Annotated in this window: 39 protein-coding genes, 6 tRNA genes and 2 pseudogenes; 16 read left to right on the forward strand and 31 right to left on the reverse strand. The window is 44.9% G+C overall.

The window, feature by feature from the left end:
- Together DW640_RS23935 and DW640_RS23530 are read left to right on the forward strand one after the other, a co-directional pair.
- Positions 1–161, forward strand: a pseudogene (locus DW640_RS23935) (N-acetylmuramoyl-L-alanine amidase); the annotation flags it as partial.
- A 69-nt stretch (positions 162–230) separates the two neighbouring features.
- The gene (locus DW640_RS23530; RefSeq protein ID WP_149192761.1) at positions 231–332 is read left to right on the forward strand and encodes a smalltalk protein; all 102 of its coding nucleotides are present in this window, start codon (positions 231–233) and stop codon (positions 330–332) included.
- Between the two features lie 130 nt (positions 333–462).
- On the opposite strand, the gene DW640_RS05280 is transcribed toward DW640_RS23530, so the two are convergent.
- The 5 genes from DW640_RS05280 to DW640_RS05300 all read right to left on the reverse strand — a co-directional run bounded on the left by DW640_RS05280 (position 463) and on the right by DW640_RS05300 (position 6,379).
- Positions 463–1,398: a hypothetical protein gene (locus DW640_RS05280; RefSeq protein ID WP_048698488.1), complete on the reverse strand. Its 936-nt coding sequence runs from the start codon at positions 1,396–1,398 to the stop codon at positions 463–465.
- 97 nt (positions 1,399–1,495) lie between these two features.
- On the reverse strand, positions 1,496–2,662 hold the full coding sequence (gene purT, locus DW640_RS05285; RefSeq protein ID WP_117577521.1) for a formate-dependent phosphoribosylglycinamide formyltransferase: 1,167 nt from the start codon (positions 2,660–2,662) through the stop codon (positions 1,496–1,498).
- 50 nt (positions 2,663–2,712) lie between these two features.
- Positions 2,713–3,888, reverse strand: a complete 1,176-nt coding sequence (locus DW640_RS05290) for an acyloxyacyl hydrolase (protein WP_233525426.1) — start codon at positions 3,886–3,888, stop codon at positions 2,713–2,715.
- Between the two features lie 84 nt (positions 3,889–3,972).
- The gene (locus DW640_RS05295; protein ID WP_008765580.1) at positions 3,973–4,596 is read right to left on the reverse strand and encodes a chloramphenicol acetyltransferase; all 624 of its coding nucleotides are present in this window, start codon (positions 4,594–4,596) and stop codon (positions 3,973–3,975) included.
- 265 nt (positions 4,597–4,861) lie between these two features.
- Positions 4,862–6,379 (reverse strand): DUF4301 family protein, encoded by a 1,518-nt coding sequence (locus DW640_RS05300; RefSeq protein WP_061473178.1) that lies wholly within the window; start codon positions 6,377–6,379, stop codon positions 4,862–4,864.
- A gap of 106 nt (positions 6,380–6,485) precedes the next feature.
- On the opposite strand from DW640_RS05300, the gene DW640_RS05305 reads away from it, so the two are divergent.
- A complete protein-coding gene (locus tag DW640_RS05305; RefSeq protein ID WP_011107405.1) occupies positions 6,486–8,702 on the forward strand; it encodes a bifunctional (p)ppGpp synthetase/guanosine-3',5'-bis(diphosphate) 3'-pyrophosphohydrolase in 2,217 nt (738 codons plus the stop codon).
- Positions 8,703–8,830: 128 nt separating this feature from the next.
- On the opposite strand, the gene DW640_RS05310 is transcribed toward DW640_RS05305, so the two are convergent.
- From DW640_RS05310 to DW640_RS05320, 3 genes are all read right to left on the reverse strand, one after another.
- On the reverse strand, positions 8,831–9,988 hold the full coding sequence (locus DW640_RS05310; RefSeq protein ID WP_117577525.1) for an MFS transporter: 1,158 nt from the start codon (positions 9,986–9,988) through the stop codon (positions 8,831–8,833).
- A gap of 8 nt (positions 9,989–9,996) precedes the next feature.
- A complete protein-coding gene (panB, locus tag DW640_RS05315; protein WP_008761374.1) occupies positions 9,997–10,818 on the reverse strand; it encodes a 3-methyl-2-oxobutanoate hydroxymethyltransferase in 822 nt (273 codons plus the stop codon).
- Positions 10,819–11,000: 182 nt separating this feature from the next.
- Positions 11,001–11,648, reverse strand: a complete 648-nt coding sequence (locus DW640_RS05320; protein ID WP_008761373.1) for an HAD family phosphatase — start codon at positions 11,646–11,648, stop codon at positions 11,001–11,003.
- A 151-nt stretch (positions 11,649–11,799) separates the two neighbouring features.
- On the opposite strand from DW640_RS05320, the gene DW640_RS05325 reads away from it, so the two are divergent.
- The gene (locus DW640_RS05325) at positions 11,800–13,170 is read left to right on the forward strand and encodes an MATE family efflux transporter (RefSeq protein ID WP_070750226.1); all 1,371 of its coding nucleotides are present in this window, start codon (positions 11,800–11,802) and stop codon (positions 13,168–13,170) included.
- A gap of 137 nt (positions 13,171–13,307) precedes the next feature.
- On the opposite strand, the gene DW640_RS05330 is transcribed toward DW640_RS05325, so the two are convergent.
- The 3 genes from DW640_RS05330 to DW640_RS05340 are packed head-to-tail and all read right to left on the reverse strand — an operon-like array spanning position 13,308 to position 18,660.
- Positions 13,308–15,623, reverse strand: coding sequence for an FtsX-like permease family protein (locus DW640_RS05330; RefSeq protein ID WP_070750225.1), 2,316 nt, complete (start codon positions 15,621–15,623; stop codon positions 13,308–13,310).
- Positions 15,624–15,635: 12 nt separating this feature from the next.
- Positions 15,636–16,310, reverse strand: coding sequence for an ABC transporter ATP-binding protein (locus tag DW640_RS05335; RefSeq protein ID WP_008761370.1), 675 nt, complete (start codon positions 16,308–16,310; stop codon positions 15,636–15,638).
- 40 nt (positions 16,311–16,350) lie between these two features.
- Positions 16,351–18,660 (reverse strand): ABC transporter permease, encoded by a 2,310-nt coding sequence (locus tag DW640_RS05340; protein ID WP_199610249.1) that lies wholly within the window; start codon positions 18,658–18,660, stop codon positions 16,351–16,353.
- Between the two features lie 296 nt (positions 18,661–18,956).
- Between DW640_RS05340 and DW640_RS05345 the strand changes: the two genes are divergently transcribed.
- The 6 genes from DW640_RS05345 to hcp all read left to right on the forward strand — a co-directional run bounded on the left by DW640_RS05345 (position 18,957) and on the right by hcp (position 25,778).
- Positions 18,957–19,760 (forward strand): metallophosphoesterase, encoded by an 804-nt coding sequence (locus tag DW640_RS05345; protein ID WP_117577529.1) that lies wholly within the window; start codon positions 18,957–18,959, stop codon positions 19,758–19,760.
- Positions 19,741–20,544, forward strand: a complete 804-nt coding sequence (locus DW640_RS05350; RefSeq protein WP_008761367.1) for a hypothetical protein — start codon at positions 19,741–19,743, stop codon at positions 20,542–20,544. The genes DW640_RS05345 and DW640_RS05350 overlap by 20 nt, the downstream gene beginning before the upstream one ends.
- A gap of 68 nt (positions 20,545–20,612) precedes the next feature.
- Complete coding sequence (locus DW640_RS05355) at positions 20,613–21,956, forward strand: sigma-54 dependent transcriptional regulator (RefSeq protein WP_117577531.1); 1,344 nt, start codon at positions 20,613–20,615, stop codon at positions 21,954–21,956.
- Positions 21,953–23,269 carry a PAS domain-containing sensor histidine kinase gene (locus DW640_RS05360; protein ID WP_008761365.1) on the forward strand — a complete coding sequence of 439 codons (1,317 nt, stop codon included), beginning with the start codon at positions 21,953–21,955 and terminating at the stop codon, positions 23,267–23,269. Before DW640_RS05355 ends, DW640_RS05360 begins: the two co-directional genes overlap by 4 nt.
- A gap of 11 nt (positions 23,270–23,280) precedes the next feature.
- Complete coding sequence (locus DW640_RS05365) at positions 23,281–23,949, forward strand: Crp/Fnr family transcriptional regulator (RefSeq protein ID WP_008765568.1); 669 nt, start codon at positions 23,281–23,283, stop codon at positions 23,947–23,949.
- Between the two features lie 197 nt (positions 23,950–24,146).
- Positions 24,147–25,778 carry a hydroxylamine reductase gene (gene hcp, locus DW640_RS05370; RefSeq protein WP_048698506.1) on the forward strand — a complete coding sequence of 544 codons (1,632 nt, stop codon included), beginning with the start codon at positions 24,147–24,149 and terminating at the stop codon, positions 25,776–25,778.
- Between the two features lie 147 nt (positions 25,779–25,925).
- Here the strand turns inward: hcp and DW640_RS05375 are convergent, their stop codons facing one another.
- Complete coding sequence (locus DW640_RS05375) at positions 25,926–27,110, reverse strand: uracil-xanthine permease family protein (protein WP_008761362.1); 1,185 nt, start codon at positions 27,108–27,110, stop codon at positions 25,926–25,928.
- A 168-nt stretch (positions 27,111–27,278) separates the two neighbouring features.
- Between DW640_RS05375 and DW640_RS05380 the strand changes: the two genes are divergently transcribed.
- Positions 27,279–28,751 carry a potassium/proton antiporter gene (locus DW640_RS05380; protein ID WP_008761361.1) on the forward strand — a complete coding sequence of 491 codons (1,473 nt, stop codon included), beginning with the start codon at positions 27,279–27,281 and terminating at the stop codon, positions 28,749–28,751.
- 318 nt (positions 28,752–29,069) lie between these two features.
- On the forward strand, positions 29,070–30,734 hold the full coding sequence (locus DW640_RS05385; RefSeq protein ID WP_011107399.1) for a long-chain fatty acid--CoA ligase: 1,665 nt from the start codon (positions 29,070–29,072) through the stop codon (positions 30,732–30,734).
- A 173-nt stretch (positions 30,735–30,907) separates the two neighbouring features.
- On the opposite strand, the gene DW640_RS05390 is transcribed toward DW640_RS05385, so the two are convergent.
- Positions 30,908–32,923 carry a glycoside hydrolase family 97 protein gene (locus DW640_RS05390; RefSeq protein WP_117577533.1) on the reverse strand — a complete coding sequence of 672 codons (2,016 nt, stop codon included), beginning with the start codon at positions 32,921–32,923 and terminating at the stop codon, positions 30,908–30,910.
- 119 nt (positions 32,924–33,042) lie between these two features.
- On the opposite strand from DW640_RS05390, the gene DW640_RS05395 reads away from it, so the two are divergent.
- Positions 33,043–33,717 carry a response regulator transcription factor gene (locus DW640_RS05395; protein ID WP_181981939.1) on the forward strand — a complete coding sequence of 225 codons (675 nt, stop codon included), beginning with the start codon at positions 33,043–33,045 and terminating at the stop codon, positions 33,715–33,717.
- A 23-nt stretch (positions 33,718–33,740) separates the two neighbouring features.
- Positions 33,741–35,072 carry a HAMP domain-containing sensor histidine kinase gene (locus DW640_RS05400; protein WP_070750221.1) on the forward strand — a complete coding sequence of 444 codons (1,332 nt, stop codon included), beginning with the start codon at positions 33,741–33,743 and terminating at the stop codon, positions 35,070–35,072.
- 97 nt (positions 35,073–35,169) lie between these two features.
- Here the strand turns inward: DW640_RS05400 and DW640_RS05405 are convergent, their stop codons facing one another.
- The 3 genes from DW640_RS05405 to DW640_RS05415 are packed head-to-tail and all read right to left on the reverse strand — an operon-like array spanning position 35,170 to position 40,723.
- On the reverse strand, positions 35,170–38,295 hold the full coding sequence (locus tag DW640_RS05405) for an efflux RND transporter permease subunit (protein ID WP_117577537.1): 3,126 nt from the start codon (positions 38,293–38,295) through the stop codon (positions 35,170–35,172).
- A gap of 15 nt (positions 38,296–38,310) precedes the next feature.
- Entirely contained in the window at positions 38,311–39,405 is a 1,095-nt protein-coding gene (locus tag DW640_RS05410; protein ID WP_022471326.1) for an efflux RND transporter periplasmic adaptor subunit, read from the reverse strand.
- 55 nt (positions 39,406–39,460) lie between these two features.
- Positions 39,461–40,723 carry a TolC family protein gene (locus DW640_RS05415; protein ID WP_011107396.1) on the reverse strand — a complete coding sequence of 421 codons (1,263 nt, stop codon included), beginning with the start codon at positions 40,721–40,723 and terminating at the stop codon, positions 39,461–39,463.
- 233 nt (positions 40,724–40,956) lie between these two features.
- Between DW640_RS05415 and DW640_RS05420 the strand changes: the two genes are divergently transcribed.
- On the forward strand, positions 40,957–41,316 hold the full coding sequence (locus DW640_RS05420) for a co-chaperone YbbN (protein WP_011107395.1): 360 nt from the start codon (positions 40,957–40,959) through the stop codon (positions 41,314–41,316).
- 121 nt (positions 41,317–41,437) lie between these two features.
- Here DW640_RS05420 and nagA (DW640_RS05425) read toward each other — a convergent pair whose 3' ends face one another.
- From nagA (DW640_RS05425) to nspC, 9 genes are all read right to left on the reverse strand, one after another.
- Positions 41,438–42,610 carry an N-acetylglucosamine-6-phosphate deacetylase gene (gene nagA, locus DW640_RS05425; RefSeq protein ID WP_048695997.1) on the reverse strand — a complete coding sequence of 391 codons (1,173 nt, stop codon included), beginning with the start codon at positions 42,608–42,610 and terminating at the stop codon, positions 41,438–41,440.
- 18 nt (positions 42,611–42,628) lie between these two features.
- Positions 42,629–43,795 (reverse strand): N-acetylglucosamine-6-phosphate deacetylase, encoded by a 1,167-nt coding sequence (gene nagA / locus DW640_RS05430; RefSeq protein WP_008765558.1) that lies wholly within the window; start codon positions 43,793–43,795, stop codon positions 42,629–42,631.
- Positions 43,796–43,923: 128 nt separating this feature from the next.
- A tRNA-Gly gene (locus DW640_RS05435) sits at positions 43,924–43,996 on the reverse strand.
- 38 nt (positions 43,997–44,034) lie between these two features.
- Positions 44,035–44,116: transfer RNA gene (locus DW640_RS05440), tRNA-Leu, on the reverse strand.
- Positions 44,117–44,148: 32 nt separating this feature from the next.
- Positions 44,149–44,221, reverse strand: a tRNA-Gly gene (locus DW640_RS05445).
- An 18-nt stretch (positions 44,222–44,239) separates the two neighbouring features.
- Positions 44,240–44,323: transfer RNA gene (locus DW640_RS05450), tRNA-Leu, on the reverse strand.
- Between the two features lie 24 nt (positions 44,324–44,347).
- Positions 44,348–44,429: transfer RNA gene (locus tag DW640_RS05455), tRNA-Leu, on the reverse strand.
- A 34-nt stretch (positions 44,430–44,463) separates the two neighbouring features.
- Positions 44,464–44,536, reverse strand: a tRNA-Gly gene (locus DW640_RS05460).
- Positions 44,537–44,654: 118 nt separating this feature from the next.
- Complete coding sequence (gene nspC, locus DW640_RS05465) at positions 44,655–45,794, reverse strand: carboxynorspermidine decarboxylase (protein WP_117577539.1); 1,140 nt, start codon at positions 45,792–45,794, stop codon at positions 44,655–44,657.
- 176 nt (positions 45,795–45,970) lie between these two features.
- Between nspC and DW640_RS05470 the strand changes: the two genes are divergently transcribed.
- On the forward strand, positions 45,971–46,525 hold the full coding sequence (locus tag DW640_RS05470; protein ID WP_117577540.1) for an NAD(P)H-dependent oxidoreductase: 555 nt from the start codon (positions 45,971–45,973) through the stop codon (positions 46,523–46,525).
- 90 nt (positions 46,526–46,615) lie between these two features.
- Here DW640_RS05470 and DW640_RS05475 read toward each other — a convergent pair whose 3' ends face one another.
- The 6 genes and pseudogenes from DW640_RS05475 to DW640_RS05500 form a co-directional block, all read right to left on the reverse strand.
- The gene (locus DW640_RS05475) at positions 46,616–49,861 is read right to left on the reverse strand and encodes an efflux RND transporter permease subunit (RefSeq protein WP_117577542.1); all 3,246 of its coding nucleotides are present in this window, start codon (positions 49,859–49,861) and stop codon (positions 46,616–46,618) included.
- A 31-nt stretch (positions 49,862–49,892) separates the two neighbouring features.
- A complete protein-coding gene (locus tag DW640_RS05480) occupies positions 49,893–51,392 on the reverse strand; it encodes a TolC family protein (protein ID WP_008761349.1) in 1,500 nt (499 codons plus the stop codon).
- The gene (locus DW640_RS05485; protein ID WP_117577544.1) at positions 51,389–54,496 is read right to left on the reverse strand and encodes an efflux RND transporter permease subunit; all 3,108 of its coding nucleotides are present in this window, start codon (positions 54,494–54,496) and stop codon (positions 51,389–51,391) included. The genes DW640_RS05480 and DW640_RS05485 overlap by 4 nt, the downstream gene beginning before the upstream one ends.
- Before the next feature lie 26 nt (positions 54,497–54,522).
- Positions 54,523–55,611, reverse strand: coding sequence for an efflux RND transporter periplasmic adaptor subunit (locus DW640_RS05490; RefSeq protein ID WP_070750220.1), 1,089 nt, complete (start codon positions 55,609–55,611; stop codon positions 54,523–54,525).
- A 140-nt stretch (positions 55,612–55,751) separates the two neighbouring features.
- Complete coding sequence (locus DW640_RS05495) at positions 55,752–57,368, reverse strand: O-antigen ligase family protein (RefSeq protein WP_117577546.1); 1,617 nt, start codon at positions 57,366–57,368, stop codon at positions 55,752–55,754.
- Between the two features lie 19 nt (positions 57,369–57,387).
- A pseudogene (locus DW640_RS05500) lies at positions 57,388–57,665 on the reverse strand (S26 family signal peptidase); the annotation flags it as partial.
- Between the last annotated feature and the right edge of the window lie 6 nt (positions 57,666–57,671).

Raw genomic sequence — 57,671 nt, forward strand, 5'->3', positions numbered from 1 at the left:
GGCTGCTGGTGCATCAGTTGCAAGAGAGATTCCCCGGTTGCCGGGTGTGCGGTCATCGCGACTTGTCGCCGGATCGCAACGGTAATGGAGAGATTGAGCCGGAGGAGTGGATCAAGGCGTGCCCGTGCTTTGAGGTAAAGGAGGAAAGTTATCGGGAGTAATCGATCATTCGGTAATGATTCACTTAGTAATCAATCATATAAAGAGTCGGAAAGGAGGTGTGTAGAGTTATGGCAGTCAAGAGATCCCTTTGGGATACCATTTTGAAAGTAGTCATCGCGGTGGCTTCGGCAGTGCTGGGTATTGTAGGCGGTAATGCGATGAGTCTGTAAGATCAGAGAAATAACAATGTCATAAACGTGAGAGAGAGGATGCAGGTTCAGACTTCTGTCCTCTCTCTTTATTTATAAATCTAAGTACAGTATAAACGTTGATATTCTTCCTAGAAAGAAGGAGTTATCATCAGAAGTAGTAGCGCAGCCCACCCAGCAGGTTAAAGCGGGTGATTCCACAACGTTCGTCTTCTTTCAGCAGCATCCAGTCCTGTTTGGGCATACTTCCACCGATCCCGTTCAGAGTCAAGCTGAGTCCCCAATTAGATGAAAGCATGTACTCAAATCCTAATGTGGCATGAAGGCCGAATCCGGCAGCATTGTAGAAAGGATCATGATAAAGGAAAACGCCGACACCAACGCCTGATTTTAAGATCCATCTGTCAAATTTTGTACGGCTTACCCACTCCGGAGCTATATAGGAGAACATCATGTCGCCACCGGAGAATGACTTCTTGAAACCAGCATATTGAAGTCCGATTCCCATCCCACCGTTCCAGACATGTTCGTAAGCGAGCTTCCATTCAACTCCTCCTTTCGAATCTAACGCCCTACCGTTGATATCATAAATCTTGCTGATCACCCATCCATATCCGAAGCTCGCTTCAAACGTGTTGGCAGGCGCTTTTCTGCTTTCTGCATAGTCTTTAGCAATAACCAGGTCGAGATCTATTACGTCTTGTACAGGATTTGTTTTCAGTGTATCCACACTTTTATCCGACAACCGCAGCATCAGTCCGGAAATCTGATGACAGGAACTTCCCCAAAAAGAAGGTTTCTGGTGATTAGTGATGGCGAGTCCATTGCCACCAATCTTTCCTGTAGCCTCTTGTGCAAGATGTAATACCTGATCATAACGGCAATTCGTAGAAGTACCCCGATCCACTACTGATACACGCCCGATAGTCTCGGCTGTATTGGGCACTTTTTCTCCCAAACCGATGACATAGACCGAATCTGCCGGAATAATACCCGGATAGGTTCTTACAATGTTAGTGACCACTTTAGGTGAACAGGAAGTCAGTAATAGCATAGCAGTAGCTGCCAATAGTTTAGTCTTTTTCATGTTTTTCATTATTAGTTATATAAGAGGAGATGATGAGAGAGAATCAAAAGCAATATTCACTATCCTTTTGCTTTTGACTCACTCTCATTCTTTTTATTTAGTATACCTCTACTTTCTCGGCGATTCGTTTCGCTTTATCACGCAACGCATCCAGATCGAAGTTCAGCGGTGCATAGCAAAGTACGACTCCCATGCGACGGTTGACGCGGGTAAACGGCTTGCCGAAGATGCGCAGATAAGTGTCTTCTTCTTTCGTCACTTCTTCCATGCCACGATATTGAGGACGTTCCTGACTCGCTATCGGAGAAAGGATAACGGCACTTGCACCGATCCGCTCCTGCTTGATGCCGGGGATGGGCAGACCGAGTACGGCACGCAGGTGAAGTTCGAACTCATTCAGATTCTGCGTTCCTGCCAATGTCACCATGCCCGTATCGTGCGGACGGGGAGAAAGCTCGGAGAAGTAGACTCCGTTTTCATGGCTCAGGAAGAATTCCACTCCCCAAAGTCCGGCACCAGTCAAGGCACGGGTTACTTTTTCCGCCATTTCTTCGGCTTCTTTCAAGTGTGCAGGGTCGATGTGTGCAGGCTGGAAACTCTCACGGTAGTCACCGCCTTTCTGTACGTGTCCGATAGGAGGACAGAACAGCGTAGGTCCGTTTTTCTGTGTAACGGTGAGCAGGGTGATTTCACTGTCGAACTTGATGAATTCTTCGATGATCAGTTCGCGGATATCGCCACGGCTGCCACTGCATCCATATTCCCAGGCATGTTCAAGCTCGTCGGCACTCTTGACGAGAGACTGTCCTTTGCCGGAAGAAGACATCAACGGTTTGACGACACAAGGGAAACCGATTTTGGCGGCTGCTTCCTTCAATTCGTCCAGTGTCTTGGCATAAAAATAGTTGGCTGTTTTCAAGCCGAGTTCTTTGGCGGCAAGGTCACGGATCGCCTTACGGTTCATCGTGAAGTTGACGGCACGGGCACTGGGCACTACCTGAATTCCTTCTTTTTCAAAGTCATAGAGACGCTCTGTGCGGATGGCTTCTATCTCCGGAACGATGATGTCCGGATGATGTTTTTCTACAACGCGTTCCAATGCTTCACCGTCCAGCATGTCGAAGACTTCAAATTCATCGGCAACTTGCATAGCAGGTGCTCCGGCATAAGAATCACAAGCAATGACGTGTTGCCCCTTGCGCTGTGCAGAGATCACAAACTCTTTTCCTAACTCTCCGGAACCGAGTAACAATATTTTCTTCATTATTTTGAGTGTTTTATGTTAGTGATGCAAAATTAGTATATTTCTTTTTATTAATGACGTACCTTAGGATATTTATTGTGGAAACGGAAACCGAGTCCGAGCATCAGATAGTTGGGCGTCTGGAAGTTCTGCAAATTGTATCCGATGTGAAGAAAGGAACTGCGGGTAACGGCTATTTTCAATGCAAGAATCTGGTAGAAGCCTCTCATATCGCCACGGCTGAGCACGTTGGCTCCCATACCGACGCCGATGGTAAAATAAGGCATCACATATTCCGCACGTCCCGAAAGTCCCAAGGCCAGCTGATGCTGAATGCCCGGTTTCAGGAACTCACGTTTAGAACTGCTGCTCCCATATTCTACAATTACATCTTCCCTATATACATTGGCACTGCCATCATAGACACCGTCCAGTGAAGCTCCCACGCGAAACTTATAACCCAGATTATACATCGGGGCAAAATTGAATCCGGCAACGGGATACGCATTGGGAGATGCGATCTGCTTCTCTCCTACCCACACTCCCTTTCGACGCCATGACCCGAACAGCACGACATCATAACTGATATGCCGGGGAAAACGGGTGGTGACAGGCTGATAGAGTGATTTCGAGAGGTCTTCTTCCGTACGATTGAAATTGTAGACGAGTCCGATCTTGGCTCCGGCAGTATTGATTCCGGCATTCGGGAATTTAGTGTTACCATTGGAGAAGTGCGTGAAATCGCCTCCGACAATCAGATCGAAGTAACGGGAAAACGCCCAGTTTATGTAAACTCCGGCATTGATATAAGCATTCATCCGTGAACCGACCGCACCATTATAGGAATTATAATAATTGTCGTATGGCTTCCATCCGGCGGACAAACCGAAATTCCACTCATAATTGAGCGAGGCACGGGGAGAGAAACGGACAATTCGTGCTCCCTGAAACACATAGAATGAGAAAGGATCGCCCAACTGTTTTTTATCGCCAAAGGTGGTAAGGGATACGCCGATACCCTGATAAGCTCCACCGTAAATACGGTCGGCACAAGTATTGGGGCGAAACTTGAACGAGTATTTCAAGTGGGCAGCAAACGATGTCTGAATCGGTTTCCAGCGTTCGTTCTCTCCTTGCAGGAAGGGGTTGGTAGGAAATACATATTGCGGACGGGCTTCCATTCCCAAACGATGGATAAAACCAAAAGACTCCTGCCCTGCCAAAGGAGTCTTCGGCAGGCAAAACATGATGGAACAAAGAGCGATGGTTTTCCATCTCAGGGTCTTGTTTCTCATAGTGCCGTCATTGTTAGTCTCCAGATCCTGACGGTTTCATAAATCAAGGGTCTCAATAAACTTGGCAACATGATAACCATCCATCAGTCCGTGATGACAAGTGACGGAAATGGGGAGCATCAGCTTCTCTCCTTCCCGAAAGTATTTTCCGGTGGATATTTTGGGGACGCTATCGCCCGAACGCATGTTCGAAGGGTGTTTCATATCTGTAAAGGCCAGCCATGGGACAGCCGAATAGTGAATGGCGTTGGGATGGAAAGTTCCTCCTTTGTTCAGTCCGGTGGTGGCTTGCAGCCGCTCCATTTCGGTTTTCGCCTTACGGATAAAAGTGAGCTCATCGGGATCGTACTCAAAGGCGGCAAAAGAAAAAGTATGATCGGCACGCCCTACTGTCGCTTCGGGAAGAAGACTGTCATAGCAGACTACCTTGTCGCCCTCGATGCGGTAACGGAATTCCTCGACTTTGCTTGCGGCAGTGATGATACGATGTAATAGTAAAAGAGAAAAGGAGACGCCTTTGTCTTTAGCCTCCTGATAAGAACGGGTACAGTCTACATGAACTGTCACTCCGAAAAAGGGATCATCGAATGCGCTGAAATGTTCAAAATGCTCTTTTCTGTTCCATGTTGCAATGTCAATGATCTTTTCTATCTGATTCATCCTAAATACTCTTTTTATTATAAGTAGTGACTAAAAAGTCGGTTGTATCTACACTAGGGCTGACTAAAAGTCGGCAGTATCTTAAATCTCCTCCTTCGGGAAGGAGGAGATTTAAGATAGTACTGACTTTTTAGTCAGCCTCTCAGATTTTGCTTTTACTTAATTAGTAATTATAATGATTGGGAGAGACATTTGTCTGTATCTGCCATTCGGACGACCGCGGAGGAGGAAGAATGACAGACTGGACCCAATCTTGTTTTAAATCCTACTGATGCTGTTCACGCAACAGATCGTTCACCGTTTTCACCGGATTGAAAGTGGTAAGAGGAACTTCTACGAATACTGTGTTCCAGTCGCTCATCGCACCATTCCATAAGCCGGGAAGTTCAAGCGCTTTCAGGTCTTTTCCGTTCTTTGATTTATAAGAAATGAAGCCGGTCGCCTTATCTACATATTTCACCAGGTCGAACTTGTGACCTTTATAATCGCGTACGGCACAAACCAAGTCTACCGGATTGAAGTGCGTACCCTTTTCGAACATTTCCTTTTTGGCAGGATCGTTCATGTCGATCTGAGAGCTTTCGAGGATTTGCAGTGAGATAGTTCCGTCACTGTTATAAGCAAGGAACGGACCGCCACCCGGCTCACCTACATTCTTCACCATACCGCATACACGCATCGGACGGTTCAATTTGTTCTTCAGGTAGATCACCAGTTCGGCATCTTCGAGGTTCTTCGTTTCGGGATTCTTGCAGAAAAGTTGTTTTTGCAGGAATTGGAGAATTTCCATGATTTGCTCGTGCGTATACTTTCCGCTGTCGAGCAGTTCGAGGTATTCGAATGCCTTTTTCTGCAAGGACACGAGTACGCCGGCAATCAGTTTTTTATAAGTAACGGTGTCGGCTTTCAGTTTATCGGGTACTACGTTGTCGATATTCTTAATGAAGATAATATCAGCGTCGAGATCGTTCAGGTTCTCGATCAGTGCACCGTGCCCACCCGGACGGAACAGGAGTTTACCATTGTCTCGGAACGGCTGGTTGTCCATATCGGCAGCGATGGTGTCGGTATTTGGTTTCTGTTCGGAGAAGGTGATGTAATAGTCTACTCCGTAACGTTTGCCGAATGCTTCGGCTTTCTCTTCCACCAGTTTCTTGAAGAGTTCTCGATGTTCGGTAGAGACAGTGAAGTGTACGTTGACTTTACCACTTTTTCCGGCTGCATACATAGCGCCTTCGGCAAGATGTTCTTCCAGTGGAGTACGTGAACCTTCGGGATATTTATGGAATTTGAGCAGACCTTTCGGAAGTGCTCCGTAGTTGAGTCCGGCAGTTTCGAGAAGGGCAGCTACTACGGCTTTGTAATTACCTTCTTCCATCAGCCCCGGAATATCTTTTCCGGCTGTACGCTGACAAGCTACATTCAAGTCGTCATAGAAAGCAAAATCCTTGATTCCGTCGAAGAATGCCTGCTCAAACTTTGTAGTAGGTTTGTCATACTCTGCGGACAGAAACTCGAACAGATTCTTGAACATACGACTGGCAGCGCCCGAAGCAGGAACAAACTTCACGATGATTTTATCCGTATTCTTATAAGCATCCCATGCAGCCAGATATGCTTTCTGATCTTCTGCGTCAGGAGCCAATATGCCTTTTTCTATGGAAGCGGCAGCGTCCAGTTTCAAATAAGGAAAACCCGTCTGGAAGCAAGCCAGCTGTTCTGCTATCTGCGCCTCCGTGATGCCTTTCTTGGCAAGCAACTCTTTGTCCTGTGTCGTTATCATAATATCTATTTTTATTAATTGATGCCCAAAAATACAAAATGTTATTTACTTCTTGCCGAATAACCGGGAAAAAAAGTAATTTTACGTCGAATTAACAAGATTGAATATGGACGACTTTTTTACATCGGAGGAAAAGAAGGAGCTTTTTTCACTCTACAGGCATCTGTTGCAATCTGCCGGAGATACGATTTTCTGGAGGGATTGCCAAAAATTAAAGAAACATCTTATCAAAGCCGCCCAGTGTAACGGGCTGCAACGCAATAACTTCGGGATGAATCCCGTCATCAGAGATTTACAAACGGCAGTTATCGTAGCCGAAGAAATCGGCATGAAAGGTTCGTGTCTGGTCGGCATCATGCTTCATGAAATAGTGAAGGCACATATCCTGTCTATCGAAGAAGTGAATGCCGAATATGGCGAAGATGTAGGCAGTATCATCAAAGGACTGGTGAAAACAAACGAACTGTACTCCAAAAGTCCGGCGATAGAATCGGAGAATTTCCGCAATCTCCTGCTCTCTTTTGCCGAAGATATGCGCGTCATCCTGATTATGATCGCAGACCGTGTGAACATCATGCGCCAAATCAAGGATACAGGCAACGAGGAAGACCGGGTGAAAGTAGCGAACGAAGCTGCTTACCTATATGCTCCGCTGGCCCACAAACTGGGACTTTACAAGCTGAAATCGGAATTGGAAGACTTGTCGCTGAAATATACGCAGCGGGAAACCTACTACTTTATAAAGGAGAAGCTCAACGAGACGAAAGCATCCCGCGACAAGTATATCGCTTCTTTCATCGATCCTATCCAGAAGAAGGTAAAGGAAGCCGGACTGAAGTTCGACATCAAGGGACGTACCAAATCCATCCATTCCATCTGGAATAAGATTCAGAAGCAGAAGACTCCGTTTGAAGGTATCTATGACTTGTTCGCTATCCGTATCATTCTGGATTCCGAACCGGACCCGGCCAAAGAAAAGCAGGAATGCTGGCAGGTCTATTCTATCGTAACGGATATGTATCAGCCGAACCCGAAACGTCTGCGGGACTGGCTCTCGATTCCAAAGAGCAACGGTTATGAATCGTTGCACATTACCGTGATGGGCCCGGAAGGAAGATGGGTGGAAGTACAGATCCGTACCCGCCGGATGGACGAGATCGCTGAACGGGGACTCGCCGCACACTGGAGATACAAAGGTATCAAAGGGGAAACAGGACTGGACGAATGGCTGACTTCGGTACGTGAAGCGCTTGAAAATGCGGATAACGACTCACTGAAAGTGATGGATCAGTTCAAAATGGACCTCTACGAGGATGAGGTATTTGTATTCACGCCTAAAGGAGACTTATTCAAACTTGCCAAAGGAGCTACTGTGCTCGATTTCGCATTCCACATCCATAGCAAACTGGGATGCAAGTGTATCGGTGCGAAAGTAAACGGCAAAAATGTACAGCTCAAACAGAAACTGAACAGCGGTGATCAGGTAGAAATCATGACGTCGAATACCCAGACTCCCAAACAGGACTGGCTCAACATCGTGACGACTTCCAAAGCCCGCACCAAGATACGGCAGGCACTCAAAGAGATGGTAGCACGCCAGCACGATTTCGCCAAAGAGACACTGGAACGGAAGTTCAAGAACCGGAAGATGGAGTATGACGAAGCCACCATGATGCGCCTGATCAAGCGGCTGGGCTTTAAGAATGTGACAGAGTTTTATCAGAAGATTGCTGACGAGACATTGGATGTCAACGACATTCTGGACAAATACCTTGAACAGCAGAGACGGGACAATGACACGCACGATGAGATTGTGTATCGCAGTGCCGAAGGATATAATTTGCAGGCAACTCAGGAAGAACCTAGTTCAAAAGAGGATGTACTGGTCATTGATCAGAATCTGAAAGGACTGGAATTTAAACTGGCCAAATGCTGTAACCCGATCTATGGGGATGATGTATTCGGATTTGTAACCGTGAGCGGAGGTATCAAGATTCACCGGGCAGACTGTCCGAATGCCAATCAGATGCGCGAACGGTTCGGATACCGGATTGTTAAAGCGCGTTGGGCTGGCAAGTCAGTCGGTACGCAGTATCCGATTACGCTGCGCGTAGTAGGTCATGATGATATCGGCATTGTTACCAATATTACTTCCATCATTTCCAAAGAGAATGGAATCAGTCTGCGTTCCATCGGAATCAATTCCAACGACGGACTATTCTCCGGAACGCTTACGGTCATGGTGGGTGATACCGGACGACTGGAAGCGCTGATCAAAAAGCTGCGGACAGTGAAGGGAGTTAAACAGGTAAGCAGAAACTAAGCACTCTATGCTAACAGCAAATCTGTTGACAGGTCTTTAATAAAAAGACTGGCATTATCTCCGTCAGGATAACGCCAGTCTTTTTATTTATGATAGACAATCATGTCACGGAAATAGTGCGAAACGATTTATCTCACTTTCTTTCTCTTATAATATGGATATGTAACCAGTATAAAGAAAATCAAAGCAATCACAGCTATCACCTGTCCTGTATAGAGCATCTTATCCGCTTCCAAATCGAAGTAACACGCAACAGCTATTCCGGATGCGAATCCGACTTCGCTGGCCAACAGATGAGTGGTATTTGCCGTACCCCGCTGACAATGATGTGACAGTTTCACGAACATGACCAGAAATTCCGGCATCACCAACCCCAGTCCCAAACCCAAGAGTATGGAAGGTACGCCTACCGGGAAACCGGAGGCCAGCAGAGTGATGGCTACAATCTCCAGTATGATGCCGACGAGCACCAGCCGCAGAGTTTTTTCTTTCAGAATAAACAGACGCGCCAGCAACAGGGAGGCAAGATATCCGATGCCTGTACCGACAAAGAACGGTATAGGGATTCCACTGCTTCCCAATACGGAATCGTTAAGGAAACGGTGTACAAGCGGAATCAACAACCCCGGAACGAAGGTAATCAGAATCATATTGATGGCAGGCACCCATCCCCGCAACAACAAAAAGCGGTCGAAGGAATAAAGCTTGGTCACGATCGGTGCACGAAAAGGCACATATACTCCGGATACCATCAAAACACCCGCTGCTCCGGTAATCACCGACACGGACAACAGATTCTTAAAGGAATAACTCTGATAGAGCCAGACGCCCAGAACAATACCTATAATCATCCCCAAACGTGCCATCCAGGAGAAGCTGACATTTCCGGCACTACGAAGTGTGGCGTTCGTTATGTCAATGGCTAATGTGATTCCTGCGGTGGTAGCGATTCCGAAAGCCAGTCCCTGTACGGTGCTCAACAAGATAAGTTCCGTGATGTTCGTCACAAAGGCGTATCCTGCCGTTGCTGCCACCATCGTGGCAAAAGAGAACATACATACGTACTTACGCTTATAAGCATCTACGAGATAAGCATGGAACGGACCGATAAGGAACATTCCTAAAGTGAAAAAAAGAAAGATCACTCCTGTCTGTGCCACCGGTACTCCGAGACGGTCTGCCATCTCAACGGAAAGTACCGGAAACAAGATATACAAGGAGATAAACAACAGCAAATTAGCTACGCATATCCGCATAAAATGAACTGTCCACAATTTAACTGCCATATACTGTTTTAATATTGTTCCTTCTCGTTAGGGAAGTCGCAATTCTTCACGTCGGATACGTAACGGCTGATAGCGTCAGTCATCACCGTATACAGGTCTGCATAACGACGTAAGAAGCGCGGACGGAATCCGTTGTTCATTCCAAGCATATCCTGAATGACCAATACTTGTCCGTCAACATGACCACCGGCACCAATACCTATAATAGGTATCGTCAGTTCGGAAGCCACACGTTCTGCAAGAGTAGCCGGTATCTTTTCGAGTACGATGGCAAAGCAGCCTGCCTCTTCGAGAAGATGAGCATCACGAATCAGCTTTTCAGCTTCGTTGTCATCTTTGGCACGTACCGTGTAAGTACCGTATTTATTAATAGACTGAGGCATCAGTCCCAAGTGTCCCATCACCGGAATACCCGCACTGATGATACGCTTCACCGTATCGATGATTTCTTCTCCGCCTTCCAGTTTCAAAGCATCGGCATGGCTTTCCTTCATAATGCGGATGGCAGAAGCAAGACCTTCCATTTCGTTACCTTGATAGGAACCGAAAGGCATGTCTACTACGACCATAGCGCGTTTTACGCCACGTACTACTGATTTAGCGTGATAAATCATCTGATCGAGAGTAATAGGCAATGTAGTCACATTACCCGCCATCACGTTCGAAGCGGAGTCGCCTACCAAAATTACGTCCATTCCCGCACCATCTACGATCTGTGCCATTGTGTAATCATAAGAAGTAAGCATAGATATTCTTTCGCCTCTTTGCTTCATTTCAACCAGGCGATGAGTAGTCACCTTTCTTGTGTCATCTGATATATAACCAGCCATGTTTCTTAAATTTTAAATTAAAACTAGAAATTAAATAAGGCGTCAACGCCATCAAAAATTGCGGCAAAGTTATAACATTTCTTTCATAAGTGAGAAAGAAAAAGAAAAAATCCTTTCAAACACCTCCCCAAGTTAATGAGAAGGCGGCCAAAAAGACAAATTAAGAAGATAATAAGAAAGAACTAACGGTGCAAGGCCAATAAGTGTTCAAAGGTCATTTCCGAAAAGTCATCTATTATATAATGTGCTTTCCCGGTGATGGCCTCTCTTGTATTGGTAGTGGCAAGACCGATAACAGTGGCACCGGAAGTCATTCCGGCTTGCAGACCGTGGAAGGAGTCTTCGAACACGTACGAGTTTTCGGGAGTAGCACCGAATATTTCCATACCGAGCAGGAAACAGTCGGGAGCGGGTTTGGAACGGGCAAACATTTCTCCGGTCAGGATGCGGTCTACCATTCCTTTAAATTCGGGATGGGCGTTATAGACGTTTTGCATCTTCTCTTCGTTGGAGCTGGTTACAACGGCTATTTTTGCTCCGTGTTTACGAAGATCGGCAATAAAAGCTTCTACACCGGGGATGTACTCGTAGGACATGCTTTTCTCATAAATATTGAGTCCGGCCGTAATCTCTTGTTGAGCTTCGGGGAGGTCCGAGAAATATTTCTCGTAAATCTGGGTCAGCGTCTGTCCCTTGATACGACGGCCGAAGTCTTCTTCATTCAGATATTTACGTCCCTGTTCATCCCAGAAAACAGTGTACTGTGTTTCCGTATCCATGATGACACCATCAAAATCGAACAGTGCCGCAATTGTCTTTGTTGTATCCATACGTAATCTTTCTTTTTACCTAAAACGTTAAACCTTGTGTATTGAATTGTGCAAAGTTCCGAATAATCATCGAATCAAGCAAATAATTCGTACCTTTGCCCCACTTAAAAAAACGTAACATTCGTTTTCATCCAACAATCCATACGAGCGCATGAGCAAAAACGATCCGCACATATTAGGAAAAGAAAGCATCGGTAAGCTACTGTTGCAATACTCCATTCCCGCTATCATCGGGATGACAATCACGTCTATCTATAATATCATCGACAGCATCTTCATCGGTCACGGTGTGGGTGCGATGGCTATTGCCGGACTGGCGGTGAGCTTTCCTCTGATGAATCTGGTCGTTGCTTTCTGTACACTCGTTTCGGCGGGTGGTTCTACCATCGCTTCTATTCGCCTGGGACAGAAAGATATGAAAGGGGCTACGGAGATTCTGTCACATACGCTGATGCTCTGTATCACAAATTCTTTCTTTTTCGGTATCCTGTCTTTTATCTTTCTTGATGATATACTGACTTTCTTTGGTGCCAGTCCCGACACACTGCCTTATGCACGGAGTTTTATGCAGGTGATTTTATTGGGAACTCCCATCACATACACGATGATCGGCCTGAATAATGTGATGCGTGCCACCGGATATCCGAAGAAAGCGATGCTTACTTCTATGGTAACGGTAGTAGCAAATATCATCCTCGCTCCTATCTTTATCTTTCACTTTGAATGGGGAATGCGGGGAGCGGCTACAGCAACGGTTATCTCACAGCTGATCGGAATGGTATGGGTGGTGAACCACTTCTGCAAGAAAGACAGTACGGTGCATTTTGAGGGAAAGGTCTGGAAAATGAAAGGAAGGATTGTAGAGAATATTTTCGCTATCGGCATGTCTCCTTTCCTGATGAATGTCTGTGCTTGTGCCATCGTTATCGTGATTAATAATAGTTTGCAGGAACATGGAGGCGACATGGCTATCGGTGCTTACGGAATCATCAACCGATTGCTGACGCTTTATGTCATGATCGTATTGGGACTGACGATGGGCATGCAGCCGATTGTAGGCTACAACTTCGGAGCACAGAAGATAGACCGGGTGAAACAGACGCTAAAGCTGGGAATTATTTCCGGTGTAGTGATTACAAGCAGTGGCTTTCTGATTTGCGAGTTTTTCCCTCATGCAGTATCGGCAGTCTTCACGGATAGTGATGAGTTAATCGGACTTGCGGTGGACGGTCTTCGGTTGACTGTACTTATGTTCCCGTTTGTAGGAGCACAGATTGTAATCGGTAACTTCTTCCAAAGTATAGGCAAAGTAAAAATAAGTATTTTCCTTTCGTTGACGCGGCAGTTGCTTTATTTGCTGCCTTGCCTGTTGTTATTCCCACATTGGTGGGGACTGAAGGGAATATGGATCAGTCTGCCGGTATCGGACTCTTTAGCATTTATTACGGCAGTTATCAGTCTGATGATTTATATAAAGAAAGTATCGAAAGAACATCCGATAGCGGATAAAGTGGCGGAATAAAGCAAAAAGAACGCTATGTCAAAAGATATATCAGTATGAAAAATATTTAGGCACGAATACACGGATTAAGATGACTTCTGCAATGAATGCATCTCATAAAAGCCGCGTTAATCCGTGCCTAAAAGATAATAATATTCTTATTCGCTCTTTATACTTTTCACCGGATTCTCATTGGCGATGTGCCACGCTTTCAACACAACGCAAACTACGATCAGCAATAAGACAAACAGCGCCGTACCCACAAACAATAACGGGTTCATATAAATCTGTTCGGCAAACTGGTCAAGCCATGCCTTTCCAACGAAATAGGAAACAATGGTACCAATCAATATGGAGGAAGCGGAGACATACAGAATCTCGCGTATCAACAGACGCAAAATATGAGAGGCTTCGGCTCCATTCACTTTCCGGATGGCTATTTCTTTGCTTCGACGTTGCGTTTCATCATTCACATATCCGATCAATCCCATTATTACAATCAGCAGAATAAAGCTTGAAGTGATCCAGACTGAATTACGGAAACGATATACACTCTTGTATATATCCTTTATCATACCGTCTACAGAACTGAAATGCAAGGCTACATTCGGAAATGTCTTATCGGCAAACTCGTTCAGACGTTTCAGATTTTCATCATACGGCTCTTTCAGACGGACATCAAATACATGATTGGCATTCTCCGATCCTATCAAGACAATAGGTGCCTGAGTTGAAAAGAAGCTATAGTTGCGGACATCCCGGAAGACACCGACAATCGTACCCTGTATATCATTCAGTTTCTTTCCTACCGCCCCATCTGTCCATTTCATCAGACGTACCAACTCTTCATTCACCAATAAATCGTCCTGTTTCTTAAGAGTGCTGCCTTCGATAATCTTTATTCCCATTACTTCGGGATAGTTATAACTGCAATAATTAAAGTTAAGTGTAGCGATTCTTTTACCGTCATTACTCATCAGTCCGCGTGTCCAGTACTGTCCGATTACTCCGCTTGTGGCAACAGCCACTCCCTCTACCGTAGGCTGGCGACGCAGTTCATCGGTGACATGCTCTACCGTTTCTTTCGGCAACCAGGTTCCTGCCTGAACCAGTCCCGGAACGTTTATTCCCATATCGCGGCTCATCAGATGGTTGTATTGCAGGAGCGTTACCAGCAACAGCCCCAAAACAAAGGAGACACCTGTGAACTGTATAAACAACAACGAACGTTTCCAACCCGTTTTACCATCAGAGTAACGACGGAACACCTGCGTGACTGGTATACGCGAAAACAGCCGTCCCGGTATGCCACCTGCCAAAAGGAAAAGTATCACAATCGTAAGCAAAGGCACCCATAGTGTCTCCCACGCAAAAAGTGAGGATAGACGGACAGAAAGCAAATCTTCGATTATTTCATGTGCGTTGACTATCAGCAGAAGACTAAGAAGTACGGAAAAGATAACAAGGATTCCTGTTTCTGCCAAAAACATGCCGAAGATATTTCCGGAACTGGCACCACTGCATTTATGTACTCCTACTCCTTTGGCACGACGGCTTAGGGTGGCAATAGATATCAGCATATAATTCATGATGGCCACAAAGAAGATAGCGAATCCCAGAAAGCCATATATGATCAAACGCTTCTGCACATCGGAAGATATCAAATGATACTTCACCAATGGGATGACACTGAAATTCATTTTCCAGTCATCATACTGGGCAGGAGTGTATTTCTCGATTACCCGTTGGATGTTGTCATTCACCTTGTCAATATCCGCAGCATTACGCAGGCGAAGAAACGTGTAAAAGACATCATTTCCCTTCCAGCCATATCCTCCCTGATATCCTCCATCCCGATGGACGGAGACAACAAAGTCGTGAGTGAGCACCGTATTCTCCGGCATATCCTTGTATACACCACGAATAGTAAAATCATTTTGCCTGTCTGCTTTAAGAATTTTACCGATAGGGTCCGCATCTCCAAACGTTTCACGGGCAAAATGCTCTGACACAAACACACTTCCCGGCATGATCATATCTTTCGGGTTCCCTTTTAAGACAGGGATACCAAAAGTCTGGAAGAAACAAGTATCAGCGTATATATAGTTAACGTCCGATAATAATTTGTCTTCGTAATATATACTCATCCCTTGTCCGGTGAGGACACAACTGGCAAACTCTATTTCTTCGGGCATATCCTGCGCCAAAGTAGATGCAACCACATCAAAAAGTGTGTAATCATAATTGTTGCCGTCGTCTCCCATTGTCTCCCCCGTGCTAAGGTTAGTGGTCAGGCAACGTGCAATAGCCAGTCGTTCCGGTTCCGGATAACAATGTTCATAACTCAATTCAAACGCAATCTGCGAAAAGAGTAAAATACCAATAGTAAGTCCCAGCGAAAGAGAAATTATCCTGATGATATTTGTGCCGCGTTCGCGCAGTAAGGTTCGGATGCTATAATAGATTTGTCTCATTGTCGTTCCGGTTTATGCCGTTACACTTGCCACTACACTACCGTCAAACAGATGTACGGTACGATGTGCGAAACTCGCATCGTGCTGTGAGTGCGTTACCATGATAATGGTGGTTCCCTCCTTGTTCAGTTCTGTCAGCAGGTTCATTACTTCCGCGCCATTCTTGGAATCCAGATTACCGGTAGGCTCATCGGCAAGGATAAGCTTTGGATTAGTCACTACCGCACGGGCAATTGCCACACGTTGTTGCTGACCGCCGGAAAGTTGTTGCGGGAAGTGTTTGGCACGGTGGCTGATATTCATCCTTTTCAGGATGTCTTCTACCATGCGGCGGCGTTCGGAAGATTTGATACCAAGATAGGTCAGCGGAAGTTCTACATTCTCAAAGACATTCAGTTCGTCTATCAGGTTAAAACTCTGAAATACAAAGCCCAGTTTGCCTTTGCGGACGCCGGTACGTTCCTTTTCTTTCAGTCCGGCAACTTCTTCTCCCAGTAATCGGTAAGAACCTTCGGTTGGGTTATCCAATAAACCAAGAATATTCAGTAAGGTGGACTTGCCACAGCCCGAAGGTCCCATAATGGCAACAAACTCTCCTTCCTTTACTTCAAGGTTCACGTGATTTAGTGCGACTGTCTCTACTTCGGTAGTACGGAATACTTTACTAATGTTTTCAATCTGTATCATCTTGTTCATTTATTATGTTGTTATACTTTTTATTTCTTCTTTATTCGCTCTTTATACTATTGACCGGGTTTTCATTGGCAATCTTCCATGATTTCCAAAGTACGCATGCCACAATGACTGCCAGATTTGCAATTGCTATCAGAAGATAGGCAGCCCAACTGAGCGGAACATGTTCGGCAAACAAATCCATCCACATACCATTGACGTACCATGCTGCTACCACTCCGATTAAAACTGCAACAACAGCTACATAAAGCACATCTTTCACCAGCAGTTCCAAGATTCCGGTTGCTTCAGAACCATTCACCTTGCGTATGGCTATCTCCTTGGAACGACGGCGGACCTCATCCGTAGTGTAGCCTATCAATCCCATCAACATCACAAAAAACATTGTTATTGCCGCCAGCATCGTAGCATTACTGAAAACACGAACAGAGTTATAATTCTCTTTGATCATCCGTTGCATCGACCGAAATTCGATAGTCTTATCAGGAAATGCACTCTCCATCTCCTTATTCAGTTTGAGAAGATTCTCGGCAAAAGGTTCTTTCAACCGGACATGGATACAATCACCAAACCTCTTGGTGTGCATAAGCAGCAACGGTTGTTGCGGGCTGGTAAAACTTCCGATGCGATAATCTTTCATCACGCCCACTACCTTACATACGTATCCCGAATTATAAACCGTACGATTCAGTATATTGTTTCCCCAATGCATCCACTCGGCAAAAGTCTCATTGACGACTGTCTCATCGTCACCACGGGGCATACGTCCCTCCTTCAGAACCATCCCCATCATCTTCGGATAATCATCCGGAACACTGCAATAACGGGATGAAAATAGTGACTGTCCGCTTTCATCATTAATAATCGTTCCACTATATCCGTAGACAGGATGATAAGTGGCACTGGACACGGATTCCACATAAGGCATATTCCGGAAAACATTCAAGGCATAATTTCCTTTTTCTTCCTCACCGAAGCTGGCATTGGCCACCACTACACGCTTTGGATTATAACCCAAATCTTTATTCAAGATATAATAATATTGCATCATCACCACATACATCAGTCCGCAAATAAATGCTACACCGGCAAACTGGATAAACAGCAACGGTCGTTTCCAGCCCTTTTTACCTTCCGTGTATCGGCGGAATACCTGAGTAACGGGTATCCTTGCAAACAGTCGTCCCGGCAATACCCCACCCACAACGAAAAGTACAGCCACCGTTAATAAAGGTACCCAAATACGATCCAAGCTGAACAAAGCGCTTAACTTGACAGCTGCCGTATCTTCAAAGAAATCCTGAAAATTCAATAAGATCAATCCCATCAGGATCAGGGCAAACAGAATGATAATCGCTGTTTCCCAAAGAAACATACTCAATATGGTCATGTTTCCTGCCCCATTGCATTTATGCACACCGACCGCTTTCGCCCGATAGGAAAGTGATGAAACAGAAATCAACACATAATTCAATGAAGCGATGAAAAGAATAGTAATACCCAGAATAGTCATGATGTTCCGCATCCGCCTTACATCTTTATTGTCACGGTATACATCACGGATGGGCTTTACAAAAGCGGTATATCCAACCACTTTTTGATCTTCCGCAGGACGATACTTCTGTATCATTGCGTCTATCCGGGCATTCACTACCGACTTATCGGCTCCGGGACGAAAACGGATGAACGCCAGCCAGCTGTCGCCGCCTCTCCATGAGTAATTTCCCCATTTGCGGCTCCATATCGACGGCAGAGAAATCACCGCTTCAGGCCTTACCGTCGCATTCTCCGGTATATCAGCATAGGTGCCTTTTACCGTAAGTTCTATCTCCTTACTGTATGAGATAACCTTGCCTATCGGATTCTCTGTGTCGAACATCTTTCGTGCCAAACGGTCACTCAGGTAAACTACATCTTTTTGGGCTAAATCTTTCACCGGAGTTCCGCTTAAGACCTCGATTCCCATCGTCTGGAAAAAGAGGGAATCTGCCGCCAGCTTTCTGACTTCAAAACGGACACTACCATGATAGAGAGGATCATTCACCCAAAGGCAGTAACTGGTAGCCGCCTCCACTTCTTTGGGAAAGTTTTCAAGAATTGCTCCCGCTACCGGTCCGCAATTTTGATCCTGCGGTTCGAGTTGTTCGCCATTCATCGTAAAGATGGAAAAGACTTGATATAAGTTTTCATAATCCTTAAAGCATTTATCAAAGCTCTGCTCAAAAGCCACGCGGGCAAATAATAAAATACTCATTGTCAGCCCAAGCCCTAAAGAAATGACCTTGACAACATTGGAACTACGCCCCCGCAGCAAAGTTCGAATGACATAATAGATTTGTCTCATGATTATATAATATATTCCTGTTTTTTTTATGATGCAGTGCAGATAACGTGCCACAATAGTGAGAATACTCATTCTCAATCATTTATAGTTATCTGTCCTATCATCTACTGTCTAATAATTAGACACATGCGTCTAATTATTAGACAAAGACAATCGTATTTCTTTTCTCAGTGGAAAGTATGCATTAATGCCTATTTATTGTTCCATTTTTCTTATTTCGCCCAAGCAATCGCCCATATCTCAACTGAAAACTCTATCTTCGCATCAAGTTTTCAATTAAATAAATTATTCTATTTATGGTAAACAAGAATTTATACACTCTCCTGGTCTGCCTGCTTCTGGCCGGATGCGATCTGATAGACTACCACCCCTACGATGTACGTATCAGTGGAGAGACAGACGTAAATGCTCATAACATTGAACAAATAGAAGCTAAGTGCAAAGGAAAGAAAACCATCCGTTTTATCACGATGGGCGATTCGCAGCGATGGTATGATGAGACAGAAGACTTTGTAAAAGAGGTCAATAAGAGAGATGATATCGATTTCGTCATTCACGGAGGAGATATGAGTGACTTCGGGCTGACCAAAGAGTTTCTTTGGCAGCGGGACATCATGAACGGACTGAAAGTGCCTTATGTCGTCCTTATCGGGAATCATGACTGTCTGGGTACCGGAGCAGAAACTTATCAGGCTGTTTTCGGACCTACCAACTTCTCATTCATTGCGGGCAATGTGAAATTCGTCTGCCTTAATACCAATGCGCTGGAATATGATTATTCGGAGCCTATTCCCAATTTCGGTTTTATGGAACAGGAACTGACGGACAGGGCAGATGAGTTTGAAAAAACCGTAGTCAGCATGCATGCACATCCTTTTGCAGATGTGTTCAATGATAATGTGGCGAAGCCGTTCCAGTACTACATCACCCAATATCCGGGACTACAGTTCTGCACGGCCGCCCATAATCACGGATTCGATGACAGAATCCTTTTTGATGACGATGTGCATTATATTGTCAGCGACTGCATGAAAAGTCGCAGTTATCTGGTATTTACTATAACCCCGGAAAAATACGAATATGAACTGGTTGAATACTAAATATATGATCCGCGCAGGAGTACTGACTATGCTTCTACTCTTCCCCAGCCTGCTTTCGGCTACTTGCAAGCCAGATACAATTATCAGGAACTATAAACCCGACTCGCTGAAACTGGCAATTAAGGCAGATTCTATCATAGCCTTTCATGAGGGTGATTCTGCATTCACAATAGTCAAAGCAGACACAGTACTTCCTTATATTGCCGAACCGGTTCTTCGCACCGGCTACGACAGACGTGTACATCGCTTCCGCAAAAACTGGGAACGCATCATTCCGACCCACTCTAAAATACAATATGCCGGAAATATGGGATTACTCTCCTTCGGCACCGGATGGGATTACGGAAAACGAAATCAGTGGGAAACTGACCTGTTGCTCGGATTTATCCCGAAGTATTCGTCCAAGAAGGCAAAAGTGACCATGACACTGAAACAGAACTATATGCCCTGGAGCATCAACCTGGGGAAAGGATTCTCTACCGAGCCGCTTTCCTGCGGACTATATCTGAATACCGTATTCGGCAATCAGTTCTGGGTCAGCGAACCGGAACGTTATCCGAAAGGATACTATGGTTTTTCAAGCAAGGTGCGTATCCATGTTTTCATGGGACAACGGCTGACCTATGATATTGACCCTAACCGCCGATTTCTGGCAAAGTCCGTGACTTTCTTCTACGAGATAAGTACATGCGATCTTTATCTGATCAGTGGTGTAACAAATAGCTACCTCCGTCCCCGTGATTATCTGAGTTTATCATTCGGATTAAAGTTCCAATGGCTATAAATTCAAATCCGAATTTTGAATTATGAATTACTTTTTCGTAAGTTTGTAGCGTACAAACCAATTCGGACATGAGTAAATCAGGAACCATCATCATTGTAGACGATAATAAAGGGGTGCTGACAGCGGTACAAATCCTTTTAAAAAACTACTTTTCGAAAGTCGTCACACTGTCGTCACCGGTCACACTGACCACTGCGATACGAGAGGAAACGCCGGAAGTGGTACTACTAGATATGAATTTCACTTCGGGCATCAATACCGGCAATGAAGGATTGTTCTGGCTGCACGAAATAAAGAAAGTACGACGGGAGCTTCCTGTCGTACTTTTTACTGCTTATGCGGATATTGATCTCGCTATCCGGGGAATCAAAGAAGGTGCTTCGGACTTTATCGTCAAGCCCTGGAACAATCAGAAACTGGTAGAAACACTACAGGCTGCCGCCTCATCCGTACAGCAAGGACGTAAGACAGGAAACAAAAAGGAACCGGTCAACACTCCAGCACTCTATTGGGGAGAAAGCAAGTCTATGCAACAACTCCGAATGCTGATCGAGAAGGTAGCCACCACAGACGCCAATATCCTGATTACCGGTGAGAACGGAACAGGAAAAGAAATGCTTGCCCGTGAAATTCACGCTCTTTCCAACCGCAGGCAACAGGAAATGATTGCTGTGGACATGGGAGCAATCACCGAATCTTTATTTGAAAGCGAACTCTTCGGGCATGTGAAAGGCTCTTTTACCGATGCGCATACCGACCGGACAGGAAAGTTTGAGGCTGCCGATCACAGCACATTGTTTCTGGATGAAATAGGAAACCTCCCCTATCACCTGCAAGCCAAACTATTGACGGCTATCCAACGAAGAAGTATCGTGCGAGTGGGAAGTAACACTCCGATTCCTATTGACATCCGTCTGATATGTGCCACCAACCGGAATTTGCAGGAAATGGTAGACCGGGAAGAGTTTCGGGAAGACTTACTCTACCGTATCAACACCATTCATATAGAAATCCCTCCTTTGAGGGAACGGAAAGAAGATATTGTCCCTCTTGCCGAAAGATTTATCATCCGCTTCTGCAAGCAATATGATAAGGAACTGATGAAATTCAGTCCGGCAGCGAAGGAAAAGCTTACCGCGCATCCCTGGTACGGCAATATCCGCGAATTGGAGCACGCAATCGAAAAGGTGGTCATCATTAACGACGGGGTGCAAATCCCTGCGGAATTGTTCCAGTTATCCTCCCGAAAGACAGAAACTTCCGAGAAGAATATTTCCACCTTGGAAGAGATGGAAGTACAAATGATACGGAAAGCGCTGGATGCCTGTGCAGGAAATCTTTCGGCAGTAGCTGCGCAACTGGGAATTACCCGACAGACTCTCTATAACAAGATGAAAAAATTCGGATTATGAACCGGATTCTACAACAAGTAGCCAACCAATATTGGTTCAGGGTATCACTGACGGTCATTTGCTGTCTGGCGACTATCTGTTTGGGCGTGCATCAGTCTTATGTCTGGTTCAGCGTCAGTGCCTGTCTGCTGATCTTAAGTATCATCTGGCAAGTCCGGCTTTATCGCCTGCACATCAAGCAGGTGCTCTTCATGATCGATGCGTTGGAGAATAATGACAGTGCCTTCCGTTTCCCCGAAGAGTCCGGTACTCCCGAGAGTAAACAGATCAATCGGGCACTCAATCGGGTGGGCCACATTTTATATAATGTAAAAGCGGAGACTGCCCAACAGGAAAAGTACTACGAACTGATTCTTGACTTTGTCAGCACGGGACTGCTGGTGCTCAATGATAACGGAGCGGTCTATCAGAAAAATAAAGAAGCACTCCGGCTTTTGGGACTGAATGTATTTACCCATGTCCGCCAGTTGAGTAAAGTAGATGCTACACTGATGGAGAAGATAGAAAGTTGTTGTTCCGGAGATAAGCTGCAAGTGGTGTTTCACAATGAACGGGGAACGGTCAATCTGTCTATTCGCGTGTCAGAAATCAATGTACACAAAGAACATCTGCGCATCCTTGCACTGAATGATATTAATATTGAGCTGGACGAAAAGGAGATAGATTCATGGATTCGCCTGACCCGAGTACTGACTCATGAGATCATGAACTCCGTGACTCCCATCACTTCGCTCAGCGATACGCTTCTCTCGATGGTGGAGGACAAAGACGAAGAGATCAGCCACGGACTGCAAACCATCAGTGCCACGGGAAAAGGGCTGCTTGCTTTCGTAGAATCCTACCGCAAATTCACACGGATACCGACTCCGGAACCTTCATTGTTTTACTTGAAAGCATTCATCGAACGAATGGTGGAACTTGCCCGCCATCAGAATCCTTGTGACCACATCACGTTCCATACAAAGATCGATCCTGCCGACCTGATCCTGCATGCAGATGAAAATCTGATTTCGCAAGTAGTCATAAATCTTCTGAAAAATGCGATTCAGGCAATCGGTGATCAGCCGGACGGACAAATCGACATTCAGGTTTATTGCAACGAAACGGAAGAAGTGCTGATTGAGATTAAGAATAACGGTCCCGTCATTCCACCGGAAATAGTGGAGCACATTTTTATCCCTTTCTTCACTACCAAAGAAGGAGGCAGCGGAATCGGACTAAGTATTTCGCGTCAGATCATGCGGCTTTCGGGTGGAAGCCTCACGCTGTTACCGGACAACAAGGAAACGAAATTCATATTAAAATTCAAATAACAGACCAGCCTATGACACCTGCACTCACCAATAACCCATTATTCCGGGGGATTACTCCGGAGAAGTTATCCGCCAATCTGGAAGAGATCAGTTTCCACACCCGTTCTTATAGAAAAGGAGAAATACTGGCACGACAGGGAGATGTGTGCAACCGTCTCGTGATACTGACCAAAGGAAGTGTCCGTGGCGAAATGATTGACTATTCCGGAAGACTCATCAAAGTAGAAGACATTGCCGCACCAAGGGCCCTTGCCCCTCTTTTCCTTTTCGGAGAAGAGAATCGCTTTCCGGTAGAAGTGACCGCCAACGAACCGACGGAAGTAATCGAAATCCCCAAAGCCAGCGTACTGGAACTTTTTCGTAGGAACGAGCAGTTTCTGGAGAATTATATGAATCTATCCGCCAATTATGCCCGTACCCTATCGGATAAGCTTTTCTTTATGTCCTTCAAGACTATCCGGCAAAAGATAGCATCTTATCTGCTACGGTTATACAAACAGCAGCAACAGCTACAGATCACCCTCGACCGCTCGCAACAGGAACTGAGCGATTACTTCGGTGTCTCCCGTCCTTCTCTGGCACGTGAACTGTCGCACATGCAGGAAGACGGTATGATCATAGCCGACCGGAAACAGATTACTATCTTACAGAAAGAATGGCTGATCCGGCTGATTCAATGACCAAGAGTTCACTCCGGTTTCATTATAGCTAATCTTTTTTTCATTATAGCTAATCGGAATATGATTATAGCTAATTTAATTTAGCTCATAGCATCCGATTTTTTTCGCCCAATGTAACATTGGTTACAAACTTACCTCAAACTTTCCCCCTACTTTTGCGTTCATAATCAAATAAGACTAATTAAAACGTAAAAGTTATGAGTATGTTCTGTTATCAATGTCAAGAGACCGCAATGGGTACAGGCTGTACCTTAAAAGGAGTATGCGGAAAAACATCCGAAGTGGCTAACCTGCAAGACCTGCTGCTCTTTGTAGTACGAGGAATCGCCGTGTACAACGAACATCTGCGCCGGGAAGGACATCCTTCCGAAGAAGCAGACAAATTTATCTACGATGCCCTGTTCGTCACCATCACTAACGCCAATTTTGACAAAGCGGCCATCATCAGAAAAATAAAAGAAGGACTACAACTGAAAAACGAACTCGCCAGCAAAGTAACCATTGCAAATGCTCCCGACGAATGTCTTTGGGATGGGAATGAAGATGAGTTTGAAGAGAAAGCCAGGACAGTAGGAGTACTTCGCACACCCGACGAAGATATCCGTTCGCTGAAAGAACTGGTACACTACGGACTGAAAGGTATGGCGGCTTACGTTGAGCATGCGCATAACCTTGGATACCAGTCGCCGGAAATCTTCGCCTTTATGCAAAGTGCACTGGCCGAGCTCACCCGCAATGATATTACGATGGAAGAATTGGTTCAGCTTACTTTGGCAACAGGCAAGCACGGAGTTTCCGCCATGGCACAACTGGATGCCGCCAATACAAACAGCTACGGAAATCCGGAAATATCGGAAGTGAATCTAGGTGTCCGCAATAATCCCGGTATCCTTATCAGCGGCCATGATCTGAAAGACCTCGAAGAATTGCTGGAACAGACCGAAGGAACAGGTATAGACATTTACACTCACAGTGAAATGCTCCCCGCACATTATTACCCCCAACTGAAAAAATACAAGCATCTGGCAGGAAACTACGGAAATGCCTGGTGGAAACAGAAAGAAGAGTTTGAAAGTTTCAACGGACCGATCCTGTTTACCAGTAACTGCATCGTTCCTCCGCGTGCCAACGCTTCTTACAAAGACCGTATCTACATCACCGGAGCCTGCGGACTGGAGGGAGCACACTACATCCCCGAACGCAAAGACGGAAAACCGAAAGATTTCTCCGCACTGATTGCACATGCCAAGCAATGTCAACCGCCGACGGCCATCGAAAGCGGAACGTTGATCGGAGGTTTTGCCCATGCACAGGTAGTGGCTTTGGCGGATAAGGTAGTAGAAGCCGTGAAAAGCGGAGCGATCCGCAAGTTCTTCGTTATGGCAGGATGTGACGGACGTATGAAAAGTCGTGAATATTATACCGAATTTGCCGAGAAACTTCCGAAAGATACAGTCATACTGACTGCCGGTTGCGCTAAATACAGATACAACAAACTGGCTTTAGGGGACATTAACGGCATTCCCCGCGTATTGGATGCAGGGCAATGTAACGACAGTTACTCACTGGCTGTCATCGCACTGAAACTGAAAGAAGTATTCGGATTGGACGACGTCAACAAACTTCCTATCGTATATAACATCGCATGGTACGAACAGAAAGCGGTGATCGTATTGCTGGCATTGCTGGCACTGGGAGTGAAGAATATTCATCTGGGACCTACTCTTCCGGCCTTCCTTTCACCAAACGTAAAAAACGTATTGATCGAACAATTCGGAATCGGTGGCATCAGTACCGCAGACGAAGATATTATGAAGTTCTTGTCATAAACACAAGACGTATATACATGCTAAGCCTTAACTATTAAATATAAAAAGGAGGGGTGTCAATAGTAACTAAACTGGGGCTGATTAAAAGTCGGTCCTAGTTTAGTTACTATTAACCTTGACACAGTCCTGACCATTTCAAGAACAGAGTCAATCGTCCTTCGGTAATATCAAATTAAGAAGTACTCCGACCAAAGCGGCCAGTCCGATGCCGGATAATGAAAAGTCTCCCCACGTGAGAACAGCTCCGCCAATGCCGACAGTCAATGTCAGAGAGACAATGATGATGTTTCTTGTACGGCTCAGATCAATACAGTTATTTACCAGATTACCTATTCCGGCACAAGCGATGGTTCCGAACAGCAAAAGCATAATTCCCCCCAATACCGCACTCGGAATGGATTTCAGCAACGCACTGATTTTACCGACAACGGAGAATAAGATAGCGGATATGGCAGCAATCCGGATGACTTGCGGATTGGTGATTTTCGTTAATGACATCGCACCCGTCACCTCCGAATAAGTTGTCACCGGAGGACCGCCGACCAATCCGGCAAAGCAGCAAGCCAGCCCATCGCCCAACAACGTACGATGCAGACCGGGATCTTTCACGAAGTCTTTTCCTGTAACTGTATTGACTACGTATACATCTCCGATATGCTCTATCACCGGAGCAATAGCTACCGGAATCATAAACAGTATCGGCTCCCATGAGAACTTGGGAAACACGAACTGCGGCAGCCCGATCCATGCCGCATCCCTCACACCGGACAAATCCAGATCATAGAAAAGCCATGCCGCCAGATAACCGACAATGATACCGCAAAAGATAGGAATCAACTTCAAAAGTCCTTTCGCTTTCATCGAGACAACGACTGCCGTAACCAGCGACAACAAGGCCAGCACCCAGTTCTCCTTCGCCATATTTACTCCTGTCCCCGCGAGTGACAAACCGATCAGAATAATAACCGGCCCAATAACCACCGGAGGAAACAGACGTTCAATCACCCTCACCCCTTGCCATTTGACCAACGCGCTCATTACAAAATAAACCAATGCGACGCCCACCATTCCGGATAAAGTACCCGGCAATCCGTAAAGTTCTGTCGCTTTTATTATCGGGGCAATAAACGCAAAACTACTTCCTAAAAAGATAGGCACTTTCCCTCGGGTAACCGCATGAAAAATGAGTGTACCAATGCCTGCTGTGAACAAGGCGGTGGAAGGGTCAAGCCCCACTAAGAGCGGCACGAGTACCGTAGCTCCGAAAGCTACAAACAAGAATTGTACTCCTACCACTCCTTTCCGTAAAGGAGTAAGATTGTTTGAATCCATAAGTATGATGTAGATTAATTGAGTGCAAAATTAATCTTTTTAGACAATTTAACTACCTTTTTTCACAAAAATACATCCAAAAAGACTCTTTATTTGTTTTAAATAATGTGTAACTTCGCACGGTGAGACCTATTACGACACATTTAATAACTTAATAATATATTGCCTATGATATTTACAGCAGAAAACACCCTACTAATTGGTTCTATCTTACTTTTCGTTAGCATCGTTGTCGGAAAAACAGGATATCGCTTCGGAGTGCCCACCTTATTACTGTTCCTCGTAGTAGGAATGTTGTTCGGAAGTGACGGACTCGGACTCCAGTTTCATGACGCAAAAGATGCGCAATTCATCGGTATGGTTGCTTTAAGCATCATCCTGTTTTCGGGAGGTATGGATACGAAATTCAGAGAAATCAAACCCATTTTAGGTCCAGGTATCGTGCTTTCTACCGTCGGAGTTCTACTAACCGCTCTTTTCACCGGATTATTTATCTGGTGGCTGTCCGGAATGAGCTGGACGAATATCTATCTGCCTATCACCACGTCATTGCTACTGGCATCTACCATGTCCTCTACGGACTCGGCTTCGGTGTTCGCCATCCTGCGTTCGCAGAAGATGAATCTGAAACACAACCTCCGCCCCATGCTGGAGCTGGAAAGTGGAAGTAACGACCCGATGGCATACATGCTCACCATTGTCCTGATACAGTTTATCCAATCGGCAGGTATGGGAGTCGGGGCTATCGCCGCTTCTTTCATCATTCAGTTTATAGTCGGCGCGGCTGCCGGATACGTACTCGGAAAACTGGCTATCCGTATGCTGAACAAGCTCAACATCGACAATCAGGCGTTGTATCCTATCTTGTTGCTGGCGTTTGTTTTCTTCACCTTCTCTATCACTGATTTACTGAAAGGAAATGGTTACCTTGCCGTATATATCGCAGGTATTATGGTAGGAAACAACAAGATCATGCACCGCAAAGACATTTATACGTTCATGGACGGACTTACCTGGTTGTTCCAGATCATCATGTTCCTCTGCCTCGGACTTCTCGTTAATCCTCATGAAATGCTGGAAGTTGCAGCAGTAGCACTATTGATCGGTGTCTTCATGATTGTGATCGGTCGCCCGTTAAGTGTGTTCCTCTGTTTGCTTCCGTTCCGGAAGATTACAATGAAATCGCGGCTGTTCGTCTCCTGGGTAGGATTGCGTGGAGCAGTTCCCATTATCTTCGCCACTTATCCGGTGGTTGCAGGAGTCGAAGGATCGAATATTATCTTTAATGTCGTATTCTTCATCACAATCGTTTCACTGGTAGTGCAGGGAACAACGGTTTCTTTCGTTGCCCGCCTGTTACATCTGTCCAAACCGCTGGAAAAGACGGGGAATGATTTCGGAGTGGAACTTCCGGAAGAGATTGATACAGACCTCAAAGATATGACTATCACACAGGAAATGCTGGAAGAGGCAGATACGCTGAAAGATATGAATCTCCCCAAAGGCACGCTGGTAATGATTGTGAAACGTGGGGATGAGTTCCTGATACCGAACGGAACGCTGAAACTGCATGTGAACGATAAATTGCTGCTCATCTCCGAAAAGCCCAAAGAGGACGAGGAAGCCAACAGCGAATCCTGATGTTTATAGGGACTGACTAAAAAGTCAATAGTATCTCCAATTCCCCTCCTTTCGGAAAGGAGAGGTGGCTGAAAGCCGGGGTGGTAGGTAAAATAAGGTTTATTCCTATTCTATTGTAAACAACAGAGTTATGTGTTCACCTACCACCTCCCCCTACGGGGACTCCTCCTTCCCGAAGGAGGAGAGTTAAGATACTACCGACTTTTTAGTCAGCTTTTCCTCCCCCGTTAATTAACCGTAAAACTTAATTGTAAACTTCGGTTTCCGTTAATGAAATGTTATTTTTGCGCAATTTTAAATCAAATGTGCAAAAATCGAATGGAACAAGAACATCAGTTCATTGATTATATTGAACAGAGCATCATTAAAAACTGGGATAAAGATGCATTGACAGACTACAAAGGAATCACGCTTCAATATAAGGATGTAGCGCGCAAGATAGCCAAGTTTCACATTGTATTGGAAAGTGCCGGTATCCAGCCAGGAGATAAAATAGCAGTCTGCGGCCGGAACAGTGCCCATTGGGGAGTCACCTTCTTAGCCACTATCACTTACGGAGCCGTCATCGTTCCTATTCTGCATGAGTTCAAAGCGGATAATATTCATAATATCGTCAATCACTCCGAAGCCAAATTACTTTTTGTCGGCGATCAGGCATGGGAAAATCTGAATGAAGACGCAATGCCGCTACTGGAAGGTATCGCTTCACTCACCGATTTCACTGCATTGGTATCGCGCAACGAGAAACTGACTTACGCCTTCGAACACCGGAACGCTATTTACGGTCAGCGTTATCCGAAGAATTTCCGCCCCGAACATATCTGTTACCGGAAGGACCGTCCGGAAGAACTGGCTATCATCAATTATACCTCCGGCACTACCGGATATTCCAAAGGAGTCATGCTCCCCTACCGCAGTATTTGGTCGAACGTGGCATACTGTTTCGAGATGCTTCCTGTGAAAGCGGGCGATCACATCGTTTCCATGCTTCCGATGGGTCATGTATTCGGCATGGTATACGATTTCTTATATGGTTTCTCTGCCGGAGCGCACATTTACTTCCTGACACGTATGCCGTCTCCGAAGATTATTGCGCAGTCTTTTGCAGAAATAAAGCCAAGAGTGATCTCCTGTGTACCTTTGATCGTAGAGAAAATTATCAAAAAAGATATTCTTCCGAGAGTGGACAGCAAAATCGGTAAACTATTGCTTAAAGTGCCCATTGTAAACGATAAAATCAAATCGTTGGCGCGGCAGGCTGCTATGGAAATCTTCGGTGGGAACTTCGATGAAATCATTATCGGTGGTGCTCCTTTCAATGCCGAAGTAGAAGCGTTCCTCAAAAAGATAGGCTTTCCCTACACCATCGCTTACGGTATGACCGAATGTGGCCCGATTATTTGCTCCAGCCGTTGGGAAACACTGAAACTGGCTTCCTGCGGCAAGGCAACCACCCGAATGGAAGTCCGCATCGACTCGCCCGACCCTAAAACACATGCCGGAGAAATCGTATGCAGGGGAATGAATATGATGCTGGGATATTATAAAAATCCGGAAGCGACGGCACAAATTATTGATGCCAACGGATGGCTTCACACGGGTGATTTAGGAACAATCGACGACGAAGGATATGTGACAGTTCGCGGTCGTAGCAAGAATCTGCTTCTGACTTCCAGCGGACAGAATATCTATCCGGAAGAGATAGAAAGCAAACTGAATAATATGCCTTATGTTGCCGAGTCACTGATCGTTTTGCAGCACGACAAGTTGGTCGCACTGATTTATCCGGACTTTGACGATGCTTTTGCCCATGGCTTGCAACAGGCCGATATCATAAAAGTTATGGAAGCCAATCGTGTTGAACTGAATCAGCAGCTTCCCAATTATTCTCAGATAAGCAAAGTCAAAATCCATTTCGAGGAATTTGAAAAGACTGCGAAGAAATCAATCAAACGCTTTATGTATCAAGAAGCAAAAGGATAACACATCCTTTCAAAACCATACTCAATAAAAACAAAAACGGTGAACAGGTATCAAAACTCTGTCCACCGTTTTTTCAGTCTAACCTAACCAACTTAATTTTATCTTGTTATCCTCCGACAATCTCTCTACTTTAACAACCTCACTTATTACCCTCACCTATTACTTATTACCTATTACCTATTACTTTTTATAAACGAAACAGCCTGCCCGCCTCCGGGAGCCATCCGTATACTCAACGTATTTTCAGATGTTACAATCTGTTCCGTAATCTTATAATCGGTAGGATTCGTTTTCCAGTCAGCCTTTTCGCCATCCGCATAGATGACAGCTTTATACTGCTTGCCTGGTTCCAGGAAGTCCAGTTTTACTTCTAAAGTACGGGGGCTTTCATTGGTAGCTGCTCCCAGGAAATAATTGCCTTTTGCTTTACGTACCACTGCAATGAACTCTCCCGGTTCACCTGCCAGTGCTTTCGATTCATCACAATCCGGATCAAAATCACGGAAGAACTGGAATGCCGGATGTCCTTCATAATGCTCGATCATATCCGAAGCCATCTGCAAAGGAGAATACAGGATTACCCAATTAGCCAGTTGTTTAGCCAGCGTCGTATTCACACGGCTATTGCCTTTATCCTGATCGTTCCACTTCTGTCGGCGCGGAGAATCCTTCGTTTTCAAGAACAGAATATCAAAAGTTCCCGGCGTATAATCCATCGGACCGGACAGCAGGCGGGTGAACGGTAACATCACGTGATGAGAAGGAGGATTGCCTTCACTCCACGCATTCCATTCCATGCCTCTTGCCCCCTCGCGTGTCATCATATTCGGCCATGTACGACGGATACCGGTATCTTTGATCGGTTCGTGTGCATCCAGAGTCATTTGATGACGGGCGGCAGTTTCCACTACCCGTTGATAGTGATTGACACCGTATTGGCTATGATGCAGATACCCATCCGGAAATGCGCCTGCATATCCCGTCTTCAGGAGGTGGATACCATGATCGGTATACCATTGCATGGCATGATCCATCTGACGTTCATAGTTAGGAATATTCCCTCCGGTCTCATGATGTCCCATGATTTCAACACCTTTCTCTTTGGCATAACGTACGATTTCATCAATATCGAAATCCGCATATGGCTTGGTGAAATCAAAGCTCTGCATACCGCCCCAACTCTCCCAACCTTCGTTCCAACCTTCGAACAGGACAGCTTCGATATGATTGGCCGCGGCAAAATCTATGTATTTCTTTGCATTGGCAGTAGTAGCTCCGTGACGTTCGTCCATCTTCCAGGTCTCTACGCCGAGATGCATCCCCCACCATACTCCTACATATTTCAGCGGGCGAATCCAGTCCGTAGTTTCCAGTACGCAAGGATCATTCAGATTCAGAATGAGTGAAGAGTTGATCAAACCGACAGCTTCCGGTGCGATCTGTATGGTGCGCCATGAGGTCGTGAAGTGATTTCCCTTACGCGCCTTAATGCCGTCAGGCCACGGGGCAAGTTCCGCTTTCAATGTATAATGGCCGATTTGCTTCAGAGTCATTTCCGGAAAATCATACAAAGCGGCTTCGTGTATACTTCCGTAAACTCCATCCGCAGTCTTGAATGTGAAAGGTGTATTAGCCGTTTCCACTTCGGAAATCGGTTGTTGTTGATAGAGTAGTTCATATGTTTCGGCACTGGCGGGAATCGACCACGAAGTTCCGTCACGATGGAAACGGAAAGTAGTCAGTTCGTCGGTAATCAATAAAGAATCTACAGTCGGCACCGTGTATTCATAGCGGAAACCGATTCCATCATCAAATACACGGAAACGGAGTGTCAGTTGTACCTGATCTTCATTTGTCAGGCTGACTGCCATTTCGTTATAATGATTCCGGCTCTTTTTGTTTTCTCCCCACGGCTGTGTCCAAGTTTCGTCTTCACTGCTGAAAGTCGTGTTCTTCACCTGAAAACCTTCTGCCAGAATGATGCCGTTAGCCGCCGTAAAGCCCATGGCTGAATTTTCTATCAAGAGGGAGTCATCCACCGACACATTATAAAACGGTTTGCCGTTTTCGTCTACCGTCAATGTCATCTTGATATGTCCGTCCGGTGACTGGACCTCTGTTTTCGGGCTACTACAAGCATAGCATCCCAGCACACACAGAAAAGCTCCAACTAAATGTTTTACTTTCATAGTATAATCGTCTGTTTATATATAATACAGTTCAGAAAGGAGAAACACTTAAATGTATGCCGTTTTTCTTTCTTCAGATGCAAAGAAAAAGTATCTTTGCATCTAAACAATGTAGATTTATGGCAAAAATACTATTAGCAGAAGATGAAGTCAATATCGCCTCCTTTATCGAACGGGGACTGAAAGAGTTCGGACATTCGGTAACAGTCTGTCATGACGGAAATACGGGTTGGAAAATCCTTCAGGAAGAACCTTTCGATCTTTTAATCCTGGATATTATCATGCCGAAAATAAACGGGCTCGAACTTTGCCATCTCTATCGGCAGATGTTCGGTTACCAGACACCGGTCATTATGCTGACGGCTTTAGGCACTACGGAAGACATTGTAAAAGGACTGGATGCAGGAGCAGACGATTATCTTGTCAAGCCTTTCAGTTTTCAGGAACTGGAAGCACGTATCAAGGCGCTGCTGCGACGAAACAAGGAGACTGTAACCAATCAACTGACTTGCGACAATCTGGTATTGGACTGTAACACCAGACGGGCGAAAAGAGGTGATGCGGATATCGATCTCACCGTAAAAGAATACCGTCTGCTCGAATATTTCATGACTCACCAAGGGGTAGCCTTGTCGCGCATTACGCTGCTCAAAGACGTATGGGACAAGAACTTTGATACGAATACCAACATCGTAGACGTATACGTCAATTATCTACGGGTAAAGATAGACCGTGACTTCGACAAGAAACTGATTCATACGGTAGTAGGATTAGGATATATCATGAATGCCTGAACATCCATCAAATAAATCCGTGTATGAAAATAGGTTCTAAAATAGCTCTCTTCTATACGTTGCTCAGTGTACTGACAACTATCATCATTATTGCCGTATTCTATCTTTTCAGCACACAGTTTATCAATAAACTCTATGCCTCCTACCTTCGTGAAAAAGCATATCTGACCGCACAAAAGCACTGGGAGAAAGACGAAATAGACGAACAGAGTTACCAGATTATCCAGCGCAAATATGACGAACTCCTGCCCGAAGCTCATGAGATTCTTTTAAATATGGACAGTCTCTCCGAAGTCCGTGACACACTGAACAAATATCTGACCCAGCATCAGCAGGCACTCCTGATAGCCGGTGAAGACAGCATTCCTTTTTCTTTTAAATACAAAGACCAGTTGGGAGCCGCCCTTTATTATCCCGATAATGAAGGGAATTTCATCGTCCTAGTCATGTCCCGGAATGTGTACGGTGCAGAAATCAAAGAACACCTCTTGCTTCTCTCCATCTTTCTGGTTTTATTCAGTTCCATCCTGATTTATTTAGTCGGGAAAATCTATTCCGGCCGTATTCTTATCCCCCTGCAGCATATACTGAAGGAGCTGAAGAGGATACGAGCCAACAGTCTGAACCGCCGGTTAAAGACGACCGGAAACAACGATGAACTGGAAGACATGATCAAAACACTGAATAGCATGCTCGACCGTCTGGACAGTGCTTTTAAAGCTGAAAAGTCCTTTGTCAGCCATGCTTCGCATGAACTGAACAACCCCATAACCGCCATACAGGGAGAATGTGAAATCAGTCTGCTGAAAGAAAGAAGTACCGGAGAATATATCGAAGCCCTGCAACGAATCTCATCCGAAAGCAAGCGAATCTCCAATCTGATCCGCCATCTTCTTTTCCTTTCACGTCAGGATGAAGAGCTCATAAAAAGCAATATGGAGGCAATGTCTCTGCCGGATATGCTGAATGACTTAATAAAAATGAACGAACGAATCCGTTTCCATCATCAAGAAACAGGTAAGGCTTCCACTGTAAAGGCCAATCCTTATCTGCTCAAAATAGCTTTAAAGAATATCATCGATAATGCCTGCAAATATTCTGAAAAGGAAGTAGACATTACGCTCAGCCAAAAAGATCAACACCTCGTTCTTGAAATAAAAGATCAGGGCATCGGCATTCCTCCGGAAGAAATAGAACATATATTCCAGTCTTTCTATCGAGGCAGCAACACACATGACTATGCAGGTCAGGGCATCGGCCTCAGCCTGACGCTGAAAATAGTATCTGCCTACAACGCCAGACTGGAAATATCTTCGGAAATAGAAAAAGGAACAAAAGTACGGGTGATCTTCTGATCCAACCGACTTTTGTCCCTTCCTCACTTCTACCTACTGAAAACGAAATTAAAATTTAATCTATGCCGTTTCTTTCATAGAAAGAATAGAAAATGAATTAGATACGTCTTTGCAATAATTTTCCGTTTTTATCATATAGCATTCGTTCATACACTACTTCCACAATCAGCGGGAAGATGAACAAGGCGAAGAAAGTCGCTCCTATCAATCCGCCGATAATGACAATCGCCAACGGACGCTGTGATTCCGAACCGATACCATGACTCATAGCCGCAGGCAACAGACCGATAGCTGCCATAGCCGCTGTCATTATCACAGGGCGGATACGTGAACGGACTCCTTCTTTAGTGGCCTCCTGTAAGGACGAACCCAGTTTTAGATTTGCCTTGATATCGGAAATCATAATAACGCCATTCTGTATGCAGATACCGAACAAAGCGATAAAACCGATACCCGCCGATATAGAGAAATTGAAGCCCGTTATCAGAAGGGCTGCGATACCTCCCACGGCAGCAAACGGTACATTCAGCAATACCAGTCCTGCATCTCTGGCATTGGAGAAGAGAATAAACAGAATAATGAAAATAATGGCAATGCTGATAGGAACTACCTGTGCCAGACGTTTCGAAGCACGCTGCTGATTCTCAAAATCACCCGTCCATTTCAAAGAATATCCTGCCGGTAAATGGACGGAAGCATTTACCTTTTTCTGCGCTTCGGCAACTGCCGTACCCATATCCCGTCCTCTCACCGAGAACTTGACAGCACAGAAACGGGCATGGTTGTCACGGAAGATCAATAATGGTCCTGTGATTGTGGTGATATCTGCCAGTTCCTTAATAGGTACCATCGTTCCGTCCATCGCCGGAACCAGTATCTTACCTATCTCCTCTTCATTCTGACGGAACTCTTCACTATACCTCACCATGATATTAAATTTCCGTTCGTCCTCATACAACAGCGAAGCTGACTTCCCGCCAATAGCCATTTCAATGATAGACTGAACATCCTCCTTAGCCACTCCATAACGTGCCAACTGACGCTCATTCAGTTCGATACGAAGTTCCGGCTGGCCGATATTGCGAATCACTCCCAAGTCCTCAATTCCCTGCACGGTATTTAATATCTTATCAATCTGAACGGCCAGTTTTTCCGATTCGTACAAGTCTTTACCGAACACTTTCACCGCAATAGAGCCTTTTACACCGGAGGCCGCTTCTTCCACATTATCCGTAATCGGCTGCGAAAAGTTAAAGTCAATGCCGGGATAAACGGATAAATCTTCCTGCATCTTGTCGATAAGCTGCAGTTTGGTCAGCTTGCTTTCCCAGTCTTTCTCCGGATAAATATCTACATGAAACTCAATATTATAAAATCCGGTTGCATCCGTTCCGTCGTTGGGACGTCCGGTTTGAGACAATACCTGCCTCACTTCGGGGAAGGTCAATAGTTTCTTTCTCATCTTATTTGCCAGCGTTACAGATTCATCCAGCGATATACTTTGCGGCAGCGTAGCACGGATGTAGATCGAACCTTCGTTGAGTTGAGGAAGAAACTCCGTCCCAAGGAAGGAGAAAAGCCATAAACCGACTCCTGCAACCACAGTTGCCAATCCGATAGTCAGTTTACGATGGGCATAGAAAGTATCAAAAAGAGCCGTACACTTTTGATTGATGAAATGGACAAAGCGATTGTTCTTTTCGCGTACATTCTTTTTCAGCAACATGGACGACATGACGGGAACCAGCGTTAATGTGAAAATAAGCGCACCCAGCAAAGCAAAACCCAATGTATATGCCAAAGGTGAGAACATTTTTCCTTCCACTTTCTGAAAAGAGAAGATAGGAATCAAAGCGGTAATGATGATCAGTTTGGAGAAAAATACCGCTTTTGCCTTATCCTTGGCGGTGTGACGGATCAGTCCCATCTTGGACATCACATTGAATGCGGGCATTCCCACCTCTTTCGCCTTCTTGTCCAAAGCGACAAACACACCTTCCACCATCACCACTGCCCCATCGATAATAATACCAAAGTCAATGGCCCCCATAGAAAGCAGATTGGCAGACATCCCCATCACGCGTAAACAAATAAATGCGAATAACAAAGCTAATGGAATAATCACCGCAACAATCACGGTTGTCCGCCAATCTGCCATGAAGATTAACACAATAAACGTAACCAACAATATTCCTTCAATCAGATTATGGGTCACCGTTTTTACCGCCAGGTTCACCAAGTCCTCACGGTCGTAGAACGGTATTATCCGTACATCTTCAGGAAGTACATTCTGATTCAATTCTTCTATCTTATCTTTCAGATTTGCAATGACTTCACCGGGGTTCTCCCCTTTACGCATCACCACAATTCCCTGAACGACATCGTTCTCATCCATTCGTCCCACTTGTCCGAGGCGGGGCAGGCAGGATTCGTGAACATCTGCCAGGTTCTTTACGAGAATCGGCGTTCCGTTGATGTTCTTCACTACAATGTTTCGCAATTCATCCAGATCGTTTATCAAACCGATTCCCCGGACTACGTATGCCTGAGAACTTTTCGTGATGACATCTCCTCCTACATTGATATTACTCTTGGCTATCGCGTCATAAAGTTCGAGAGAGGTAATTCCGTAATTAATCAACTGATGAGGATTCACGCTCACTTCGAATGTCTTCACCTCGCCACCGAAACTGACGATATCAGCTACACCTGATACCGAACGGAGATTTCGTTCGATCACCCAGTCCTGAATCGTTTTCAAATCGCGTACACTACGTCTGTCACTGCGCAGGGTGTAGCGATAGATTTCTCCGGTAGGTCCGTACAAAGGCTGTACTTCGGGAGTCACGCCTTCGGGAAGATCGGCATCATTCAGCAAATTGTAGACTTGCTGACGGGCTGTAAAGTCATCAACACGATCTTCGAACATTACATTGATCACAGAAAGTCCGAAAAGAGTGGTCGAACGAATATCCGTTTTTTTCTGTACGGGATTCATGGCTATCTCAATGGGAATCGTGATAAATTTCTCCACCTCTTCCGCACTACGGCCCGCCCATTGCGTGATGATCGTCACTTTTGTATTCGTTACATCCGGAAAGGCATCTATCGGCGTATGTTTGAATGAGACGGCTCCGGCTATAACGGCAATCACCGTACAGAAGAATATAAAGAACTTATTCTTCAGCGAGAAGGCTACTATATTATCTATGAATTTATGCATACTATTCTCTGATTTTTAATCCGCATTCAAAGCATTATACACTAACAATACATTATTATTCAGTACCCTGTCTCCTTCGGAAAGACCGGAACGGACATAACATTCCTTGCTCAACTGTTTGTAAACGTCTACTTCCTTTATCTTCAGACGCTGGTCAGGCTCTACTGTGACCACATAATTCTTTCCTCCCTCGAACACCAGCGCATGGGAGTCGATACGAGGCATGGAAGTATCTTCCGCTTTACATTTTACGCTCACGTTTGTAAACATACCCGGCTTCAGCAGGTAATCCTCGTTTTTCAGTTTGATGCGTACGCTCATTGTCTTGCTTTCACTGTCCAGCAGATGATAGACCTTGTCGATCGTACCTGTAAATGTCCTTTCCGGATATGCCAAAGTCGAGATACGGACATCAGCTCCCTCGGAAACCTTACTAATATCACTTTCATACACATCCGCCATCACCCATACATCGGACAGACCGGAAATCGTAAACAGCGCATCCCCCTGGTCGGGGCGCAGCTGCATATCCCTGCTAATCTGCTTTTCCACAATAAAGCCTGATACGGGAGATTTGAGCTGATAAAAAGCATTTCCGGAGAAGTGATAAATGGAGAATATTTCTTTGATTCGTCTTTCTTCCGCTTCCGCAGTTGCCAGTTCCTGCTTGGCCTGAAGTACATCTTTATCCGATGCCATGCCGGAAGTGTACATATCCTGTGTGGCATCCATGTTCCGCCGGGCCAGCAAGAGTTGTTGTTCAGCTTCTTTCAATTGTTTCTCATAATCCGCCACTTCCCCGCTACGGATCACTGCCAGCACTTCTCCTTTGTGAACAAAGTCTCCTATTTCGGCACGCAGTTCCGTCACGGTTCCTCCGAACATCGGATACACATTTGCCACCTGATCCTGATTGAAAGTGACCCGTCCATTCAATGTCAGTTCATCTACCACTTCACAGACGTGCACGGTATCGACGGATACGATTCTCAGCAGGCTGTCCGTCAGGCATAGTGTAGTCGGTTCTACTTTGGGTTGTTCTCCTTTTCCGGAGCATGCTCCCAAAAGGCTGCCAAACAATATACAAGGAAGAAATTTATTCCAGTTCATAGTCTTTGATAATTTATGGATTGTGATCTTTAATCGTTTCATATTGGTCGGTTTATTAGTAGTTCAATACATTTTGTCCGACAACTGTATTCAGGTTTTCCATAGCGAGAAATACGTTTTTCTTTATCTCGTATAGTTGGATACAGGTTTCTTTATAGCTGTCATAATAGTCGATAAATTCCAGCAGGCTGATATTCTTTCTGGTGAAATTCTCATTGACTCCTGTGATCAATTTCTCGAAGTTACGTTCCAGGTCCATATTAGTGGATTGATAGAGTTGAGTTGCTTTCTCCAGAGACGTATAAGCGGTGAAAAGTTCCATATCGGCACGATTAGCGGCATATTCCTGCTGCACTCCCGCTTGTTGGATACTGAAGCGGGCTGCTTTGATATTTCCCTGATTACGGTTGAAGATAGGTACGGACAGGCTTACTCCTATCGCGAAATAGTCATTGATAAAGTTTCCTACACGGTCATAATTCCCTTTCACAGAGAACTCGGGAAAGGCCATTGACTTCTGTAGTTTCAGATTTGCACGGGAGGCATTCACTGTGCTTCGGGCAATCTTTTGGTCGGGCCGTTCATTGATGATTGCTTTCAGGTCTGCAAATGATAATTGCGACAGGTCCAGTTGTTGCAGTACTTCTTCGTCTAATGAGAGTTGAACTTGTGTATCTTCCGGAAGGTTCAGTAATAAATTCAGTTCTCCCCTGGTAGTCAGTAAATCATTCTCCCGTTCGTTCTTCTCTTTCCTCAAGGAGAAGAGCATGGATTCCAGACGGGAAATTTCCATTAAAGAGATGTTTCCCTTTTCCTGCTGAATTTTCATTCCGCCCAAAAGTACTTGCAGGGAATTTACTTCCTTTTCATAGATGGCAATGGACTTAGAAAGAAAGTAGACTTCTACAAACTTTTCATTCAATTCCTGACGGAGCGTCCGCATTACTTCTTCAAACTGGTATTCAGCTATTTCCTTATTGATTTTTTCCAGCCGGACTTGCTTGTTCCGCTGACCGGCAAGATGGATCACCTGTTCTATTTCAACAACAGCTTCCCCTTCTTTTCCAAAATCAAAATACTTCCCGTTCAATCGGTTGTAGACATTCTGTTCCAGCGAAATGACCGGATTTTCAAACAATTTGGCTTGTAATACCTGCGCCTGTGCCATGTCGATATTGTACCGCTCGGCTATCAACGATAAATTGCGCTCTAAAAAACGCTGCTCTGCTTCTTTCAGTGTCAATGTGCCTGCAACCTGTTGCGCACACATCTTTCCTGCCAATAGAAGAAATAGTAAAAATAAAAATGCTCTGTTCATCGCAATCTTTTTGTTACCTTAATTTGTTTTCCGACAAAAGTACAACTCTGCAACGGTAGAGGCTGGATAAAAGCGATTATAAGGCTCTCATTTCAGATTAGAATTTGATTAGAAAATATCTAAGGAAAGGAAAAATTGTAAACACAACAGGAAGAATGGCTATCCCTCTTTCTCTACCATACCCCTATCTTTGCAAAGTAGAAATAAATAATGAATCATTAAAAACAGGAAATATGAAAATTATAGATTTAACCAAAGAAAGCTTTGTTGAGAAAGTTGCTGATTATCAATCTTATCCGGATAATTGGGAATATAAAGGGAATAAACCTTGTTTAGTCGATTTTCATGCTCCATGGTGTGGTTATTGCAAGGCATTATCACCCATATTGGACCAATTAGCAGAAGAATATAAAGGGAGACTGGACATTTATAAAGTAGACGTCGATCAGGAAGAGGAACTGGAAAGTGCATTCAAGATTCGGACAATTCCCAACCTTTTGCTTTGCCCGGTGAATGGCAAACCGATAATGAAACTCGGTACAATGAATAAGGTTCAATTGAAAGAGTTTATAGAAACGACTCTATTTTCATGATAAAATAGAATATAGAGTACTCACATTACTACTTTTCTTACTGAAAAAGTCCGAATCCCAATTGCTTTTTGCAATTTAAAGGTTCGGACTTTCTATTTTCAGATTTAACAGATAGCACTTATCATTTATGCAGCAATCTATCAGTCCCCGGAACAACTTTTCCCATCGACCAGACACACCGTACATTCAATTCCTTATCAAGTATCACAATATCAGCATCTTTACCTTTAGACAATGCCCCTTTCCGATCGCTCACACCAATCAGACGGGCAGGAGTTTCGGAAGCCATACGCACAGCATCTTCCAAAGGAATACTTGCTTTCTTCACCATCGTACGAACCAACACATCCATAGTCGCCAAACTACCGGCTAATGCAGAATGATCCGCCATCTTACATACTCCGTCCTCAATAATATAACGCGGATCAATCGGCTCGTTCCCTTCATTGGCAGCATAAGCCAACGCATCAGTCACCAGACAGGTATTCTCAACTCCTTTCAGTTTATAAACCAGTTTCAGAATAGTAGCAGGCAAATGAATACCGTCTGCAATAACTTCTACCGTCATTCCATCTGTCAAATATACACTTTCTACCGTACCTTCATATTTATATTCGCGACGTTTGTGAAAACCGGGCATCGCATTATAGAAATGAGCAGCATGCGAGAATCCTACCGCATACGCCGCCTTAATCTCATCATATTCAGCTTCCGTATGAGTAACGGCTGTCATAATTCCCTTTGAACAAGTGTATTTTGCAAAATCATGTGCCCCATGCAATTCGGGACTGATATCCCAGCGCTTGATGCAAGAAGTATGCTCCAACAGCGGCATATATTCATTCGCATCGGGAGTTTTCAGAAAACCGTCATACTGGCTTCCTGCCATCTTCGGATTCAGATAAGGTCCTTCGATATGCAGACCGAGAATCGGAGACTCCGGTTCCTTCATCAGCTTCTCGCAAACATCGACCGCCTGATATATCCTCTCAAACGAAGTAGATGACAAAGTAGGAAATATGCCGGTAGCTCCATGCTTCAAATGAGCAGTTGCTGCGATACGGAAAGCCTCCTCCGTTGCTTCGGTAAAATCATGGCCGCCGCCACCATGCGCATGCATACTGACAAATCCCGGTACGATTGTCATTCCTCTCGCATCAATCACTGTTGCACCGATAACTGCCAGATCACTGTTGGTTACCTCTAATATTTTTCCATCACAAATCAATACAGAGCCGTCTTTCAGCCAGCCTTGCGGAGTAAGTATTCTACCGTTGATTATTTGAGTTAACATCGTTTTCTTTTTTAGTCGTTAAAACAGCTTGTTTGTACCTTCTACCAATTGTCCCATCGCCCAGACCGCTCTTACATTCAGATCTCTATCCAAAGCAATAATATCCGCGTCCTTGCCACGTTCCAACGTACCTTTGCGGTCGAGCACTCCCATGATACGGGCCGGAGTCTCGGAAGCCATCCTCACAGCATCCGCCAAAGGAATTTCAGCATTCTGCACCATCGTACGGATCAGACGGTCCATCGTCGCCACACTTCCTGCCAATGCAGAGCGGTCTGCCAGTTTGCACACACCGTCTTCGATAATGACACGCGGATCAAAAGCAGTCTTACTGTCACTTGCCGCACAAGCCAGCGCATCAGTGATCAGGCACGTACGCTCCACTCCTTTTATCTTATAGACCAGACGAAGAATGGTAGGAGGCACATGAATGCCATCGGCCACGACTTCCACTGTCATATCATCAATCAAATAAATACTTTCTACCGTACCTTCATACTTATATTCCTTCCGTTTGTGAAATCCGGGCATAGCATTGTAGAAATGGGTAGCATGCGTATATCCTGCCTCATACGCAGTCTGGATATCTTCAAATTCGGCCTGTGTATGTCCTACAGATGCCAATACGCCTTTTGCGGTGATATACTTTCCGAACTGCATAGCCCCCGGAAGTTCCGGTGCCGCATCCCAACGTTTGATGCAATGGGTTTCTTCCAGCAAAGGGATATACTCTTCCGGATCAGGATTTTTGATATTCTCCGGAATCTGTCCGCCTGCCATCTCCATATTGAAGTAATGTCCTTCCAGATGCAGGCCGAGTACGGGACTGTCCGGCTCTGCCATCATCTTTTCGGTTGTTTCTGCGGCTGCACGGATCATAGGAATAGTAGAAGAAGAAAGTGTGGGGAAAATACTGGTAGTTCCGTGTTGCATGTGAGCTTTAATCGCTGTCCGGAAGGCGTCTTCCGTCCCCTCCATAAAGTCTCTTCCACCACCGCCATGAACATGAATTTCTACTCCTCCCGGAACGATATACATGCCCTTGGCATCAATCAGTTTTGCTCCGATAACCGCCAGGTCGCAGTTAGTCACTTCCAGAATTTTATGATCACGAATAAGTACGGACCCATCCTTCAACCAGCCCTGAGGGGTAAGGATGCGCGCATTAATGATTTGTGTTAACATATCACAAGTTCTTAAATTAATTATAGGTCTGTGTGAGTCGATGACACTCTTTTTGGGGGAAGTACATCGACTTTCGTAATTACAAAAAGAGGTCGCCAATCTTATCGACTGACAACCTCACTACTTTGAGCGGAAAACGAGACTCGAACTCGCGACCCTAACCTTGGCAAGGTTATGCTCTACCAACTGAGCTATTTCCGCAAACTAAATTTTCTCCATTCAGAAATCTGAATTTCTTGTGCCCAGAACAGGACTCGAACCTGCATGCCTCTCGACACACGCACCTGAAACGTGCGCGTCTACCACTTCCGCCACCTGGGCAAAATTCAGTTCCAACATTTCAAAGAAACATGAGCGGAAAACGAGACTCGAACTCGCGACCCTAACCTTGGCAAGGTTATGCTCTACCAACTGAGCTATTTCCGCAAATAACTTTAATGACTGTGAAGAGAAGGAGACTCGAACTCCCACGACATAACTGTCACTACCCCCTCAAAGTAGCGCGTCTACCAATTCCGCCACCTCTCCAGAATTTTAAAGTTAAAATCTTTGTGCCCAGAACAGGACTCGAACCTGCATGCCTCTCGACACACGCACCTGAAACGTGCGCGTCTACCAATTCCGCCACCTGGGCAAAGATTATATTTCCAACATTACAAAGAAACATGAGCGGAAAACGAGACTCGAACTCGCGACCCTAACCTTGGCAAGGTTATGCTCTACCAACTGAGCTATTTCCGCATTTTTTCGTTTGCGGTTGCAAAGGTAGGGATTTTCCGTAATTCTGCAAACATTCTGCATCTTTTTTTCACAAGAATCTGCACACTTTGTTTCCGCAAACAAACAATTGTTTTGATTATCAACTCATTCGGTCCCGATAGTCTTCATAAGAAAATTGCTTGTATATTTCCGCTTTCCCTTCTTTTGTCCACAAAGCGATGGCGGGATGATGGATTCCGTTAAACATATTTGTCTTGACCATAGTATAGTGAATCATATCTTCGAACACAATCCGTTCTCCGATCTGCAACTCATGATCGAAACTCCATAATCCCATATAATCACCACTCAAACAAGAATTACCTCCCAAACGATAAATAAATTCTCCTTCATTCCCCATCTCCGCACCACGAACGGCAGGCTGATAAGGCATTTCCAGACAATCGGGCATGTGGCAGGTGAAACTCACATTCAGAATAGCCGTCTTGATACCGCGACTCTCAACGATATCTACCACTTCCGAAGTCAGGACTCCTGTCTGCCATGTAAAAGCAGAACCGGGTTCAAGGATGATCTGCAAATGAGGATATCGTGCTTTCAGGTCTTGCAATAATTTAATCAGATGTTCTGTATCATAATCTTTTCGGGTCATCAGATGCCCGCCTCCCAGATTCAGCCATTTAATTTGCGGGAACCAGCGGGAGAATTTCTCTTCCAGATGCTGTAAAGTACGTTCCAGCTCGAAAGAAGAAGATTCGCAGTGACAATGACAATGGAAACCTTCGATTCCTTTGGGCAAGGTATCCGGTAATAAGTCGGCGGTCATTCCGAAACGGGTACCGGGTGCGCACGGATTATAAAGTTCTGTTTCTACTTCCGAATATTCGGGATTCACACGGATACCGCAGGAGATTCCGCTTCCTTCGGCCACTGTCATCGGATAGAAACGACGGAACTGTGCCATTGAATTAAAAGTGATGTGGCTGCTGCAACGCATGATTTCCGGAAAATCCTGTTCCGTATACGCAGGAGAATAAGTATGGGCTTTACTTCCAAATTCTTCCAATGCCAGACGCGCTTCATACACAGAACTTGCTGTGGAATGCTCCACGTATTCGCGGAATATCGGAAATGAACGCCACATGGCGAATGACTTGAAGGCGAGAATAATCTCTACTCCTGCCCTGTCTTCTACGCTTTTTATCAGACACAGGTTCTTTCGCAAGAGTTCTTCCTCCATAATATAGCAAGGAGAAGGAAATTGGGTGAAATCTATCATATATAAATTTATTATCTAAAGTAACGCCTTACGGACGTGCCTGCAAAAATACAAATTCAAAAGCAAAGAGAGATTCTTTTATTTTTAATTAAGATATTGAGTTTCGAAAACTTTTTCTTATTTTTAGACCTTTATATTATAGATGTAGTTGTTTCATCCTAAATACCCGATTGATTATGAATAAAGATTTAAGAAAAGTGGTGATTCTCCTGGCGCATCCCAACATGAAGGAATCACAAGCAAACAAAGCACTGATTGACGCAGTGAATGATATTGAAGGCGTAGCAGTATTCAATCTTTACGACCAGCAAGGCGCTTCTTTTGATGTTGACGAATGGAGCAAAATCATTTCCGATGCTTCCGCCCTCATTTATCAATTTCCCTTTCATTGGATGGCTGCGCCGTCATTGCTCAAAAAATGGCAGGACGAAGTATTCACCTTCCTTTCCAAGACTCCGGCAGTAGCCGGGAAACCATTGACAGTAGTAACCACCACAGGTTCCGAATATGAAGCATACCGCAGCGGAGGCAGAAACCGCTTCACAGTGGATGAGCTTTTACGTCCTTATCAGGTTAGTGCCATTCATTCGGGGATGTCGTGGCAAACGCCTGTTGTTGTTTACGGAATGGGAACCGCAGATGCGGGAAAGAACATCGCTGAGGGAGCCAACTTGTATAAGCAACGGGTAGAAATGCTGATCGGCAGCAGCAATGCAGGAAATAACTGGTGAATTATCTCCTATACCTTATTTCGATTAGCTATTAGCAAAAACAAATTAGCTATTAGCTAATCGAAATATGCTAATAGCTAATTTATTTCTTCAAGGCTTCTTCCCCATCATCTTCTTTTTATTCAAAGTCAGTACCGGCAAGAAAATAAACACGCCGATCACAGACATCACCAGTCCACCGATAGTACCTGCAGCCAAAGGAAACCAGAAACCTTCTTTCTCTGCTCCCACCATAAAGGGGATAAAGCCAAGGATGGTAGAAACAACCGTCAGAAAAATGGGAATCACTTTCGTATTCCATGCCTTCACGTAAGCACGAAGAGGTGAAAGGCAGGGAAAGCGTTTTCGAATCGCATTGTACTCATTTAAAATATAAATACTGGCATTCACCGTAATACCGCAGAGCAGGATGAACGAAGCGAAACCACCCTGGTCAAAGTTCAGCTTGAACCAATAGAACGTCAGAAACACACCGATATAAGAGATCGGAATGACAAAGATAATCGCTAACGGCTGCTTCAACGAATTGAACAGAATGCTTGTAATAAAGAAAATGATAGCAATCACAATCAGGAGCAAGCGGTACTGTTTGTTGGCACCTCCACCCCATGACCAGTTATTACTTTCCGCTTCCGCCTTATATCCCATCGGGAGAAGTTCATTAAACTCTTCCAGGTCTTTTTTCAGCAACTTATTTCCCTGTTCCGACGCACCGATATACTCATATTGCAGGCATAAGCGGTATTGTTGATTCTCCTTCGCCACTTCCTGCGGCATCTGTCCCTTCTCTACCTTAGCCAGTTCCGCCAGTTTATACTCTTTATCGCCTACACGGAAAGGATAATACTGCATGGCCCATATATCCCGCTGATCCGACTGGCGGGAAGAGAGTTTGATTTTTTCCGTTCCATCTTCGGTAACAACGGAACCGATTTCCTGATTCCGCCCATATATGGGACGAATAGCAGCAAACAGTTCTCCGGCTCCGATCCCCGCTCCGATCATCCGTTGTTTATCCAGCTCAAAATAAAACTCCTGATAATCATCCTTCCACCACGAGAAATTGGAACCGACCGTAACTTCCCTGATACGGCGATGAGACAATAAGACCTCTTTCAGTTTTGTAGCCCAGCTATAAAGTTCATCATAATTATATCCGTACATTTTCACCCGGAATGATCCCGCGTTCTCGCGTACACTATTACTGAATCCCTGATCCTGTAATCCATAGATACTCCAATCTCCTCCCCCCAACTGGAGAGCTTTACTGATCATGTTAGCTTTCAGCGTATATGGGAACCCGCTTTTCTGATTTTCCTTTGTGAAACGAATGCTGATAGATGCCCTGCGGGCACTTTCTACCGATGTCTGAAACTGCTTGATCTCCTTGAACTCGCTCAGATAAGTTTCCATTCGCTTGATCAGTGCATTCATCTGTTCAAGCGTACTGCCGTTCGGTAAATTGGCGTTGGCATAAAGCACCACCTCCTCATTCCGGGTAAAGTAGCTCCCTTCATACACCTTTTGCACAAACAGCCTCAGACTTCCTCCCAACGCTTTATCCACTATCGGTTTCACCTTTTCCTTATAGGTAGGAGTCCCCAGTGTCTTATTATAAATCTCTGCCCATTTGCCATCCCCATCCATCTTTTCCGGCAACAGAAAGACCGGTAATCCGAATGCCAGCAACAGCAACAGACAAACCGCTACTCTCCAGCGGCAAAGCCTCTGTATCAGCCACCTGTAGAAATGACTGAAATAGACCGGCCCCCTTCGCATCTTCGAACGCAGCCATCCTAAGAAACGGGTATTCCCCATTTTCCATTTTCTCTTCACTCCGGTCAGAGAAGACTTCCTGCGTCGTTTCAACCCGATTTTATCAATCAAAGAAGGTACAAAGAACAGAGCAACCAATAATGAAACTCCCAGATTAATCATCACCACTGCGGCAAAATCCTGCAGATTCAGACGAATCCTCTCGTCCAGAAAGAAGATGATGACCAACGCTCCCATTGTTGTCAGTGTAGCCGCCAATACAGACATGAACGCCTTCCGGTTTTTACATCGAAGATAATGATCACTCATCACAATCGTATTATCAATCACCAGGTTCAGTGAAACCGTGATGCCCGCCAAAGAATATAACTGCATTTCCAGCCCGAAGACATAATAAAAGATAACAGCTATTGCCATATTCACGGTCAGACTGGTGACAATCAAAAACAGATATTTGGGGCTGAAAGTAATCAGCAGTACAAACAAGAGCAGGATAGCCACCGTCACTCCCGTACGCAAATAAATCTTGTTCAGCTCGTCATGTATAAACTCTGTAGTATCATAACTGGTATGAATCTCGTATCCCGCCGGAAGCGACAGTCTGATATCATCCATACACGCCTGTACTTTTTTGCTCAGTTCCAGCTGATTAGCCGCCTCTTCAGCGACAACAGACAGATAAATCGAATTCAGCCCATTGATCCGGTAATAGCTCTGAGGCTGCTCTTCCATACGGACGACCTTCACCAGTTCGTCCAAGCGGATGATTCTCCCATCCTTCACTTTCACCTGTATCTGCCCGGCGTCAAACTCCCGGTTATCATGTTCGGGCATCAGCACCAACCGAATCCATTCCTTGCCCGAAGCCGCCTGTTCCACATCATAAGTCCCCAGAAACTCTTTCTGATAATGCAGACCGACTGCCTGACTAATTTCATCCGTACTCACCCCCAACGCACGCAACTGCTCATAATCATACTCCAGACGCCATTCCATCGGTGTGGCTCCGCTGACGTTTATCTTATAGATTCCTGGAAGCTGCGCAAGGCGTGTCTTTATATGTTCCTCCGCATACTTCTGAATCAGACTGGGAGTGGCAGGCGCATTAATCGTGAATGCGATAAAAGGTCCCTGACTTTTCTGCTCCGGACTTGCCATCTGAATGTACGGGTAACTAACTCCCGCCGGCAATTCCGGCCAAGTCTGACGAATGATGGTCGAAGCCTCAAAACGTGCGACAGCCGCATCTGCATGCTTGTCCAGACTCACATTTATACTTCCCCAGCCATTGCCGGAAGTCGAAGATATGCTTTGTATTCCCTTGACACGGGCAAGCATCGCCTCCAGTTTGCTGGTAGCCGTCATCTCCACGACACGCGCCGAAGTCCCTCCCATGCCGAACCACACAGAAAATCCGGGTAAGGTCCGTGACGGATTCAGCTTCACCGGCAGCAACGGAACAAGTGCCAGCCCGACCAACGCCACGCTGATAAAAGCGACAATGAGCGTAAAAGCGGAAGCCTTTGATGACTTTTTAATTTCAGAACCTATATCTTGCATGATTCATTTGTCTATATCCCAAAAGAAATTACTATCTGATCAGTCTCCCTCCATTAAAGTCGAAACGATCCGAAAGAGAAAGCTTCGTAGCAAAATCGAATAAAGTCAGACGACGTATTTTATAATAATTCAGCCAGTAGTTCTGCAAGGCAGAAATGTAGTTGCGCTGCGCCTCCTGCTGCCTGTTGAGCGAAAGCGTCAGACTATTAATATCCGCTTTACCGATAATAAAACGTTGCCTTGTCTCATTATAAGCCAGTATCGCCAGGTCCAGCGCTTCTTCCGCACTGGCAATCAACTGCTGCTGGATATTAAAATCACTCACCGTCATGATGACTTCCTCCTCAATACTGATCTCATCCTGACGTGCCGAAATCTTCACTACATTCAGATTATTCCGTGCCATGTTGTATTTGCCCTTACGAACGCCCCAGTCCAGCAGCGGAATCGATACGCTGACCGCTACCAAGTCCTGCTGCATCGGTTTATGATACACATCTCCGAAGTTTTCCGCCACCTGGTTGAAACCGATACTGGCATTCACGCTGGCATTGAAACGGGATTCCTTCTTTGTTCTGTCCACATTCCGCTCCGCTTCCAGTACATTCTGCTTCAGTTCCAGCAACTGCGGATTATTGCTCCTTCCCCATCTCAAAGCCTCATCCACCGGAATCTCCATCATACTTGGGCGTGAAGGAAGCTCCAGTTCGATCTGGGTATTCTTATCCAGATTCAGAAAAGATGCCAGTGAGAACATTGCCCGTTTCAAGGCGCTTGCCCTATTCTGCAATGTATTCTGTGCATTCACTTTATCCAGCTTTAAAGTCAACAGGTCCGCCTGTGAAATAGCGGCGATCCGGTGCCGTTGCTGTCCGATGCGGTACAAAGTATCCGTAGATGCGAGGTTTTCCTTTGCCAGTTTGTATTCCGCCTGCGCCATCGCCAGCGAAAAGAAATAATTCGTCGCCGTTTCCGAAACCTTTTCCACATTATAAAGAAATTCCTTTTTCACACGCTCGTATTTCAGCGGTTCGATCTTCCGGTCCCATTTGAAAGGATTATACCCGACCAGGCTCTGCGAATAACCGAGCCGTATCGGGACGCTGGTAAACTGCGTCGCACTATTATCCCCGAAATTACGCATATAGGCAAGGTTCGACTCCAGATAGAACGTACCTCCGGTCAGGTCCAGATTTTGACGGACACTTAATCCTCCATAGGCATAATATGACTGTTGCGTACGGTAGACATCCAGGTCCTGTCCCGAATCATAACGTTTCGTGATATCCCGGTTATATTGTGCCGGGGTAAGGTCCATTGTCAGACTCGGCAAACGGTTTGCCCGGTACGTCCGGTATTCCCAATAACCGGACAGATACATATTTTGTGTGCGGAATGACTCCAGCGAACTGTCGTTAGCTAAAGCGATAGTCTGGTTCAAGTCCAGCACCAGACGTTTCTGGGCATATACTGAAGAGAAACATATCCCCGATGCTGCCATCAATACAAAAAGAACGGATGATTTCTTCATAATTCAACATGTTTTTCATTTGGTTTGTGATTCCCGCTTTTTCCCCGATAGATAAACCAGTAAAGCAGCGGTATGATAAAGAGGCTGACCGCCGTACCGATGGACATCGTGCCTATCATGGCGATAGACAACGGCTTTTGCAGTTCCGATCCCATATCCGAGGAGAACAGCAACGGCACCATGGCAAAGATGGTCGTCAGCGAAGTCATGATAATCGGACGCAGACGCCTGCGGCCTGCTTCGTGAATAGCTTCCAGCAAAGGAACGCCTGCCTTGCGCAGTTCATTGATCGCATCCAGTTTCAGAATAGAGTCATTGATTACAATACCACAGGTCACAATCAGACCGATGGCAGACATCAGATTCAGCGTATGCCCGCATATCCAAAGCAAGAGTAAGGCAAATGCCACATCAATCGGGATTTCCGCCAGTACCAGCAACGGCTGCAGAAAACTCTCGAACTGTGCGGCAAGAATGAAATACATCAGCAGCAGTGAGATCAACAGAATCACGACCAGTTCATCCAGCATCTCCTTGTTGGAGAAGATACTGCCGGAGAAGCCCGTATCCCAGTCCCCTGTTTCCTCCGCCACCTGTTTCACTTCACGCATCAGCCGGTTCGCATCCTGCACGCCGTAAAAGTCGAACGGGACATACTCGCCGTTACGTCCGGAAGTAATACTTTTCAAGTCTTCGGCGGGAGCTACGTTGATCAATTCCCGAAGCGGGATAAAATCGACATTCCCACGGTTGTCCGGTTGCGTCTGCACCAGTGTTTCCTGCAACACCTCGTTCACAGTCTTTTCATCCCCGGCAATGTTGATCGGCAAATACTGCTGATAAGAGTGCAGCATCGTCACACTGTTTTCCCGGAAAGCCGTTTTCAGTACCCGATACAGTTCGTTGTAGGAAACACGGTAGAGCAAGAGTTTCTCTTTGCTGATACTCAGATTCAACTGGTTTTCGAAGGCGATACCTGTCGGATTGATTCCGGTTTTTCGTCCCAGTTCCTGTTCAACGCTACGGATTGCTTCCGCTTTGGGGGCTTCCGCTTTATTACGGGTGTAAAATTCCGCCACCACATCCGGTTCACCCGTCACAAAGAGTTTCTCAAATACCGTTTCCGGCGGAGAGAAAGAAATGACAGAGAGCGGATAACGTTCCTTCAGTTTCCGGTATACCGCCTGTTCCAAAGAGGCAATAGCATTGGAAGTCTCCGTACGGAAATAAAGTTCCGCTTCGGAAGAAGACAGTTTCCGTTCCCGATTGAGAATGAAATCCTGTCTGCCGATAGAGGCTGTTTGCTCCAGTACTTCATCTTTCAGTTCCTTGAAAAGTTCATCCACCCGTCGTTTGTTTTCATCCACATGGATATTCTCATTCCATTCTATCCGGGCGATCAGTTCATTTTCCTCGATATCGGGCATCCGTTCTTTGTCTATAAAGAAAAAGAAGAATACGCAAAGCGGAATGGAAATCACACAGAACAGTACACTGAACGTTTTATGGCGAAATACCCAGTCAACACCCGCATCATAGAAGCGGTCCAGCGTGTGATCCTTGATCGGGTTATTAAATTTGAAAGAAAGCCACTTCCATTTCCGGGTGCGGACACCTGTCCGGTAAACCAGCAGATAAAGTACGGGAAGCAGCATGATACCGGTGAGATAAGACACCATCAGTCCTACAGTGACAGAAAAAGCCTGATCAAAGAAAATAGCGCCTGCAATACCGCTCATAAAAATCAGCGGGGCAAAGACAGCAATAGTCGTCAGAGAAGAGCTCAGCATGGGGGTGACCACTTCACTGGTTCCCGTCACACAGGCACGGCGCAAGGAGTATCCCCGTTCACGGTATTGCGATATATTCTCAGTCACAATAATCGAACTGTCAATCATCATTCCCAATGCCAGGATCAATCCGGCAAGAGAAATGATATTGAGAGACATATTGCAAAGGTAGAAAAAGACAAAGCTGATCACGATGGACACCACCATACTGAGTCCGATAACCAAAGGAGACTTTACATCTCCCAGAAACAGAACCGCTACCAGACAAATAAAGAGAAAGCCCAGGGAGAGATTCTGTTGCAGATTAGAGATGGTGTAGTCCAGCAGTTCCGTCTGATTACGGCTGATGCTGAAATCGATCTCCGGGTATACTAACTGAAAATAGGTCATCGTGCCTACCAGCGCCTGCTTCATCTTATCCATGTTCTCATCCGCCTGTTTGATGACGGCAAGGCTCACCGCCCGTTTGCCATTGGACAGGGATACTCCTTTTTCCTTTACAGGTACGACGCTTACTTTGCAGAAGTCTTTTAACTGTACGATGCGGTCGCCCTTACGCAGATAGATATTTTCCACATCCTCCGCCGTACGCAGCAATGTCGAGAATTTAATATTATATTCATAATACCCGTCTCGCACTGTCATGCTGCCCGGTTCCACATTATTAGAAGATAAAGCCGATTCGATATCTCCAATGGAGAGTCCCATCATGGCGAGCTTGTCCTTGTCGGGTACAATTTGTACCTGTCGTTCCAAAATTCCGGTCACGTCCACCATGGCAACTTCTTCAAGCTGCTCTATCCTGCGCTTGATGACAGACTCGGCAAACTCACACAATTCAAGGAAGGATTGTTGTTCCGTAGCTCCGTAAGCACTGTCATTCTTCAGTGTCAGATTCAGATAGAATACGGGAATATCCGTTGCACTCGCTTTGATTACCTTCGGGCGTTCCGCTTCTTTCGGAAGATAGTTCATGGCGGCATCTATCTTCTCATTTACCTCGATAAAGGCAAGGTCCGTATTCGTTCCATATTCAAATGACAAGCGGATAATGCCCGCCCCGTCTCTCGATTCACTATGGATATCCTTCAGGGTAGAGACCTGAATCAACTGCCCCCGCAAAGGTTTGACAATCGTGTTTTCCAATTCCCGGGCAGAGGTATTGGCAGACGCCACCTGTACCGTAATCTCAGGAATAGCGATATTGGGAAGCAGCGATATAGGTAGCGTAGAGTACGTCACCAGTCCGATGATGAAACAGGCGGTAAAGGCCATCAATACGGCAATAGGGCGCTGAATTAAGAATTTTATCATAGATTCATTATTTAATTCTTAATTCTTCATTTAACATAGACTTCCGCCTCATGCGCCAGATTCAGATTTCCGGTGACAATCACCGTATCTCCTTCCAGCAGACCATCCTCAATGCCTTTCTGCGACTTGTCGGAGACGACACATTCTGTCGCATTCTCCAGTCCCGTATTCACATAATTCCACATTGCCTTGCCGTCTTTCAGGGTAAATACCACTTGTTTGCCGGAACGCAATACAACGGCGCTCTTCGGAATAACCAGCCGCTCTCCCAGCGAACGGCGGACACTTACCCTTACATTCATTCCGCTGAACAGTTTTCCTCCCGCATTTACCAATGCTTTCACTTTCACCATGCCGTTGGCATCTACCAATGGATTTATCTCTGATACACTGCCTTCAAACGCATCTCCTCCGGCATAAGGAGTAATTACCACTTTATCTCCCATCCTGATAAAAGCAAGTTCATTTTCCAGTACCGTGAAATCAGCTTCCATTCCTTTGGAATCGATAATAGTACAGAATGCTTCAGAAGTATTTGCCGGATTATAAGGCTTCGAAAATAAATTGGCTACCACACCGTCAAAAGGAGCAATCAACGTAGCATGCTCCATCTCTCTTTTCGCCAGTTCATACTGGGATTTCGACTGTTCATACCCGCTTTTTACTTTGGCGATTTTCATTGTTTCGGCAGGGACTTTACTAAAGTCGTCAGGAGAATATCCCTGCCCGATCAGTACGTCTTTCAATTCCAGTTCGGCTTTCAGCAAAGCATCTTCCGACTGGGATAATTTCTGTTCCAGGCGGAATTTATCCAGATCAGCCAGTTTCTGCCCTTTCTGTACACGGTCGCCATTCTTCACATAGATATGAGCGATGACTTCACCGGTTTCAAAACGCAGATCGGCTTTGCCACGGGCACTGATTTTGCCGTTACTCACCAGTTCGTGATTAAAGTCACGCTTCTTCAATATCTGAACAGCTACTTCATTCTTCGTATCCGGAAGGACTGTGGAGACGCCTTTCTCCGATTCATCTGCAGTATTCTTCTTGTCGGAACAAGAGAGCGTCATCATACATGCAAGGCACAATAAAATCCATGTAGAATTATTTTTCATCGTATTTATTGGTTTGTTTATTCTAATTATCTCACATATAAATTCTTATATATTGTATGTAAATCTGTATCATGTTTGCCAAATTTAGACAAAAATATCTATTAATCAAGTTTGTACAGTCATTTTTTTTCTTCACCCATTTATTTTAGTAGTTTTACTTCTTCTCTCATCTCCCTTATCGCTGTCGATTGTACTTTTGGTTCCTTTGTCAATACAATCTGAACCGCCTGTTTTAATTTCTCCGGGTGCCGATATTCCGGTTCCGCATAAAGCTTTGCCAACAAGTAATATGGATAAATTCGTCCCGGAAGCCGATGAGTAGATCGTATGAAATATTCTTCGGCTTTCTCATATTCTCCTGTAGCCTGATAATTCTTTCCTATTATGTTCAGAATCATAGGGTCACAACTATGCGCCATTGCCTCTTTCAGTATTGTTGTAGAACTATTATATTCTTTCAACTTATGTAAAGAATGTCCATATTCAAACAAAAATGCTCCCCTATCATTCAATTCCGGATAAATTTTCTCATACCCTTCTTTGGCTAAACGAAATGCGCCTATATTATAGTGCATTTTATACCTAAACCATTCTTCACAAGCATTATACTGATTATATTTCCAATAGTAACTTCCCAATAAAGCAATCATTATAATAAAGAACAATATTTGTAACCGTGAAGAACCCACTACACAAGCAGCCAATAAAAAATAGAATGCTATAGCAAATCCGGGTATTTGCATTGGATAAGATGAAAATGCAAATACTAAAACAGAAATCAAACCAGCACATGCACTTAGTCTTTTCTCTGTTATTCCTATCCAAAGGCAAAAAACAATAATCAATAACACAACCAATAGAAATAAGACTCCATATTCTACAGCTATTTGCAGATATTCATTAAAAGCGTATTCAGGACTTCCAGCTACTAATTCTTCTGTAGATGTAAACTCTTTTTGGGAGAAATATTTTTCCTGAGCCATTCCATAAGCCGATGCAAAGTTTCCAGTACCATGTCCAAGGAGAGGTTTTTCCACAATAGCCATAACACTCACTTTCCAAATTAACAGACGTCCATTAGCCGAATCTACTTTTAATTGAAAAAGAGCATAACCAACTATTATCAATACCATTCCCCCGGCAATAATAGCCGGAAATACTCTTTTCTTATATTTTCGGCCTATCTTCCTTAAACTAGTTCCCCATGAACGATATGTAGCATATACCCATATCCCAGAAATCGCAACAGCCATCCATGCCGAACGACTCATACCTGCCGGTAAAACACAAAGAATTAATAGCAAGACTCCCAAAGCCATACAATATTTACCTTGCTCTACCCAAGTACGTTTCTTCACCTTTCTTAAATTCAACCATTCATTCAAACAAATAGGAAATACCATTGCTAAGTATCCGGAATAAGGCCCCGGATTGTAGAAAAAACCTGTAAGCGCATATAATGAATGATTAGAAACAGCTAAACCGTATATCTGCCTTAATCCCCAAACAGCTTCAACCCCACCTAATATAATAAGAGACCAAACGACTGATAAATAAAAAGTATTTCCCTTTTTATCTAAACATAAAGAAATAAGACTACATATTACAAATACAATAGTCACACGCCCCAAATATAGCTTCTGATATGCCATATCTCCAACCGCAATAGTATAAGATGAAACAGTCACAACACTTAAAAGCGCAATGACTCCAAACAGCATTAATAAATGAACGATATATTTATTCTGTAATAACATCTTCTATCATCTCCCATCTTTATTTGATCTTCATTAAAATCCGTTCCCAACGTATCTGATCGGTATATTTTTCTTTTGAGTTCCAAATACGGGTAGCTTTACCTACAATATATTCTTCCGACAACATTCCCCAATAACGGGAATCTTGTGAATTCGCCAAATTATCACCAGATACAAAATAATAGTTCTTTTCAAAACGGTATTGATGAATAAGGCTATCACCAATAAGCACCTATCCTTCTTTTAGTTCTATTTTTTCTTTTGTTCCCATGCTATCAGTTGTCTATATAAAAAATATAAGAT

Origin of the sequence: Bacteroides sp. AM23-12 (assembly GCF_003434395.1) — a bacterium.
Lineage (GTDB): Bacteria > Bacteroidota > Bacteroidia > Bacteroidales > Bacteroidaceae > Bacteroides > Bacteroides thetaiotaomicron.

What these genes read in the sequence shown, in the direction of transcription:
- nagA (WP_008765558.1), bottom strand. Translation starts at nt 43,795, where the DNA reads ATGTTAACACAAATCATTAATGCGCGCATCCTTACCCCTCAGGGCTGG.
- DW640_RS05355 (WP_117577531.1), top strand. Translation starts at nt 20,613, where the DNA reads ATGAGTAAATCAGGAACCATCATCATTGTAGACGATAATAAAGGGGTG.
- DW640_RS05365 (WP_008765568.1), top strand. Translation starts at nt 23,281, where the DNA reads ATGACACCTGCACTCACCAATAACCCATTATTCCGGGGGATTACTCCG.
- DW640_RS05390 (WP_117577533.1), bottom strand. Translation starts at nt 32,923, where the DNA reads ATGAAAGTAAAACATTTAGTTGGAGCTTTTCTGTGTGTGCTGGGATGC.
- DW640_RS05295 (WP_008765580.1), bottom strand. Translation starts at nt 4,596, where the DNA reads ATGAATCAGATAGAAAAGATCATTGACATTGCAACATGGAACAGAAAA.
- DW640_RS05330 (WP_070750225.1), bottom strand. Translation starts at nt 15,623, where the DNA reads ATGAGACAAATCTATTATAGCATCCGAACCTTACTGCGCGAACGCGGC.
- panB (WP_008761374.1), bottom strand. Translation starts at nt 10,818, where the DNA reads ATGGCTGGTTATATATCAGATGACACAAGAAAGGTGACTACTCATCGC.
- DW640_RS05340 (WP_199610249.1), bottom strand. Translation starts at nt 18,660, where the DNA reads ATGAGACAAATCTATTATGTCATTCGAACTTTGCTGCGGGGGCGTAGT.
- DW640_RS05470 (WP_117577540.1), top strand. Translation starts at nt 45,971, where the DNA reads ATGAATAAAGATTTAAGAAAAGTGGTGATTCTCCTGGCGCATCCCAAC.
- nagA (WP_048695997.1), bottom strand. Translation starts at nt 42,610, where the DNA reads ATGTTAACTCAAATAATCAACGGTAGAATACTTACTCCGCAAGGCTGG.
- DW640_RS05480 (WP_008761349.1), bottom strand. Translation starts at nt 51,392, where the DNA reads ATGAAGAAATCATCCGTTCTTTTTGTATTGATGGCAGCATCGGGGATA.
- hcp (WP_048698506.1), top strand. Translation starts at nt 24,147, where the DNA reads ATGAGTATGTTCTGTTATCAATGTCAAGAGACCGCAATGGGTACAGGC.
- DW640_RS05380 (WP_008761361.1), top strand. Translation starts at nt 27,279, where the DNA reads ATGATATTTACAGCAGAAAACACCCTACTAATTGGTTCTATCTTACTT.
- DW640_RS05475 (WP_117577542.1), bottom strand. Translation starts at nt 49,861, where the DNA reads ATGCAAGATATAGGTTCTGAAATTAAAAAGTCATCAAAGGCTTCCGCT.
- DW640_RS05280 (WP_048698488.1), bottom strand. Translation starts at nt 1,398, where the DNA reads ATGAAAAAGACTAAACTATTGGCAGCTACTGCTATGCTATTACTGACT.
- DW640_RS05335 (WP_008761370.1), bottom strand. Translation starts at nt 16,310, where the DNA reads ATGATACAGATTGAAAACATTAGTAAAGTATTCCGTACTACCGAAGTA.
- DW640_RS05290 (WP_233525426.1), bottom strand. Translation starts at nt 3,888, where the DNA reads ATGTTTTGCCTGCCGAAGACTCCTTTGGCAGGGCAGGAGTCTTTTGGT.
- DW640_RS05400 (WP_070750221.1), top strand. Translation starts at nt 33,741, where the DNA reads ATGAAAATAGGTTCTAAAATAGCTCTCTTCTATACGTTGCTCAGTGTA.
- DW640_RS05320 (WP_008761373.1), bottom strand. Translation starts at nt 11,648, where the DNA reads ATGGATACAACAAAGACAATTGCGGCACTGTTCGATTTTGATGGTGTC.
- DW640_RS05305 (WP_011107405.1), top strand. Translation starts at nt 6,486, where the DNA reads ATGGACGACTTTTTTACATCGGAGGAAAAGAAGGAGCTTTTTTCACTC.
- nspC (WP_117577539.1), bottom strand. Translation starts at nt 45,794, where the DNA reads ATGATAGATTTCACCCAATTTCCTTCTCCTTGCTATATTATGGAGGAA.
- DW640_RS05405 (WP_117577537.1), bottom strand. Translation starts at nt 38,295, where the DNA reads ATGCATAAATTCATAGATAATATAGTAGCCTTCTCGCTGAAGAATAAG.
- DW640_RS23530 (WP_149192761.1), top strand. Translation starts at nt 231, where the DNA reads ATGGCAGTCAAGAGATCCCTTTGGGATACCATTTTGAAAGTAGTCATC.
- DW640_RS05490 (WP_070750220.1), bottom strand. Translation starts at nt 55,611, where the DNA reads ATGAAAAATAATTCTACATGGATTTTATTGTGCCTTGCATGTATGATG.
- DW640_RS05420 (WP_011107395.1), top strand. Translation starts at nt 40,957, where the DNA reads ATGAAAATTATAGATTTAACCAAAGAAAGCTTTGTTGAGAAAGTTGCT.
- DW640_RS05375 (WP_008761362.1), bottom strand. Translation starts at nt 27,110, where the DNA reads ATGGATTCAAACAATCTTACTCCTTTACGGAAAGGAGTGGTAGGAGTA.
- DW640_RS05345 (WP_117577529.1), top strand. Translation starts at nt 18,957, where the DNA reads ATGGTAAACAAGAATTTATACACTCTCCTGGTCTGCCTGCTTCTGGCC.
- DW640_RS05485 (WP_117577544.1), bottom strand. Translation starts at nt 54,496, where the DNA reads ATGATAAAATTCTTAATTCAGCGCCCTATTGCCGTATTGATGGCCTTT.
- DW640_RS05410 (WP_022471326.1), bottom strand. Translation starts at nt 39,405, where the DNA reads ATGAACTGGAATAAATTTCTTCCTTGTATATTGTTTGGCAGCCTTTTG.
- DW640_RS05325 (WP_070750226.1), top strand. Translation starts at nt 11,800, where the DNA reads ATGAGCAAAAACGATCCGCACATATTAGGAAAAGAAAGCATCGGTAAG.
- DW640_RS05350 (WP_008761367.1), top strand. Translation starts at nt 19,741, where the DNA reads ATGAACTGGTTGAATACTAAATATATGATCCGCGCAGGAGTACTGACT.
- DW640_RS05300 (WP_061473178.1), bottom strand. Translation starts at nt 6,379, where the DNA reads ATGATAACGACACAGGACAAAGAGTTGCTTGCCAAGAAAGGCATCACG.
- DW640_RS05310 (WP_117577525.1), bottom strand. Translation starts at nt 9,988, where the DNA reads ATGGCAGTTAAATTGTGGACAGTTCATTTTATGCGGATATGCGTAGCT.
- DW640_RS05415 (WP_011107396.1), bottom strand. Translation starts at nt 40,723, where the DNA reads ATGAACAGAGCATTTTTATTTTTACTATTTCTTCTATTGGCAGGAAAG.
- DW640_RS05360 (WP_008761365.1), top strand. Translation starts at nt 21,953, where the DNA reads ATGAACCGGATTCTACAACAAGTAGCCAACCAATATTGGTTCAGGGTA.
- DW640_RS05495 (WP_117577546.1), bottom strand. Translation starts at nt 57,368, where the DNA reads ATGTTATTACAGAATAAATATATCGTTCATTTATTAATGCTGTTTGGA.
- DW640_RS05385 (WP_011107399.1), top strand. Translation starts at nt 29,070, where the DNA reads ATGGAACAAGAACATCAGTTCATTGATTATATTGAACAGAGCATCATT.
- purT (WP_117577521.1), bottom strand. Translation starts at nt 2,662, where the DNA reads ATGAAGAAAATATTGTTACTCGGTTCCGGAGAGTTAGGAAAAGAGTTT.
- DW640_RS05395 (WP_181981939.1), top strand. Translation starts at nt 33,043, where the DNA reads ATGGCAAAAATACTATTAGCAGAAGATGAAGTCAATATCGCCTCCTTT.